Below are 54,983 nucleotides of genomic sequence, written 5' to 3' on the forward strand. Positions count from 1 at the left end.
ATGATCCTCGACGTCGATTACATCACAGAGGACGGAAAGCCTGTCATCAGGATCTTCAAGAAGGAGAAGGGTGAGTTCAAGATTGAATACGACAGAGACTTCGAGCCTTACATCTATGCACTCCTCAAGGACGATTCTGCCATCGAGGAAGTGAAGAAGATAACCGCGGAGCGCCATGGAAAGGTTGTCAAGGTCAAGCGTGCCGAGAAGGTGAATAAGAAGTTCCTCGGCCGACCGGTTGAGGTATGGAAGCTCTACTTCGAGCACCCGCAGGACGTGCCCGCAATCCGCGACAAGATAAGGGCTCACCCGGGGGTTATCGACATTTACGAGTACGACATACCCTTCGCCAAGCGCTACCTCATAGACAAGGGCCTCGTCCCCATGGAGGGCGATGAAGAACTGAAGATGCTCGCCTTTGACATCGAGACGCTCTACCACGAGGGCGAGGAGTTCGGAACCGGGCCCATACTCATGATAAGCTACGCGGATGAGAACGAGGCGAGGGTTATAACCTGGAAAAAGATAGACCTGCCCTACGTTGACGTCGTCTCAACCGAGAAGGAGATGATAAAGCGCTTTTTGAGGGTTGTTAAGGAGAAGGATCCTGATGTTCTCATTACCTACAACGGCGACAACTTTGACTTTGCTTACCTCAAAAAACGTTGCGAAAAGCTTGGGATAAGCTTTACCCTCGGGCGGGACGGAAGCGAGCCGAAGATACACCGCATGGGCGACCGCTTCGCCGTGGAGGTTAAGGGGAGGATTCATTTTGATCTCTATCCGGTCATAAGGCGTACCATCAACCTGCCGACCTACACCCTTGAGGTTGTTTATGAGGCGGTCTTTGGCAAACCCAAGGAGAAGGTATACGCGGAGGAGATAACCCTTGCCTGGGAGAGCGGCGAGGGGCTTGAGCGCGTTGCGCGCTACTCTATGGAAGATGCAAAGGCAACCTATGAGCTCGGAAGAGAGTTCTTCCCGATGGAGGCCCAGCTTTCGAGGCTGATAGGCCAGAGCCTCTGGGACGTGTCGCGTTCCAGCACCGGCAACCTCGTGGAGTGGTTTCTCCTGCGGAAGGCCTACGAGAGGAACGAACTTGCCCCCAACAAGCCAGACGAGGGGGAGTTAGCGAGGAGAAGGAACAGTTACGCCGGCGGCTACGTTAAGGAACCAGAACGGGGATTATGGGACAATATTGTGTATTTAGATTTTCGCTCTCTTTACCCCTCGATCATAATCACCCACAACGTCTCGCCGGATACTCTCAACAGAGAGGGCTGCAAGGAATATGACGTCGCCCCTCAGGTCGGTCACAAGTTCTGCAAGGACTTCCCCGGCTTCATTCCGAGCCTTCTCGGGAACCTGCTCGAAGAGAGGCAGAAGATAAAGAGGAAGATGAAGGCTACAATAGATCCCCTGGAGAAGAAGCTCCTCGACTACAGGCAGCGGGCAATAAAAATCTTAGCGAATAGCATTCTACCCGATGAATGGGTTCCTTTGCTCATTGATGGAAGGCTCAAACTGACGAGAATCGGCGATTTTGTTGATAATGCGATGGATGAGGGGAACCCCCTAAAGAGCAATGAAACCGAGGTTCTCGAAGTTTTGGGGATAAATGCCATTTCCTTCAACAGAAAGACAAAGATATCCGAGGTAAGGCCCGTCAGAGCCCTTATACGGCACCGCTATCGCGGAAAAGTGTACAGCATAAAACTCTCCTCCGGCAGGAAAATCAAGGTCACGGAGGGGCACAGTCTTTTCACAGTCAAAAATGGGGAACTTGTGGAAGTTACCGGCGGGAAAGTAAAACCTGGGGACTTCATAGCAGTTCCAAGGAGGATTAACCTCCCGGAAAGGCATGAGAGGATAAACCTTGCCGATGTTCTCCTCAACCTTCCTGAGGAGGAAACCGCCGACGTCGTCTTAACTATACCCACCAAGGGGCGCAAGAACTTCTTTAGGGGCATGCTGAGAACCCTCCGCTGGATTTTTGAGGGAGAGAAAAGACCCAGAACGGCCCGAAGATACCTCGAACACCTCCAAAAGCTGGGCTATGTCAGACTCAAAAAAATCGGCTACGAAGTTCTTGATGAGAAAGCTTTAAGGAAATACAGGGCGCTCTACGAGGTTCTTGCTGAAAAGGTTAGGTACAACGGCAACAAGAGGGAATACCTGGTTGCCTTTAACGACCTCAGGGATAAGATAGAGTTTATGCCGGAGGAAGAGCTTAGGGAGTGGAAGATTGGAACCCTCAACGGCTTTAGGATGGAGCCTTTCATTGAAGTCAACGAAGACCTTGCAAAGCTTCTCGGTTATTACGTCAGCGAGGGTTATGCAGGAAAGCAGAGGAACCAGAAGAACGGGTGGAGCTATTCGGTCAAGCTTTACAACAATGACCAGAAGGTTCTCGATGACATGGAAAGGCTTGCATCGAAATTCTTCGGAAAGGTGAGACGCGGAAAGAACTACGTGGAGATGCCCAAGAAAATGGCCTACGTGCTCTTCAAGAGCCTATGTGGTACGCTGGCGGAGAACAAACGAGTTCCTGAGGTTATATTCACATCCCCCGAAAACGTGCGCTGGGCCTTTTTAGAGGGGTACTTCATAGGGGACGGCGACCTCCATCCGAGCAAGAGGGTTAGGCTTTCCACAAAAAGCGAGACCTTAGTCAACGGTTTGATAATCCTCCTCAACTCCCTTGGCATCTCGGCCGTTAAGATAAGGTTTGAGAGCGGGGTGTACAGAGTTCTAGTTAACGAAGAACTATCGTTCCTTGGCAACAGCAAGAAGAAGAACGCCTATTACTCTCACGTAATTCCAAAGGAGATACTCGAAGACGTCTTCGAAAAGAGGTTTCAGAAAAACGTGAGCCCCAAAAAGCTTAGAGAGAAGATTAAGAGGGGCGAACTTAACCAGGAGAAGGCCAAGAGAATTTCCTGGCTTCTCGAGGGAGACATTGTGCTTGACAGAGTTGAAGAAGTCGAAGTTGAGGACTACAACGGCTACGTCTACGATCTAAGCGTTGAGGAGAATGAAAACTTCCTGGCAGGATTTGGAATGATATACGCTCACAACAGCTATTACGGGTACTACGGCTATCCCAGGGCAAGGTGGTACTGCAAGGAGTGCGCTGAGAGCGTTACCGCCTGGGGCAGGGAATACATTGAGATGACGATAAGGGAAATTGAGGAGAAATATGGCTTTAAAGTGCTGTATGCGGACACCGATGGCTTTTATGCTACAATACCGGGAGCGGACGCTGAAACTGTCAAAAAGAAGGCTAAAGAGTTCCTTAAATACATAAATGCCAAGCTGCCTGGATTACTTGAGCTTGAGTACGAGGGCTTCTACAAGCGCGGCTTCTTCGTCACCAAAAAGAAGTACGCTGTTATCGACGAGGAGGGCAAGATCGTAACTCGTGGGCTGGAGATAGTCAGGCGTGATTGGAGTGATATAGCTAAAGAAACACAGGCTAGGGTTCTTGAGGCTCTCCTGAAGGACGGTAATGTAGAGAAGGCCGTTAAGATAGTCAAGGAGATAACCGAGAAGCTGAGCAAGTACGAAATCCCGCCGGAGAAGCTCGTCATCCACGAGCAGATAACCCGCGAGCTGAAGGACTACAAAGCAACGGGCCCGCACGTAGCGATAGCAAAGCGTTTGGCGGCGAGGGGAATAAAAGTTCGCCCCGGCACGATAATCAGCTACATCGTCCTTAAGGGAAGTGGAAGGATAGGTGACAGGGCGATACCCTTCGACGAGTTCGACCCAACGAAGCACAAGTACGACGCTGACTACTACATCGAGAACCAGGTTCTCCCGGCTGTGATGAGGATTTTGGAGGCGTTTGGGTATAAGAAAGAGGATTTAAGATACCAGAAGACGAGGCAGGTTGGATTGGGGGCTTGGTTGAAGCCGAAGAAATGAGTTCTGAGATTCGTGTTTCCTGTCTATTATTTCAACCGAATGGCCCTTTCTTCCTTTGCCCTGTTTCTCCAGCTCTTTGACTTTCGTGATGTTTTCACGGTATCAACCCAAATGCGTTGATTTGGTGGGTAAGACTGTTAAAAAAGCCAATTTAACCTTCTAACTCCCCCAGCACCTCCAGAATTCCCTCAACGCTCGGCACTTCAAAGCCCCTCTCGTGGATTCTCTTCACTTCCTCGGCCTCGGGATTAATCCAGACCGCCCACATCCCCATTTTAAGCGCTCCCTCGAAGTCTTCTGCATAGGTGTCGCCAATGTGGATGGCCTCACCTGGCTCAACGCCGAACGCTTTAAGCGGCTTTTCGAACATCTCGGGCATTGGCTTGTAAGCGAAGACCTCGTCCGCAAAGAAGGTCCTGTCCACGAACTCCATCAGTCCGAAGCGCTCAAGCAGGAGCCTTGTGTAAGAGCCCGGCCAGAACATCACGTTGCCAGTAACGGTGACCTTCAGGCCCTTTCTCTTGACGCTCTCAAGCGCCTCTCTTGCCCCCGGCAGGACGATTTCATCGCTGACCTTAAGAACAGCCCTCGCGGCGGCCCTCCTTACGACCTCGATCTCAGTTCCGAGCAACTCTGCGAGCATCTTCTGACTCTCCTCCAGAGCCTGGGTGGGATCTCCAGCAGTTTCTGCCCTCATGCGCTTTATCCTCTCCCTTGTGAACATCATGCCCTCGACGACGTCTATGATGCACGCTCCCATGAGCTTGGACAGCTCAACGGCCATGGCGTCGAGCATAATGTTAATGTCTAGAAGGGTGTTCCAGACATCGAATGAGGCGAGCTTCATGCGTATCACCTAGGAGAGTTGGGGGAGGTGGAATAAAAATTCAACGGTTCATGCCTGAGATAATGAAAAGCCCTTCCATAAGCCCCGCTTCCCTAAGAATGGCCTTGAGGTTTCTGAAGCGGGAGCGCATGACAAAAAGCTCGTAAAAGCCTTCCAGATTGCCCCAGTGTCCGTAGGCCGAAAGAGCCAGGTACATGACCTCTTTGGGCTTTAGCTTCCTGCACAGGCTCTCGTTTAGGGTCCTTAATGCCGGTCTGATTCTCTCCAGAAGTCCCTCTCGCTCTATGAGGTGGAGCATTAAATCTTCAACAGTAGGCTTCTTCCACTCGATTAGCTTGTCCTCAAAGGGAAGGCCTATGATTAGAGGTATTACCTCTGTCTTCCCAACTCTAAAACCTGTGGCCGTTTTTTCAGGACGGAACCGGGAGAGCTTCCCGGTTATTGAGGCCATCGCACTCTCTCTGTCGTCATCGACATCTATGGCGACTCCTATTTTGTCAACACTTAATTCAAAGACTTCCATTGCTCTGATAAAGTTGCCTAGGTTTCGGATGACTCCTGAATTGCCCTCACTTGGGATTACCGCTAAGAAGCCATTCTCATTTCTCAGCAGCTCGAAATTCTCGCGCTCAAAGACTCCCTCAATGAATTTTAGATTCGCTGGAACTTCTCTGCTCTCTTTGAACTTGAAGAGCTTCTTGAAGACCGCCTTAAAGAACTTAGCATCAGTCTTACCCTCGACGAAAAGGACGCTCGCCCGGGAGGGTTCACCAGTAAAGCCACCCCGGAGATCGAAGTCAAGGTATTTTCTCAGCTCATAGGCCTCCTTGGTTGTTAGGGTCCTTCCAGTGTCGGAGTAGATAAGGAAATGTCCCTCGCCTCTGAACTTACCAAGTATGAGGTCTATGAGCTCGAGGCTCGCTGTTATCACCGTTTCCTCCCCGGTGAGCGATCTAACAATCCTAACTAACTCTCTCCGATTTTTTCCGCATTCGGGAAAAATCAGTGTGTTATTATCTGCAAAGGCCTCAAATCTCTTTCCAGTGATGATCCTCATTCACTTCACCATGTCAACAGTTATCGCTCCGATGACGGCAAATGTGCTTATAAGTATGGTCGCGTTGAGGTACTGCTCCGTCGTAAAGTCGGCTATCCCGTTGATGCCGTAGAGGTATATTAACCCGGAGGAAATCAGATACGCTATCAAGGTCACGGTGAGAAGTCTTTTTGGGACATGGAAGAGCTCCTCTTTTTTGAGGTTGCCTATCTGGGACTTCGCAATGAAGAGGTATGCAATGGCCAGGGTCATGAGAAGGATTACCAGGGAGCGCTCTACGGATATGTCTTTGGCGATTTCCCAAAGTTCGCCGGTGAAGAGGAATGGAAGGGCGAAGGTTACCGCACCGATGATCTCCTGGGCTATGTCGTCCCACCCGAGCCGGTCGGGTGCCTTCTTTTCCTCAACCTCCCTGCGAAGCTCCTTAAGGCTGGTATATATCTCGTCGAGCTTATCTTCCATTTCCTTTCCCCTTTCGTCCGCTGGTGGGTGCTCAGGTTCGGGGTTCATCATCCCGTCAGCATTGGATTCACTCATCATCGCAGAAGGGATTTCCCCAGGAAAAGTTATAAAGGTTGGGATGCACCTTAATTCGGTGATAAACGATGAAAAAGGCTTTGGCCCTGTTTGTGAGCCTGACAATTCTGGGCTTGCTCCTTACGCCGATTAATGCAGCTATTACTGGCATTAATTCTGCCAATACCGTGATAGTTCTACCAACCACCAAGATAGTTAACGGCGTGCCCCTTCACATAGGTGAGGACGCGATAACCGGCTCAAGACTCGGAGCTTTTCTGGTTCTCAGGGGGATTTCTCAGGGAACTTACACTACCACCGTTTCTGTACCCGTTGAGTACCACAGTGTGGTTATTCCTGATGAAAACCAGATATACAAACTCAATCCAATCGACATGCCCGACGTCGGAGTGAACGTTAGCGACGTACCCGTGGGACACGCTGTAGTTGTTCAGGTTGACTTCTCCCGCGTTGGGTTTAACTCCACTAACGGGATGGCTGAGTTCCTCGACAGAAGCGTAGAGATAATCTTCAACGAGAACACAACGCCCCTTGATATAGGCGGCGATTATAAGGTTGTCTCGGCGACTGTTGATGGGAAGGACACCATGTACTTCTACGCGTACTTGGAGGCCGACTCTGAATCTAGCTCGCTTGGCGATTCCATAGTCGTCGGTGGCTGGAAGATAAAGCTGCTCGACATAAACCTCGATGTCTCCAAGATGCTCATCGAGCTGACCTATCCCAGCGGCCTCATCAAAACCAAGACCATGAGCGAGGACAAGTACTACGTCATGTACGTCGACACCAACGGTGCCGAGGACTTTGAGGAGTACGACACCTATCCCTCTGCAAGAATAAACGAACTTCTCGAAACTGGGGCGAAGAACGTCTTCCTTTTCACCCCCACGGACTTCTTCGTTGGCATAAACAACGCCCAGATGGTCACCTACGACTACTGGTACTACGAGAAAGTGAAGCAGTACTCGGACGGTGATGTCTATAAAGGCCAGTGGATCTGGGACATAGACCCCGATAACGGGCTCTACACCCTCTACCTCCACGTGAACGAGAGCCTCGAGAGCTTTCCAAGGGTGTTCATAGGGTCGGGAGACGCCCTAGAGCTCCCGACTGGTTGGGGTCTTGAGATTATGGCGGTCTTCCAGAGGGACGAGAACGGAGGGATAGTTGGAGTTGAAGGCTACCGCTTCGTCCGCGTTGCCACGGTTACGAGAACCGTCTCGGTTATCGCTCCGAAAGTCGAGGCTACAGACGATGTTTACGACTTCATCATCGAGGATACCGACCTGACGAGCCTTCCATCGGACAAGAACGTTATAATCATAGGTGGGTGGGTCAGCAACAAAGCCTGGGAGCTCCTCGGGCAGGTCTATGGAACGAACACAGTGGATGCCATTAAGGCCGAGGTAGAGCAGAAAGGATACGTGATAAAAGAGCTGGACAACCCGAACAACCCGCAGTACAAGGTAATCATACTCGCAGGAAAGACCTATGAAGAGACAAGGCTCGCTGTAGAGAAGTTTATGGAAGAAATGTGAAAGCTTATTTTATCCCGTTTTTCTAATTTTACTCACTCTTATTTAAGCTAGGGAATGCTCGTATTTCTTGATTTAATCGGTGAGTAATGCCTTTTTTTATTAATAAATTTTTTGGCATGGCGTGGGGTAGGTTTATATACTCAAACCCTCGTCTAAACGTTCATGTCACTGCAGAATTACAGGGACTTCAGCAGGGATGCATGGTTGCTCGTGGCCTACTCGTTTATATCCTGGCTAGGCGGCAACATAGCATGGTTCATATTCCCGTTCTATCTAAAATCCCTCGGCTTTGACTACACAAACATTGGGATAGTCTTCTCGCTCTCGACCCTGGCTCAGGCGAGCGTTCTCCTCTTCTCGGGCCCTCTCGGCACGAGGATAGGCTACAAGAGGGCCGTTCTTCTTGGAGTCTCACTGATGTTCTTGGGCAGGCTCATCCAGGTTCTATATCCGACCATAGTCATGCTCACCCTGGGCGGTGTGCTCATTGGAATAGGCCTCGCCTTTGAGAGCCCCTCCTACATGGCCCTGCTGAGCGGTGAAGTTAGCGACGAGAAGAGGCACTACCTCTTCAGTCTCTCCTCCGCGATGGGAACGATAGGTTCCGCAGTGGGCCTCCTTTTAGCTGGCTTCCTGCCAAGGTACTTAGGCTACCGCGAGGTCTTTGCGCTGGTTCTCCTTATAATCCCGATTAGATTCGTCCTCGTGCTCTTCGTGAAGTCCGTTCTGGCAAACACGGAGAAGAGACTCAACCTCAATAAGAAACTGCTCCTGAGAATCGGTCGCTTCGCTCTTCCAAGCGCCCTCATTGGTCTCGGTGCCGGTGTTACGATACCATACATGGGCCTCTACTTCAACCAGCGCTTCGGCACGAGCCTGGAAAGCATAGGCTGGCTCTTCGCCCTTCAGCAGTTCATAATGGGCCTTGGCATGTTTATCCTCCCGATGATAGCGGACAGGCTCGGCAGTGTCAAGACCGTAGTCTCTTTCAACGGAAGTGCCAGTTTCCTGATAGCTGCGATGCCATTCTCCCCGACTTTCATGGTGGCGGCCTTCATCTACACCGTTAGAACTATTCTCATGAACATAGTCAACCCCATATGGAACTCCTTCATGATGAGTTCCTTCTCCAAGGAGGAGCGTTCGACTGTAATGGCCTTGAACAACCTCTCCTGGACGGCCACCTTCGGAATAGGTCAGTACATAGGCGGCAGGCTTTTCGATTTCTCTCTCACCTGGCCGTTCCTTATAACGGCATTCCTTTACGCAATCTCTATGCTTGTCTTCTGGGGTTTCTTCCGGGACGCGGAGACAAAAGGTTATAAGTCCCCATCGGCCTAAAGTGACTTCAGTGAGAGAACTTCTGGAGAGTGTGAGCCATGGTGGTTAAAGACTGTCCTGAGTGTCACGGAACTGGTAAAGTCAAGGTTGGCGAGAAGGAGTGTCAAGTTTGTAACGGCTGGGGCTATGTTCCGGCTGATTTCAAGCTCGACAAGCAGCTTAAGGGTTATAGAAACCTGGACTACTTCGGCGTTGAAGACGAAGTTGACGAGATACCCTGTCCTGAGTGCCACGGCAAGGGCGTTGTACCAGTTTACGACACTTGCCCCGCCTGCGGCGGAACTGGCCGTGTTCTCGCCTGCGACATCTGTGGTAAGGTGAAGGAGCCCTGGGAACCTGGTATGGAAACCACCTGGGTCTGTCCGGACTGTATGAGGAAATACAAGGTGGTCTATATTCTCGACAAGACCTGCGACTATGAGGACGTTGAGATAGGCAATGTATATAAGGGAACCATAGACAGGGTGGAGCGCTTTGGTGTTTTTGTGAAGCTTAACCCGCACGTTACAGGGCTTATCAAGAGGAAGGACCTCCTTGGCGGTAGGGATTACGTTCCGGGTCAGGAGATACTCGTCCAGGTTCTTGATGTTAGACCCGACAAGCGCGAGGTTGACCTCATAGAGTCGGCCCTTAAGCACTACAAGGAGGTCGTCGTTAGAAAAGAGCTTCCAGTTACTCCAATCGGCGAACTCAGGAAGGACATGGCCGGAAAAACCGTGAGGATACGCGGCAGGGTCACTCAGATACAGGTCACCGGCGGCCCAACGGTCTTCACGATAACCGACGGAACGGGCATAACTTGGGCGGCCGCCTTTGAGGCACCGGGCGTTAGGGCCTATCCTAACATAAACGTCGGCGACATCGTTGAGATAATCGGAAAGATAGCCTTCCACTCCGGCGAGATACAGATAGAAGTCAGCGACATGGCCCGCCTCTGGGGTCCGGAGGCGGCTGAGGTAAAGAAGAAGATTGAAGAGCAACTCGACAGGAAGGCCCAGCCCGAGGACGTTGGCTTCCTCGTGGAGAGCGAGGTTCTGGAGAAGCTCAAGCCGAAGATAATGAAGGCCGCCTTCATGATAAGGCGTGCCATCTACGAGGGAAGACCGATATTGCTGAGACACCACGCGGATGCGGACGGCTACACCTCTGGTCTGGCACTCGAATACGCTATAGTTCCACTCATAGAGGAGGTCTCGCCCGATCCAGGGGCAAGGTGGAAGCTCTTCAAGCGCAGACCTAGCAGAGCACCGTTCTACGAGCTTGAGGATGTTCTCAAGGACATAATCTTCATGGTCGAGGACCACGAGAAGTTCGGCGATCCATTACCGCTCGTCGTCATAGTGGACAACGGCGGAACGAGTGAGGACATTCCAGCCTACAAGCGCATCAAGGCCTACGGCGTTCCGATAGTGGTTATAGACCACCATGACCCGAGGGAGTGGATAAGCGAGGACAAAGCTGCCGTCGATGAGTATGTCGACGTTCACGTCAATCCTCATCATATCAAGCGTGGCTACTACGAACTGACCGCCGGAATGCTCGCAACTGAAATAGCGCGCTACATTAATCCGGCCGTAGAAGACAAGATCAAGCACCTGCCAGCCATAGCCGGAACCGGCGACAGGAGTAAAGCACCGGAGTTTTACCAGTACCTTGAGATAGCCAAGAAGGCGAAGGGTCTAACTGAAGAGGATCTCAAGAAGATAGCCGAGGTTATAGACCACGAAGCTTATTTCTGGAAGTTCATGGACGGGCATGGCATAATCGACGAGATACTTCTCCTAACGGGCAACCTGCAGAGGCACAGAATGCTTATCGACGCAATTTATCCAGAGGTCAGGGAGAAGCAGGAGAAGGCCCTTAGGGCTTCACTGCCTCATGTCAAGAGCGTCGTCCTGCCGAACGGTATAAGGTTCAACACCATAGACATAGAGCTCTATGCACCGAAGTTCAGCTACCCGAGCCCTGGCAAGCTGAGCGGCCTGATCCACGACCACTTCAAGGAGAAATACGGCGAGGACAGCCCGATACTCACTTTGGCCTACGGCCCGGACTTCGCTGTTGTCAGGGCGAGCGACGGCATGGCAGCCTACAACTTCGACCTCAACGAGATAATACCCAAGCTCCAGGAGGCACTCCCGAGCGCTGGCATCGAGGGCGGTGGCCACAGCTACGCTGGCTCAATAAAGTTCTTTGAGGGTATGCGCAAGGAAGTGCTTGAGGAGTTCGCCAAGCAGGTGCTCAAGCTGAAGAAGAGCTCTTGACCCTTTCCCAACCTTTTTAAAGGTGAAAGCTGGAGGTTTTTATGGTACAAGTTTTTGGAGGAGTCCGAATGAAGGTTAAGGTTGAGGTTACTTTTAGAATGGGCGGTGTTTCTTACCGCGGCCACAGATGGGAGGATGACGTTCTCGTCTTCGAGTTCGAGAGGCTGGGGGATGCCTTTATCCAGGTTCTAAGCAAAAGGGTTGTGGAGGAGGAAGTTGAGCGCGAGCCCGCTAAGGTCCTCGTGGAGCTCCGCACGAAGGACGGGGGCAAGGTCTTCGGCACCCTCAAGGAAGACGGCGTTTACAGGGCGATAGAGCCTTAGCGCTTTCTCGCGAGTGCAGGTGTCAGTGCTATCAGTATCAACAGGCTAGGACCGCAGATGTTTTCTTCGTCATTTCTCGTTTCCTTCTTTGCTAGTGATGTCTCCTCTGGTGGCTCTATTGGGTCTAGTAAATTATCTTTCCATTACGCTTTATCGTTAGGCTGTAGATGCCTACTGGAACGTCTGTCTCGTTAAGGGGCGTTTCTCCGATAGGCTCTCCGTCGAGATAGACTTCCAGTCCCCTCTCCTTTGTCAGTATCCTGAGCTTGAAGGTTGGGTACTTCAGCGTGGCGTTAATCAGTTTTCTTTCCCCATCCCGCAGGGAGACGTTCAGGGAGTAGACGAGGTAGTCGGGGTTGTAGAGCTGGATAGTGTAGTTGCCCGGCGTGATGGTGAGGTTGAGGGGTGTCTCGCCAACGTTCTTTCCGTTGATGAAGACGTGGGCCTTTGGGGGTACTAACTACCATAAGGTACGCCATTTGGTTCTCTGAAGTGGTGAGGATTGGTGGAGTTATAAGCAGCATCGCTAGGAGGGCAAGAAAAAGGGCATGACCCTTCATTACTCCTTCCTCCAAGTTGCTTTATACCACTGACTATAATTAGGGTGAACGTTTTAAAGTTTGTCCCCCACCTACCTGCGGTGGTGCCCATGTACATGGCGGAGTTCAAGCTTCGCTTTGGAGATAGGAAATGGTACGTCAGGAGGATAATCGAGGCTAACTCACTTGAAGAGGCCGAGGAGATGGCCGAGCGCTACGCCAGGGCCATGAACAAAGGCGAAGTTCTCTGGGAGCTGAGCTACGTTATAGAGGCTGAGAGGCCGCTTCTCATAGGAAAGGAAGAGCTCGAGAAGCTTGGGGCTTGATTTTGCTGTTCTTCTCTTCTCCCGGCTTTTCTGCAAGGTAAAAATGAAACGAGGCTACTCCCTCACAAACGCCATCAGAACCATAGCTATCGCGTTCATCAGCGCCGCGAAGATGAACGAGTAGGTCAGTGAATAGTTCTGCCACAGCCAGCCTGCTATCACCGAGGCTGGAAAGACAAAGACACCAAAGACAGTGTGGTATGCGCCTATGATTGTCCCCTTCTCGAATTCCTCCGCTAAGTCAGCCATGTAGGCTCTCGGTATGGTGTCCTCGATGGCTATGTAGAGGCCATAGAGCACGAAGGCTGCTATGAGTGTGTAGAAGTCCCTCGCGTATGCGAAGGCCAGCGATGCCAGGGCCGCTATTCCGAAACCGAGGGCTATCATCCTCTTCTTTCCGAAGGTGTCCGAGTAGGTTCCGAGGGGATAGGCTGAGAGAGCGTAGATTAGGTTGAAGAGCGCGTAAAAGCCCAGTCCCTGAACGACTGAGAAGCCGAGCTCCTCTGCCTTCCAGAGTGTGAAGGCATAGCTGTACCTGCCGAGGGCGCCGATGGCAACCACGACGAGGAAGAGGCGCAGGTTTCTGGATTTGAGTGCCGAGATGCCCTTTACCTTCTTCTTTACCTCGCCGCCTTTGTCTTTGACCAGCAGTATGACGATAACGACTCCGATTAAGCCTGGAATAGCCGAGAGCAGGAAGAGATAGCGGTAGGCGGTTTCTAGGGGCAGGCTTTTGAGCAGCTCCAGAATCGCTATCGCCGCCAGCGGTCCGGCAACAGCTCCAAGCGTATCCATCATTCTGTGAAAGCCAAAGGACTTGCCTGTCTTCCCCTTCTCACTGGATTCGGCAATGAGCGCGTCTCTTGGTGCGGTTCTTATTCCTTTGCCTACCCTGTCGAGAACCCTTAGGGTTACAAAGTCCCACCACGAGTGGACGAATGCAAGGGCCCCCTTGGCGATGGTGGAGAACAGGTAGCCGAAGGCCACGAAGAGCTTCCTTTTTCTAAAGTGGTCGCTGAAGTAGCCGAAAAGTACTTTAAACAGCGAGCTCAGGCTTTCGATGAGGCCCATTATCGAGCCGCTCACGACCTTGCTAATTCCCAGGATTTCAGTCAGATAAGTTGGTACTACCGGTGCTATCATCTCACTGCTCATGTCGTTGAGGAAGCTGACGATCCCGAGCAGGAAGACGTTCCGGCTAACGCCGAAGATTTTCTTTTCCTTCTCCCCCATATTTCACTCCTCCAGGAGTTCTCTGCACAGCTCCCTAACTCGTTCCCTGCCCTCTTCGAGGGCTTTCTTTCCCTTCGGAGTTATCTCGTAGACCCTGACGCGCCTTCCGTCCCGCACTTCCCAGTGGCTCTTTAGGAGCCCGCTTTCCTCCATGCCGTGCAGAAGGGGGTATATCGTGCCCGGGCTGATGTGATAGCCATGTCTTTTGAGCTCTTCCATCATGAAAGAACCGGTTATTGGCTCCCTTTCTGCGTGGTGGAGAACGTGTAGAGTCAAGAAGTCGCGGTATTTCATATCGAACACCGATATCGAAATCCGATATTGAGATTTAAAAAATTTTTGTCACTCGAGGACGTGCTTCTCAAGGACGTAGCAGTGGAAGGTTCCCTCAAAGACCTTCTCGTTCTTCTCGTTGAACACTTCGGCTTTCACGAGCTTCTTTTTGCCCAGATCCTCCACCAGAGAGGCCTTAGCGAGGAGTCTCTCGCCGGCTTTGACCGGTTTCAAAAAGCGCACTTCGGCCTTTCCGAGAACAACGGTCGGTTCGTTTACAGCGAGCATGGCCGCGTAATCGGCAAGCCCGAAGGTGAAGCCTCCATGAACCAGTCCGTACTCGTCGACCTTCATCTCGTCCGTCGTCTGAAGAACGACCTCTGCATAGCCTTCTTCAATCTTAACGGGCTTCCCCACAAGGGTCTCAGAGGTTAGAATATGCGTTCTCTGCTCCACGACCATCACCACTCTAAATTTTCTTCACCGTTTAAACCTCTAACGGGCAAAGGTTTATCTATTCCAACGCCCTAAAAACGTTAGGTGATTGTGTGCACCCGCTGAAGCGCGCCGTCGAGTATAAAGGCTCGGTTGAGTTCACGAGGAGCGAACTCGTTGGAATCATCGCCTTCAGCCTCAGGCTCATGGACATTAAAGCCACGAAGGAGCTCATAGAGAAATCCATCGAGAGTGGTCTCCTTGAGGAGAGGGAAGGAAAGCTGGTTGTAAACGAGGTCTTGTTAGAAGAGGAAGAGGCCAGTGAAGACCTCTTCAACGAGATGGTTGAATACATAGCGAAGTCCCTCGGCTGGGAACGGGAGGAGGTTCTCGAAGGCATCAAAACTATGCGCGAGCGCTACGGTGACCTTGACGAGAAGGTTCTGGCGTATCTCTTTGGTATGGATAAGGGAGTGGACATGGCAAAGTTCAGGGAAAGGCTTGAGCTCTAGGTTTTCTCTTTTCGACTCACGTTATAGAAATCAGGATGCAGATGTTGTTAAACAAGTCAGTTTAATATGGACAAAAATGTTTATAAGATTGGCCTTCGTCCAGCTAACGGTGGGGGCATTATGAATAAGAAGATAAAGCTGTTGGCTCTACTGGTGTTCCTCTTTGTTGGGTTTTCCTATGGTTGTATTAGTAACACGAACACCAGCACAACAAGCACTGTCTCCGAGAAGCCCAAGGTTTTGACGATTTCAACAACAACCAGCCTCTACGATACTGGAATTCTTGAGAATGTGGTCGCGCCAATCTTCAAGGAAAAGTACAATATAGAGCTCCGTTTCATTCCTAAGGGAACCGGTGGGGCGATACTCGACGCTAAAAGCGGTGCCAGTGACGCTATCCTCGTTCACGCTCTGTCGAAGGAGCAGGCCTTTATGGAAGAGGGCTACGGCGTTAACAGGAAGGTTTTCGCCTACAACTTCTTTGTCATCGTCGGCCCCAAGGACGACCCGGCTGGAATAAGAGGGCTCAGCGTTACTGAGGCATTGAAAAAGATAGTCGAGTACGGAAGGGCACATCCTGACCAGCTCGTCTGGGTCTCAAGAGATGATGGTTCCGGAACCAACACCAAGGAGATAGCTCTCTGGAAGAATGCTGGCTTTGAGTTTGAAGCTTTAAAGAACGAGAGCTGGTTCGGTACGACTGGTTCTGGAATGGGTAACACCCTTCTCTACACCAGCGAGAGAAATGCCTACACTCTCTCCGACATCGGTACATACCTCAAGTACCAGAAGGAAGGCAAGATAAACCTCGATGTCCTCGTCGACAAGGGTGAAGAGCTTATCAACGTCTACGCTATAATCATCATTAATCCTGAAAAGATACCGGGCAAGGACTTTGAAGGCGCGATGCTCCTCGCTGAGTGGCTGACCTCAGAGGAGGGCCAGAAGGCAATAGCTGAGTACGGAAAGGACGAATTCGGAAGACCTCTATTCTACCCAGCGGTTCCGGTCCTTAAGAGCCAGGAGGGAGACGTCTTCAAGTGGATACTCAAGTACGGCTTCATGAAGGACGGCGACAAGTACACCGAGTGCCCTGAGAAGTTCAGGTACAAGCCTACCTACGACTTCTTCGAGTTCCCTGCCTCGGTCGTGGAAGGCTAAGCCTTTTATTTTCTATTTCCATCTCTGGGTGGATGAGCTATGGCATGGGACTACATAATCCAGGGATTTTCAGAGGCCATCAAACTGATAGATGACCCGTACGTCATTGAGATAGCCCTCCGTTCAATCAAGGTCTCTGGGATGGCTACTCTCATTGCCGTTGTCTGGTCTTTGCCACTCTCGGTTCTGCTTGGACTCAGGGACTTTCCGGGTAAGTGGCTCGTGAAGACACTGATAAACGGCCTCATGGGAGTTCCCACCGTCATCTGGGGGCTGGTGCTGTACCTTATGTTCGTTCCACTCGGCCCACTAGGCTCACTGGGCCTGCTCTATACCGAGATGGGAATAAGCATCGGCCAGGCTCTGCTGATCACTCCGATAATCATGAGCATAGTCGTGAGCTCCCTGGAATCCATTGAGGGTGAAATAAGAGAGCTTGCTTTAACCCTTGGTGCCGATGAGATTAGGGCTTCCTTACAAGTCGTCAGGGAGAGCATCGGGGGGATAGTCCTGGCGATAATAGCGGCCTTCAACAGGGCAATATCCGAACTCGGTATAGCGCTCATGATAGGCGGAAACATCTACGTAAAGGGCGGCGTCTACAATACCCGCGTCCTGACGACGGCTATACAGATGTACACGGTCAGGGCTGAGGTAAGCATAGCCATAGCGCTGGGCATAATCCTGATGGGCATAGTCCTTACCGTGAACCTTCTATCGAACTTCGTGAGGAAGTGGTTGGCATGAGCCTTGTTAGGGTTCTAAACCTTGTCAAGGCCTATGATGGAAAAAGGGCTCTTGACGGCGTCAGTCTTGAAATCATGAAAGGTGAGATATTCTGCGTTATGGGCCACAGTGGTGCAGGAAAGACGACCCTCCTGAGGGTTCTTGCCCTGCTTGAACGGCCAGATTCCGGTGAGTACTACTTCGATGGGGTCAGAGTTTCTTGGAACCGGCCGGGAAGTATCAGAAAGGAAATAACAATGGTGTTCCAGACGCCGGTGATGTTCAACACCACAGTCTTCAAGAACATAGCCTATGGCCTGATGCTGAGGGGTTATCCAATGGCCGAGATCAAGAGGAGGGTGGAAGAAGTTCTGAGGCTTGTGAGGCTTGAGGGGTACGAGCACAGAAAGGCAAAGACCCTCTCGGGTGGCGAGAAGCAGAGAGTGGCCATAGCGAGGGCGATAGTGCTGGAGCCAAAACTCCTCCTGATGGACGAACCAACTGCCAATCTGGATCCGACGAACTCCACCATAATAGAGGACATAGTCCGGAAGATTGCTAAGGAAAACGGGACCACAATAGTCTTCTCTACTCATAACATGTTCCAGGCCAAGAGGCTCGCGGACAGGATTGCCCACATGTATTCCGGACGGATTGTTGAGATTGGGAATACAAGGGAAATCTTCGAGAAACCCAAAAATGAGCTAACGAGGAAGTTCATCAACGGTGAGCTTTTCTGAAGTTCACTTATTACGCGAACTGTTTTTAATGTGTTTTTCGAAATGTTAACTGGTGGTTGACATGCCTGAGGATGCCTTGATAGTTGTGGACATGCAGAGGGATTTCATGCCTGGAGGAGCCCTGCCCGTTCCGGATGGTGACAAAATCATCCCGAGGGTGAACGAGTACATCAGAAAGTTCAAGGAACGCGGGGCTCTGATAGTTGCCACGAGGGACTGGCACCCTGAGGATCACATCAGCTTTATGGATCAGGGAGGTCCCTGGCCGAAGCACTGCGTTCAGAACACGCCTGGTGCCGAGTTCGTTGTTGAACTTCCTGAAGATGCAGTGATAATCTCGAAGGCGGCCGATCCGGATAAGGAGGCCTACTCCGGCTTCGAAGGGACCAACCTGGCTGAAATCCTGAAGGAGAAGGGTGTAAAGCGCGTTTACGTCTGCGGTGTGGCAACGGAGTACTGTGTTAAAGCCACGGCCCTCGACGCGGTCAGGCACGGCTTTGAGACCTATCTCCTACGCGATGCCGTTAGGGGCATCAATCCTGAGGATGAGGAGAATGCTTTGAGGGAGTTGGAGCAGGCTGGTGTGAAGGTCCTTTCCTAGCTATGACTCTCTTCCACTCTTTTAGGAGCGTCAGAAGAAGGTTGAGGACTATAGGTCCTATTATCAGCCCTTTTATTCCCATTGCCCACGTGCCACCGACCATTCCGATGAAGACGAGCGTCTCGTTGAGATCCGTGTCCTTGGCCACTATCAGCGGCCTTATAATGTAGTCAGGCATCGGGGAGACGAGGAAGAACCCATAGAGAGAGATGCCGGCAGCGTGGAGGTACATTCCCTCTTTAGCGAAGTAAGCGGCGGCAATGAGCCATATCATCCAGCCTTCGAAGAGGGGCACGAAGCTGAAGAGGAACGTAAGAAAGCCTGCCACTATAGCGGTGTAAATATCTGAAACGTCGAAGATTATGAAGCCGAAGGTCATGAGCACTCCCTTGGCAACGTTGAGGAGGAGCCACGCCCTAACCAGGGCACCCAGTGTTTTGCTTACGCTTTGGAGTATCTCTTCGCCGAGGTGCCGGTTTTTCTCGGGGAGGGAAAGTTGTATCTGCTCGATTATACTCGTTGAGTTTGCCAGGGCGTAGTAGAATGTGAAGAGAAAGATGAACAGCTGCAGGGGGTACATGGGGAGTGAAAAGGCCTGTTTGGATAGATACTCGGAAAGTTTGGGTATGAATTCTCCTGAGAAGTTCCTGATGAAGTCAAGAACTTCTGAGGGAAGCGGTTGGGCTAGTATCCAGTTGAAGAAGTCGACGACGTTGTAGTAGAACGATGCAGCAACCTGGGCGGAGATCATTATAAGTTCCGCCGTTATAGTGCCCCCAAGACCCACCATTCCGACCGTCAGCAGGAAGGCCGACCTTGCCTCGCCGAGCTCTGGGATTAGTCTCTTGTGGATAGGATAGACTGCGTAAGCCAGAACGAGGCCGAAGAATATTGGCGTGATGAGCGGACTGACGACTTCCCAGGCGATGTAGATTATGACCAAGACCGTTGTGGCCCACGCGATTATCTCCGCCCTCATAAGCCCTCGACAGATTTATTAAGTCCGTCCTTATAAACTCTGCGTGGTGGGAGAAATGGAAAAGGAGTTTATTGAGAAGATTTCGGCTTACATGGGTCGTGCTGAGTATTACCTGTCCGAGAGACGCTTTGATATGGCCTACAACTCCTATATAGATGCCCTCTACGCGATAGGCGCCTATTTTGTTTACCGCGACACGGGCATGCTCCTGCCCGCTGGAGAACTAATGGGAATGCTGGAGAGCAGGTATCCTGAGGTTCATGAAGTCATAAAGCGCTACTCCGGAATCACGAGCTTTGATGAAGAAATGGTAAGCGCTTTAAGGGAGGACGTGGAAAGGCTCAGAGGGATGATGACTTTGCCGAGTTCTGAGAAGTGATGAGACTCAGCGGCTGACCCTCGACGAGAGAATCTTTTCCTCTTTCCTTTGTGAATTCTGCAGTCTCTTATCGCACCTTCAGGGGTTTTTGCCAGTCCCGTGTTCGTGTAGAGCGTGACCATAATCACACCCCTCCGGATGGATGAAAAATAAGCTCCACGGTGTAATCCAGCCTGTACACATCAATCCTTGGGGGGCACATTTTGATGAGAAAAGCATGGTTCTTTTTCTATTCGCACCTCTGTTACCTCCAGCATCCCGTCCACATAGAATACACTCAAAAATGGGAGCGGTCTCTCTATTGGTGTTAGCGGGTAAGCTCTCCCATTGTAGAGGATTGCTTGCCCCTAGCAGCCCCAATGTAAATCGCATCGCACAGGGCATCTATGTACGAACCCAAAGTTTCATAAACTACATCAGCTGACCCATTCAACACTGTCACCTAGATCTTGTAATATCGGGAGTATATTGGTAATTGGTGCTTAACGGTGGTTGCCATGAGGATAGTCGCTGCTGACACGGGAGGTGCACTTCTCACGGAGGAGTATGAACCCGTCGGACTTATCGCCACGGTCGCGGTTCTCGTTGAGAAGCCATACAGGACGGCAACGCTCAGCATAGTCAAGTACGCTGATCCCTTCAATTACGACATGAGCGGCAGACAGGCCGTGAAGGATGAGGCATTTCTTGCTGTAAAGCTGGCAAAGAAAGTCAAGCCCGACGTTATTCACCTCGACTCTACACTCGGTGGGATAGAGGTAAGAAAGCTCGACGATGTCACCATCGATGCACTGACGATAACCGAGAGAGGAAAGGCAGTATGGCACGAGCTGAGGAAGGACCTTCAGCCCCTCGCGAAGAAATTCTGGGAAGACACAGGCATAGAAATTCTCGCCATCGGAAAGTCGAGTGTCCCGGTCAGGATAGCGGAGATTTTCTCAGGAATATACACCGCCAAGTGGGCCATTGACTACGCGAGAGAGAACGGCAGGGTCATGGTCGGCCTGCCGAGGTATATGGAGGTTGAACTACTCTCCGGGAAGATACGCGGTGAAAGCCTCGACCCGAGAGAAGGTGGTCTCTACGGAGAGGTTGAAGCGGATACAGACGGTATCGGCTGGGAGCTCTACCCGAACCCGCTTGTGAGGAGGTTTATGGTTCTGGAGGTTTGGAAGGAGTAAAGCCTTACTCACTATAATCTTTAGGCAATTTTTTACGACCGGAACGCTTAGTAGATTCATGACCAATCCCCAACGGGTGAGAGCTTGGTCTATTGGATTGTCCCTGCTGTATACACAGTTTTGATACTCTCTCCACTGGTCTGGTCATCTATTATGTCCAGTGGGCTCTACTGGTTCATCCACAACATGTTCTCGAGACAGGAGGCTCTGACTGCCTTTGACCGGAGAACTGGAGGCACATAAGGAAAGCTGCATTCAAGCTGGCTTTCTCCTGCTTGCGGTAATATGGGCTCTTGCTAAGATTGACGAGCAGCTCGGAGCGTTCATCGGCTTTTTCCTAACGCTAATATACTCTGGCTCTTCAACGCGATTGTTTCGGATGAAGTAGAAAAAGCGAGAAGAGAAAGAAAAGTGGCTGGAAGTACGGGTGGTATTAGCTCTTTCCCAGCTCGCTCGGGAACTTTATTGCGTCGAACGGACAGAGCTGGTTGCAGACTCCACAGCCGGTACAGAGGAGCTCGTCGATTTTCACCTTGTTGGTATCTGGGTCGTAGACTAGAGCTGGACAGCCCGTCAGGAGTATGCACGCCTTGCAGCCAGTGCACTTCTCCTCGACGACGAGTGGTATCTCGCCGATCTCCCCGCGCCTTATGACCGGAATAACACACTCCCGTCTGGCTATTATCACGGCCGGCCCTTCAACCTGCATCGCTTCCTTTATCGCTTCTCTCGTCGCCTTGAGGTCGTAGGGATCAACAGTCTTGACGTACTTGACGCCCAGAGCCTTGACGAGCGCCTCGATATCAATCTCGTTGAACTTCCTGTCGGTTTCACTTCCCCCCGTTCCTGGATGCGGCTGGTGGCCGGTCATTGCCGTTGTCCTGTTGTCGAGTATCATCACCAGAACGTCGAGGTTCTTGTAGACTGCATCGACCAGAGGCTGGATTCCATTGTGGAAGAAGGTAGAGTCTCCGATCGTCGCTATGATTTTCTTCTTCATTGCCACGCTCTGGCCGTTGGCGAGGCTTATGCTCGCGCCCATGACGAACTCGGTCCAGATAGCCTCAAGCGGCGGGAGAAGCGATAGAGCGTAGCAGCCTATGTCACCGTGTATGGGAACCGAATAGCGGCCGAGCTTAAGGTCTCTCAGGGCATCAAGGGCAGCCCTGTATGAGCCTCTGTGTGGACAGCCGGGGCACATGACCGGAGGCCTCTTCGGGGCAAGGCTCTCGGCGTAAGCGACCTCATCGGGCTTAGTGTACTCTTCAGCTCTCCTGCCGAGGAGATTCAGCAGGGCGTTCCTGACCAGGCTCGGGTTCAATTCACCTTCAAGGGGCAGATGACCAGTTCTCTTGCCGTAGATTGGCACGTTCAGGCCGGCCTCATAGGCCGCTATTTTAACCTCCTCCTCGAGGAAGGGAGCGCCGTCCTCAATGACTATTGCGAAGTCAACCGTTTTGAGGAAGTCAACGACCAGCTTCCTGGGGAGCGGGTGAGGCGTTGAGATTTTGAGAACCCTGAAGTCACCGTCGAGCTTGGGTAGAACCTCCCTCACGTAGTTGTAGGGTGCTCCTTCGACGATTATTCCAATCCTTCCCTCTCCCTCGGCCCAGTTGAAGGGCATCGAGTTGAACTCCTCCTCGATCTTTCTCAGCGTTTCGTTAAGCCACTTATGCCTCTTCCTGTTGCCATCCATGCTTGCCCTTACATAGCGCTCTATGTCCTTCTTGAACTTCGGCTCCCTGTTCAGCTCCACAAAGTCTCCAACCTCGACATCGGCCGTCGTGTGGTTCACGCGCGTCGTCGTCCTGAAGATGACAGGGACTTTATGGCGCTCACTCAGCTCGTAGGCGTAGATGATTAAATCGTGGGCCTCCTGCGGGTCAGCGGGCTCAAGAACTGGGAGAAGCGAGAGCTTTCCATAATATCTGTCATCCTGCTCGGTCTGGCTGGTGTGCGGGCCGGGGTCATCCGCAACGAGGATTACAAGACCCCCTTCAACACCGGAGTAGGCGAGGCTCATAAGGGGATCGGCTGCAACGTTGAGACCAACACATTTCATCGTGACGAGTGCCCTCAGGCCGGTGTAGGCAACACCCGCCGCCTCTTCAAGGGCAACCTTTTCGTTGGGCGCCCACTCGGCGAAGACTTCTGGCTTGAGATGGGCAATTGTCTCGATGACCTCGGTTGAGGGGGTTCCTGGGTAACCAGTTGCGAAGACGACGCCCGATTCAAGGGCACCGTAGGCTATCGCCTCGTTTCCCATGAGAAGCTTTTTCTCACGTTTCTTGGCTTTGGACTTGACTAAATCAGAAGGATAAGCCTTAACCGTCTCCACGATGACCACCATATGCTATCTGTGCCGAGGGTTAAAACTCTATGCTCAGAAAAGTACCTGTAAAAATCGAAAAATTTTCGAAAGTCACTTTTCTCCTTTTTCCTCCTTTCCGTAGAATGCCCTGTTGGGTGTCCTAGTGAATGTATTGCTGATGCTCTGACGGCCGCTTGAGAAGGCAAAGATAGCGACACCCAGCAGGAATAGGAGGAGTATTACAATGGCCACTGAGGTGATGTCCGCCTTAAGGCCGATGGCCATCAAGACCACGGGTGCTCCGATTATTCCGATGACCACGAGGCCATAAAGACCATAAGGAGCTTATATCCATACCTCTCCATGAAGAGACCAAGATCCATCTTTCTTCCCCTAACGCTTCCTCCTGTCGTCGTAGAAGTACTTGGCGTGGGCCTGCGCCTGGGCGTCCATGACGCGTCTCTTTACTGTGAAGGCGTAGGTTATCAAAAACACGATTACCAGGCCAGCGGCAAAGTATCCAAGGAACCTGAACAGCAGGTAGAACGATGCCAGAAGGGTACCTATTATTACAAGAAGCACAGCTCCAAAGATTCCGAACAGTATTTTATGCCCGTACCTCTCCATGAAGAGGTCGAAGTCCATAGGTCTCACCATAAACATTTCCTCGGCTATTGCGTAAGAACCTTCCGGGAGAAGCTTAAATATTCTGGCTGAGAAAGTCTCAACGTGGTGGAAATGAAGATTGGAGAACTCATCCAACTGCTCGACGAAACGATAGCCAACGTTAAGATTGCCATAATAGCCAACCAGAACAGGGCCTTTGAGAGCCCGCACACGAGCTATGAGTTCACCCAGCGCGCTTTAGAGCTTCAGGAGGATCTTGATGACCTAATGAAGGCCAGAGAATACCTAAGCAAATTCGACCCGGAGGATGAGGCGGAGAACCACTTCTCCGAGGAAGAGCTCAGGGAGTTCCTAAAGATGCTTGAGTTGCTGAGAAACACCGACGCCCACGTCTACTGAGGTGGTTTCATGGACTTCGGAGAGCTGGAGAGAAAGGTTGTGGTCTTCCGTGATGCACGAGGCTGGGCGAAGTATCACACGCCCAAAAACCTCGCCATCTCGGCAGTGGTTGAGCTCGGCGAACTTTTGGAGCACTTCCAGTGGGAAACCGACGAGGAGATTCTTGAACTCGCCGAGAACCCAACCAAAAGGGAAGCGATAGCCGACGAGATTGCGGATGTCATAATCTACCTTACACTCCTCGCCCACGAGCTTGGAATAGACCTCGACGAGGCCGTCAAAAGAAAGCTGGAGAAGAACGAAGAGAAGTATCCTGTTAAAGCTTGAACGCTTTCCTCAGACCCTCCATCTCCTCCCTATTCAGTCTGTTCTTCTTCCACCGCTCTCTCAAGTTCAAGTTCTCGTCTTCCAGATCGAGGACCGCCTTTCTGACGCCGCCACGCGGGTGCCTGCAGTCTCCCTCCCATCTTGGAATCACATGCATGTGAAGGTGGGGAACCGTCTGTCCTGCTGCTCTCCCAAGGTTCATACCGATGTTGAATGCATCAGGCTTGAGCGCCTTCTTCAACCCTTCCATCGCAAGGTCTATACCGTTGACCAGTGCGGTCTTTTCTTCTTCCGTCAGTTCTTCCCAGTGCTCGACGTGCCTCTTTGGAACGACAAGGAGATGGCCTCTGCTCGCTGGATATGAGTCGATAAGTATCCTGATCAGCCCGTCTTCATAGAGGATGACTTCAGCGCTTGGATTGCAGAACGGACAGTTCATGCCCAACACCAAAGGCTTAAAACTGCCTTGCAATAAAAACCCCTCGGTGGTGAGATGGAGGAAACTATGGAAATCCTAAAGAGAACGTACCAGAGGTTTTTGGCTCTAGGCCTGGTCATGATGCTAGTCGCTTTCGCGCTCATGATATTCCAGCCCATTGGCAGGAGTGCCTCCCTTGTCCTGGCGGTTGTGATATTCCTCTTCGCTTTCCTGCCACTGGAGATGGCAAAGAGAACCGCCAGAAAGATGGCCCTGTTGGCGTTTGGAGGAAAAATAGAAAAGCTTAATTAGGCCGTCCGAGAATTATCCCAAAGAGAGTAGGAGATATCGCGATAATCCATAGGGGTGATGTAAAATGGCGTTTGTGCCACCGCAGGCAGGTTATGACAGGGCTATTACAGTTTTTAGCCCTGATGGAAGGCTTTTCCAGGTGAACTACGCGAGGGAGGCAGTGAAGCGTGGTGCTACCGCTGTAGGAGTTAAGTGGAAGGAAGGTGTTGTTCTCGCTGTCGAGAAGAGGATAACCAGCAAGCTCATAGAGCCGAGCAGCTACGAGAAGATATTCCAGATAGACGACCATATAGCTGCCGCTCCAAGCGGTATAATTGCCGACGCTCGTGTTCTCGTTGACAGAGCCCGCCTGGAAGCCCAGGTGTATCGTCTAACCTACGGAGAACCAGTTCCGCTCACCGTTCTGGTGAAGAAGATCTGTGACCTCAAGCAGGCCCACACCCAGTACGGCGGTGTGAGGCCCTTTGGTGCGGCCCTGCTCATGGCAGGTGTCAACGATAAGCCCGAGCTCTACGAAACCGATCCGAGTGGAGCGTACTTTGAGTGGAGAGCAGTGGCGATAGGCAGCGGCAGGAACACTGCCATGGCCATCTTCGAAGACCACTATAGCGACGACCTTGATATGGAGGGCGCGATAAAGCTGGCTATCCTCGCCCTGGCAAAGACCCTCGAGGAGCCGAGCCCGGAGAGCATAGAGGTGGCGTACATAACCATGAAGGACAAGCGCTGGAAGAAAATGGACAAAGAAGAGGTCGCTAAGTATCTCGGCGAGATCCTCGAGGAGATCAAGGAGGAGGAAGTCGAGGAGAAGGAAGAGGATTATTCAGAGCTCGACAGCAACTACTGAGGTGGCGGGCGATGCCAATAAGCGTCGATAAGGCAGTCATCGCCCGTCTTAAGACCCATGGCGAGACCTTTGAGATACTAGTTGACCCTTATCTAGCCAGAGACTTCAAGGAGGGCAAGGACGTCCCGATAGAGGAGATTCTTGCCACTCCCTACGTTTTTAAGGACGCCCACAAGGGCGATAAAGCTAGTGAGCACGAGATGGAGAAAATATTCGGCACAAGTGACCCCTACGAGGTCGCTAAGATAATCCTTCGCAAGGGAGACGTCCAGCTTACCGCCGAGCAGAGGAGGCAGATGCTCGAGGAGAAGAGGCGCTATATTGCCACAATCATTCACAGGCATGCGGTTGATCCAAGAACTGGCTACCCTCATCCGGTTGACAGAATCCTCAGGGCGATGGAGGAGGCAGGTGTCCACGTTGATCTCTTCAAGGATGCTGAGGCCCAGGTTCCAGGCATCATTAAGGCGATAAGGCCCATACTGCCGCTCAAGATGGAGATGAAGGTCATCGCAGTTAAGATACCCGGTGACTACGTGGGCAGGGCCTACGGTGAGGTCAGGAAGTTTGGCAACATAAAGCGCGAGGAGTGGGCCAGCGACGGCTCGTGGATGTTTCTCATCGAGATACCCGGCGGTGTCGAGGAGGAGTTTTATGAGAAGCTTAACGCCCTCACGAAGGGCAATGCGATAACTAAACTGGTAGAGAGGAAGGGACTATGAGGCGGATTTTTGTAAAAAATAGGGAACTGGTTGTCCCTGGGACTTTACTCGCCCAGGGGCCGTTTAAGAGTGGAAGAGGAACCTTCAGGGAAGGGAACAGGATTTACTCGACAGTTGTAGGGCTCGTAGAGATCAGAGGAGATGCCATAAGGGTTATCCCCCTTGAGGGCCCCTACATACCAGAGGTTGGCGACAACGTCATAGGGAAGATAGTGGACGTCAAGTTCTCCAACTGGACGGTTGACATCGGCGCACCTTATCAGGCGAACCTGCGCGTTCAGGATGCCGTTGAGGAGCGCATTGACGTCCTAAAGACTGACTTGAGGAAGATATTTGACATAGGCGATATAATCTACGCCAAGATAAAAGCCTACAACGAGATCAACCAGATAGACTTGACCACCAAGGGAATGCCATTCAAGGGTGGACCGCTCAGGGGGGGTCAGATAGTAAAGATAACGCCCTCCAAGGTGCCCAGACTTATAGGCAAGGGCGGTTCGATGATAAACCTCATCAAGAAACTAACCGGTACGAGGATAATTGTTGGCCAGAATGGATGGGTCTGGGTCAGCGGAAAGAAGGAGGAGCTTGAGAAACTCGCTATCGAAGCTATTCTCAAAGTTGACAGGGAGAGTCACACACAGGGACTCACAGACAGGGTGAAGGAGCTCCTTATGAGCAGGCTCCAGGAGCTCAAGGAGCAGGGAGTTATTGAGGAGATACCCCAGATTGAAGAGCCAACCGCTGGAGAAGGTGAAGGAGAATGATGGGCAAGCCAGAGGATTTAAAGCTCATAGATGAGAACGGAAGAAGAATAGACGGTAGAAAGAAGTATGAACTCAGACCGATTAAGATGGAAGTCGGCGTGCTGAAGAACGCCGATGGTTCTGCCTACGTTGAGTGGGGTAAGAACAAGATTTTGGCTGCCGTCTACGGTCCGAGGGAGATTCATCCCAAGCACCTCCAGAGGCCTGACAGGGCAATCCTCCGCGTCCGCTACAACATGGCACCTTTCAGTGTGGAGGAGAGGAAAAAGCCCGGTCCTGACAGGAGGAGCGTCGAGATAAGTAAGGTCATCAGGGGCGCGCTTGAGCCGGCCCTGATACTCGAGATGTTCCCGAGGACCGCTATAGACATATTCATTGAGGTTCTCCAGGCTGACGCTGGAACGAGGGTTGCAGGAATTACCGCCGCTTCGCTCGCCCTGGCAGATGCTGGAATACCTATGAGGGACCTTGTGGCTGCATGTGCTGCCGGAAAGATAGAGGGCGAAATTGTTCTCGACCTCAATAAAGAGGAAGACAACTACGGCGAAGCGGACGTTCCAGTTGCCATAATGCCTCTCAAGAACGACATTACACTCCTCCAGATGGACGGTTACCTCACAAGAGACGAGTTCATAGAGGCTGTGAGGCTCGCCATAAAGGGTGCAAAGGCCGTCTACCAGAAGCAGCGCGAGGCGCTGAAGGAGAAGTATCTCAAAATAGCAGAGGAGGTCGGTGGAGGTGAGTGAGATGGAAGTTATGGCCAGCATAATGCGCGACCACATCCTCGCTCTCCTCAAAGAGGGCAAGCGCGTTGACGGTCGCTCGCTGGAGGACTACCGCGATCTGGAGATCAAGATCAACGTCATCGAGAAGGCCGAGGGCTCAGCGTGGGTAAAGCTCGGAAACACCCAGGTTCTAGTTGGAATCAAGGTTGACATGGGTGAGCCGTTCCCTGACCTTCCAGAGAAGGGAGTAATAACCACTAACGTCGAGCTCGTCCCACTCGCTTCACCGAGCTTCGAGCCTGGACCACCGGACGAGAGGGCCATCGAGCTTGCGCGTGTTGTTGACAGGGGTATAAGGGAGAGCGGAGCGGTTGAGCTTGAGAAGCTCGTCATAGTTCCCGGCAAGCTCGTCCGTGTCGTCTTTATTGATGTGCACGTCCTTGACCACGACGGTAACCTGCTCGACGCCAGCGGAATAGGTGCTATCGCCGCGCTCATGAGCGCCAAGATGCCGAAGGTGGTCTACGACGAGGAGAGCGGCGAGGTGCAGATACTCGACGAGTACGAGCCTCTGCCAGTGAGCAAGATGCCGATTCCGGTTACAATAGCCAAGGTCGGCGGAAATCTGCTCGTTGACCCTAATCTCGACGAGGAACTCGTCATGGACGGCAGGATAACCATCACCACCGACGAGAACGGTATGATATCATCCGTCCAGAAGAGTGAGGGCGGAAGCTTTAAGCTCGAAGAGGTCATGTACGCCATAGACCTTGCCCTCACTAAGGCTGCAGAGATAAGGGAGAAGGTTCTCGAGGCCGTTGGAGCAGAGTGAACCTTTACTTTTTTTGTTTTCATACTGTCCGGTGGTGTTTGTGGAGGGGCCCCTTTTGGTTAACGGCATAGCGGTCGTCGTGTTTCTACTCTTTATTATCCAGTTCTTCAGGCTCGCCCTCAGGGGTGACTCGAAAAAGGAACTCTTCCTCACGCTCGCCCTCTGGGCACTCGGCATGGCCGTGTGGCTGGTCCACAACGCCTTCTTTAACTGGGGGTGGGATGTTTACACCTACGTCCCTCTGGTCTTTGCTCTTGCCACATTCCTCCTGAGCGTTTTTGGTCTCCTCAGGTTGCAGAAGGAAGAAGAGCCTTCCAAATTTCAGAAAGAGATATAAACACCAATGCCCAAATTAATCCAGCCTTACGATTAACTGGGGGGAACAGGTTATGGGATTGTTTGATAGCCTCAAAAAGAAGGACGAAAAGATCAAGAGGAAGCCACCCACTGCTATTAAGAAGGAGGTTGCTGCTCCAAGGCGTGACATTGATGTCGTACCCCTTGAGGAGGATGTTCTTGCTAAGGAGCTAGTCAAGCCCCAGGTCAGGTACCTCAAGAAGATCGTCGTCACCAGCTACGCCGACCTCGAGAGGATTTCAGAGGAGCTCCAGAACGGCAACATCGTTTTAGTCGACCTCACCCCGCTCGAGGTCAAGCCGGAGGTTCTTGAGAAGGTCGCGGAGCAGATAAAGGGCATGGTGAGTGCCCTCGGCGGCCAGGCCGCTAAAATCTGCAAGCACGAAATAAAGCTGATTTTGACCCCTGTGGACATAAAGATAGCCAAGTGACGGGGTTTTCTTTTTCCCATACCATGATTTTATAAAGGGCTTAGGGGTTCTATTCTTCGGTGGTGTGAGATGAGTGAGAGAGAGGGAGAGATTCAGGAGATTCGCCTCGGTGACTGTCCTATCTGCGGCGGCAAAGGCACGCTCAAGGCTCTGCAGTACGTTCACGAGATACCTTACTTCGGCAAGGTCATGGAGTCCACGATAATCTGCGACCGCTGCGGCTATAGGAACGCCGACGTCATGATGCTTGAAGACAGGCCGCCGAAGCTCTACACGATGAAGGTGGAGGAGGAGAAGGATCTCTTCACGCGCGTTATCAGGAGCAAGAGCGGAACCATAGAGCTCGACGAGATAGGAGTTAAGATAGAGCCCGGTCCGGCCGCGGAAGGCTTTGTCAGCAACGTCGAGGGAGTGCTTGAAAGGGTCAGGGAGACTCTCCTCATGGCCAGGGACTTCAGGAAGCAGGAGGGCGACGAGGAAGCCGTCAAGAAGGTTGATGAAATACTCCAGTACATCGAGGACGTCAGAGAGGGCAAAAAGCCGCTTACGGTTAAAATCATGGATCCCCTCGGCAACAGTGCACTGATAGGCGAGAAGGTCAGGAGCAGGCTCTTAACACAGGAGGAAATCGAGAGCCTCAGCCTTGGGCCGTACGTCATCGTTGATCCAGAGAAGGAGACGGGAGAAAAGGAGGACTCCGATTAAAGATAGACTGCCTCCCTTGCGAGGAGGTCTTCTATCAAAGCCCTTACCCAGGGCTTCCTTGTTTTTCTTGACAGGTGAATTATACCCTCCACGTGGATTCCGTAGCGCTCCTTCATCTCCTCCCTGCTCATTGGCTCCTTGAAAAGGAAGGGTCTTTCTATGGTGAAGGCGTAGCCGTAGTCCCTGATGTATTGTCCAAGCCATTTCTTCCCGTTCTCGCCGTGAACGAGAGTTAAACCGCTCGTATCTTTCGTCATCTCCCAGAGCGTCTCAAGATCAGCCTTAATGACTTCTCCAACCTCGAAGCCACCGGCGATGGTTCCCCTCTTGGTCAGCGTCTGCTCCTCGTGAAGGCCGAGCCTCCTTAGCGTGTCCCTCAGCTCGTAGGGGTTTCCGCGCGCTATGTAGAGGAAAACGATGTCCCCCTCGCCAAAAGCTCTGCTCTTCCTCAGCTCTACCGTCTTTAGGCCTCTGAATATCAGCTCGCCGTAGACCTGGTGGAGCGCTATCACGTGCTCCATGAGCTCACCGGAGTTAGGCTTCCGGTAGGACTAAAAAAGGTTTGGGTAGTTCAGCGCATCATCAGCGCCGCCATAACAATATCACTCACCACCCCGCTGGCGGTTTCCTTCAGCCCTGCGCCAGCACCCTTAATCACAAGCTCGCCGAGGAGGTCGGTTTTTATCACTGCCGCGTTTTCGTGGCTTTCAACTGCGAGCGGACTGTTCTTCGGGATTTCTTTAGGCCCCACAACGATCCTCCCCTCTTCAACCGTGGCGACGAGCCTTATTGTCTTGCCCTTCGCTTTTGCCCTTTCAATCTCTCCGGGCGTTACCTCGACGATGCCCTTAACACTCGCCATATCAAACGTTATAGGCTCGAAGGCGAGGCAGTGGAGGATGGTCGCTTTATAGCCGGCGTCGATGCCCAATATATCGCCGCTCGGGTCGCGCTCCGCTATGCCCAACTTTTGGGCCTCCTTCAAAGCATCATCAAAGTCCAACCCCTTCTCCATCTCGCTCAGGATGAAGGTTGTTGTGGCATTGAGGACGGCTTCAATTCTCTCCACGGTGTCCCCCCTCAGCCCGTGTCGGAGGAGCGTTATTATCGGGGTTCCTGCCATCACAGTCGCCTCGAAGAGATAGGGAAGGCTCCTTTTATTGGCCTCTTCCATCAGTTCCGCGTAGTGGAAAGCCAGCGGTGGCTTGTTGCTCGTAACGACAGCCTTTCCGTCTCTCAAAGCAGTTAGATGCCACCCGTAGGCGTTCTTGTCGTTCGTCACGTCGATAACGATGTCTGCGTCTATCTCCTGAACTGCCTCCTTTGGTGTGAAGTTGTAAACCTCGTAGTCGTTAGTCCATGCCGAGAGCTTTCCGAAGGTCTCCTTCACGGTGAGCGCTTCCCTCAGGTCGATGCTCTCCGGGAGCCACACCGTTCCGCTCGTGTCGGCTATGCTAACCACCTTAAAGCTCAGGCTGTATCGCTCTTTGAAGAAGGTCTCTTTTTCGAGAAGAACCCTCGCTACGGCTCTACCGACGTTTCCGAAGCCGAAAAGAGAGAGCTTTACCTCCATAGAAACACCCGCTAAAATGTTGGGAAAAAGAAGAGTTCACTTGTTTAGGATGACCTTTATGATATCCATGTCCCTGACGATGCCGACAAGCTCGCCTTCACCTCTTATAACGGGCAGCTGCTCGATGTGGTACTGAACCATCTTCTGGGCGACCTCGTAGACACTCATGTGTGGTGTGGCTATGATAACTTCGGGATTCATTATATCCTCGACTGGCTTCTCCGGGAGCTGCAGCTCGGCCTTCTCGAAGAGCAGAGTTGGGTGGCTCTCGAGTATCCAGTCCTCCTCGCTGGAGGCAGCCAGGGCTGTGCTCTTCATAACCCTTACAACTTCGCTGTCTTTGAGGAGGTCAGTCTCGTCGACCATTCCAACGAGGTTGCCGTCATCGTCTATGACAGGGATAGCCATCGCGTTGCAGAGGAGAAGTGCCTTCAAAGCGGCCTTGAGCGGCGTTCCACGCCAGACAACGCCGACGTTCTTCTGGTAGTATTTCTCTATCGTAACGCTCCTCAGCTTCTCGTTTTTGGACAGGTAGCGCCTCACGATGTCCCCTACTGTCAGTATGCCAAGAACATGGTCATCGTCATCAACTACCACTACGCGTCTGTAGTCACTCTCCAGCATAGCTCTGACAGCCTTCTTAAGGTCATCATTGGGTTTCACTGTGGGAACATCCCTTTTGACGAGCATTGCCAGTTGCTCCTCATCAGGATGGAGCATAACACGCTTGATACTTATTATTCCAACGAGCTTGCCTTCTCTGTTTGCTACGGGGAATGACCTTACTTTGTGTTTCCTGAAGAGGTCAAGGGCATACTCCCTCGTGGCCGGGAGCTTTATGACCACTGGATCGGGGGTCATCAAAGTCTTTACACGCATTTTCTTCACCACCGCTTTAGGTTAAAGCGTCCTTCTCCTATTTAAGGTTTTCATTAGGCTCATCAAAAATTTGAAGAAAAAGGTCAGCCTAGAACTGAGAGAAGAACTCCGGCGACGACGGCAGTCCCTATAACTCCAGCGACGTTCGGACCCATTGCGTGCATGAGTATGAAGTTCCCTGGGTCTTCCTCACTCGCCAAGCGCTGGACAACCCTGGCGCTCATTGGAACTGCCGAAACTCCAGCCGCTCCAATCATCGGGTTTATCTTGCCGCCGCTAAGCTTCATCATAATCTTCCCGAGGAGCACTCCTCCAGCGGTTGCAGAGGCGAAGGCGACGACACCAAGGCCAAGTATCATAAGGGTCTTCGCCGTGAGGAAAGTCTCAGCCCTCATCGTTGAGCCGACGCCAAGCCCGAGGAAGATGGTGACGATGTTCATTAGCTCCTCCTGGGCAGCTTTGCTCAGCCTCTCAACGACGCCGCTCTCCCTGAAGAGGTTGCCTATCATGAGCATTCCAATGAGCGGCCCGGCGCTTGGAACGAGGAGGCTGATGACGATAGCAGTGATTATGGGGAACATTATCTTCTCCCTCTTGGAGACGGGTCTGAGCTGCTCCATTCTGATTTTCCTTTCCTCCTTACTGGTCATGGCCTTGATGATAGGCGGCTGGATAAGCGGGACGAGGCTCATGTAAGAGTAAGCCGCCACGGCAGTCGCTCCGAGAAGGTGTGGAGCCAGCTTGGTGGTGAGGTATATGGTCGTCGGTCCGTCGGCACCGCCGATGATACCTATCGAAGCCGCCTCAGGCAGGGTGAAACCGAGCAGCACCGCGCTCAGCATAGCAACGAAAACACCTATCTGAGCGGCAGCGCCGAGCAGAGCCGTCTTGGGGTCTGCTATCATCGGCCCGAAGTCTGTCATCGCCCCCAGTCCGAAGAATATCAGCAGTGGCACTATCTCTGTGCTTATGAGGTAGTGGTGGATAAGATAGAACAGTCCATGTGGTTCGTCGGTTATGCCTGTGAGCGGCAGGTTGACGATGACGGCACTTATGCCTATCGGGAGGAGGAGCAGGGGCTCCATCTCATATCTGATGGCGAGATAGACGAGTATCAGACCGACGAGTATCATTATTACATTGCCAACAGTTAGATGGAGAAGCCCCATGCTCTCGATGAATTCGATTATTGCCTGCTCCAGTCCGGCCATTCTCCATCACCCGAGTTCGATTAGTGGTTGTCCGGTGTCGACGGTTTGGCCTTCTTTGATGAGGATTTTCTTTATTGTTCCGTCTTTTGGTGCTGGGATTTCGTTTTCCATTTTCATTGCCTCGAGGATGAGTAGTCCCTGACCGGTTTTGACTTGATCACCTTCTTTAACGAGTATTCTAAGAATCTTACCCGGCATGGGAGCCGTCACAACCCCCTCACCAACAGGAGCTGGCGCTGGGGCCGGAGCAGCGGGCGCTGAAACCGGAACGGGAGCACTCGGAACGGCAGGAGCGCTGATGCGGGCTGGGGTAGCTGCCGGCTCGCTTATTGCGCTCAGGTCTATTCCGAGCCCCTTTGCCTCGACCTCGTAGCTCTTGTCCTCGAAGGAGACTTTAAAACGGCCCATTCCAAGCTCTTCAACCTCAACCTCGTATTCAACACCGTCAACGATGACCTTAACCTTAGCCATCTTCACCACTTCCCTTTCTCGTAATTGAAGTCCTCAACATCTTCCATAGTTGTCTGGATGCCGTAGAGGCGCCAAGAGTCAGAAACCTTCCTCTTGAAGGGTAAGGGCCTCAGCTGGGCCGCCTTCTCGGCAGTGTATGCTAAAATAGCCGCGGTAATAACTGCTAGGTCCCTCGGGGGTATCTCCGGCTTTGCTTCCTTAACTTTTGGTACTTCTTCGACCTTCGTCGGGATAGGGGCTTTTCCTGAAGTTTCTCTATCTATGAGCCTCCTCTCGAGCCAGCCGACGAAGTAGAGGACTAAAGCTAAAATGGTGAGGACGGCAAAGACCACCGTCACTCCGAGGGCGGTTATGTTGAGGCCCTCCACGAACTCGGCCATGGTTACCATGTCTCACACCTCACAGCGGTATGTTGCCGTGCTTCTTCGGCGGGAGCTTGACGCGCTTGCTCTCCATGGCCTCGAGGGCAAGGATTATCTTTGCCCTTGTCTCGGCAGGGTCTATGACATCGTCGATGTATCCCCTCGCGGCAGCGACGTACGGGTTGGCAAACCTGTCCTTGTACTCCTGTATCTTCTGCTGCCTGACCTCCTCAGGGTTCTCTGCCGCTGCAATCTCTTTCCTGAAGATGATATTGGCCGCTCCCTCAGGACCCATAACGGCTATCTCTGCGGTCGGCCAGGCGAAGACGAAGTCGGCACCGAGGTGCTTGCTTCCCATTGCGAGGTAAGCGCCACCGTAGGCCTTCCTGAGAATGACGGTCACCATCGGGACGGTGGCCTCGGAGTAGGCGTAAAGGACCTTGGCTCCGTGCCTGATGATTCCACCATACTCCTGCTGGGTGCCCGGCAGGTAGCCGGGGACGTCAACAAGCGTGACGATGGGTATGTTGAAGGCGTCGCAGGTTCTCACAAAGCGTGCTATCTTGTCGGAGCTGTCTATGTCAAGAACGCCCGCGAAGTAGTTGGGGTTGTTGGCGACTATACCAACCGTCTGGCCGTTCATCCTTCCGAAGCCGACGACGGCGTTTGGGGCGAAGTAGGGCAGAATCTCCAGGAAGTCCGGATTGCCGTTCTCATCCCTGTCAACTATCTCGTAGATGACCTGCCTGACGTCGTAGCCCTTGTTCGGGTCGTCCGGAACTATGGAGTACAGGCTTTCGGTCTTCCTGAATGGCAAATCGCTTGTCTTAACACGCGGCGGCTTCTCCATGTTGTTTGACGGCAGGTAGCTCATGAGACGTCTTATCAACGCTAGAACCTCTTCGTCGCTCTTTCCTATGAGGTGGGCCTGTCCGCTCTTTTGGGCGTGAACCATGGCTCCACCGAGCTGAACAGGTGTAACCTCGACGCCCGTGACAGCTTTAACGACCTGTGGGCCTGTGATGAACATGAAGCTCGACGGGTTGTCCACCATGAGGATGAAGTCTCCTATCGCCGGGCTGTAAACCGCTCCTCCGGCACAGGGACCCATAATTGCGGTGATCTGTGGCACAACACCGCTGAGAATTGTGTTCATCTTGAAGATCTCACCGTAGCCCTTGAGGGAGTCCACACCCTCCTGAATCCTTGCACCGCCGGAATCATTGAGGCCTATTACAGGTGCTCCCGCCTCAAGGGCGAGCTCCATTATGCGCTTTATCTTAGCAGCGTGCATCTCGCCGAGGGAACCTCCCATGACGGTGAAGTCCTGGGCATAGACGAAGACAAGCCTTCCATCGATGGTTCCATAGCCGGTGATGACACCATCCGCGGGCAGTTCCTTCTTATCGAGACCGAACTCCGTTCCTCTGTGCTTGACGAACATGCCGATCTCAACGAAGCTTCCCGGGTCGAGGAGCTTCTCGATCCTCTCGCGCGCTGTGAGCTTGCCTTTAGCGTGCTGCTTTTCGACGGCCTTTTCGCCGCCCATCTCAAGAATCTTTTTTCTCCGTTCGTACAGCTCGTTAACCTTTTCCTCCATGCTCATGAGAACTCCCCCTAACAGCTGAGAGTGTCTGGTGGTTGTAGTTTGTAAAGTTTAAAAGGGTTTTTGCTCCACTGCCCGTTGAGGAGTTGATAAAATTCTTAGATGTTGAAAGCAGCAAAAGGGGTGAAGTAGAAAAAGGTAGAACGGATTCAGAGGTGTGCAATCGGAGTTTCTGCACCACAGGCCTCGCACTTGAGGAAGTGGAAGCGTCCCCTCTTGATGATCTTGGTATCTGGTGAGCCGCAGACCGGGCAGATAACGTAGTCCTTGAGGTACTTCTTCATCTTGTTGGCTATCAGGTAGGGTGTGAAGCGTCCTTGGAGGACAACTCTCCTTCCCTCGAGTGTTCCGGCCGTTGCCACCTCTCTCAAGATGAACTTGAGAAGATGGTTCGGGTCGCGGTTCATGGCCTCGGCTATGTCCATGAAGTTCTCGATTATAGTCCTGTTTCCGGCTATCGTGACTACGGCGGCGGGAACCTCAAACCTCGAGATGTGATGCTTAACGTTCTCTGGGAGCTCCTCGTAAGCCTTATCGAGTAAGCCTTCGAAATCGTAAAAGTCAACCTTCTTCTCGCTCACTTTCCTCACCTCCACTTAAGGTATGCAGAGCCGTTTATAACCTTTTGGCGTGGGGAAAATCGAGAAAATCAAAGCACCCTGTAGAAGCCGGCTCTCGGTTCGTATATCCTCGCGTCCCTCTTGAGGTCGTTGATGAGCTTCTTTACTTCGTTCTCCGTTCCAATTCCAGCCTGCTTCGCCGCTTCCACTACCTTGTCCTCCGGTGCGCCGAACTCACCCTCACTCTCAAGGCTCTTGATGATGTCTATGAGCTTGTCAATCTTGTTTATCTTCTTGGAACTCTTGCCGACTTCGAGGATCGAAACGTCCAGTGTCCCCTCCTCGTCGGTCGCTATCTTTCTTATCATCTCCTCGATTATCTGTATCGCCGCTCTGGCGTCTTCCCTCGTCACGGTCTCGCTCAGGCGCATTCTCGCATGGGCCTCGCTGAGACGTATGAGTGCCTCCAGCTGCCTCGCAGTAATTGGAATCGGCTGCACTCCCTCGTCCTCACCGCTCTTTCTGAAGCCCTTCCTCATACGGACGTAGTAGCGCTTTATCTCGTCCATCGCCTCTTTGCTCAAAACCGGGTGGATGTTCTTCCTCGCGTAGGCTATATACTTCTTGAGCAGGTCGTAGGGTATCTTGGGCGTTACCGCCTCGGCCTCTCCCCTCCTGACCTTGAGTATGTGCTCGGCTATAGATGCGTCTATCTTCTCGTCCGGCTCGTCCAGCAGGAGGAATATAAGGTCGAAACGGCTCAGCAGAGTCGGTGGGAGGTCTAGCTGCTCCGGAAGGGACTTGTGGCGGTTAAATCTGCCATACTTTGGATTGGCGGCGGCTATAACCGTTGTTCTGGAGTTAAGTGTCGCTGTGATACCCGCTTTTGAAATGCTGATTGTCTGCTGCTCGAGTGCCTCATGTATAGCGCTCCTGTCACGGTCGCTCATCTTGTCGAACTCGTCAATTAGGGCAAATCCGCCATCGGCGAGAACCAGAACACCAGCCTCCAGAACCCACGAACCTGTAAATTCGTCACGGACGGCTGCGGCTGTCAAACCGGCGGCAGAGCTGCTCTTCCCACTCGTATAAATCGCTCTCGGCGCCAAATTGGCAACATAGCGGAGAATTTGGCTGTTGTGGACGAAGATGTCGTTGGCTATGAAGTTGTGGTGCTCCGGCACCTGGAGGTCGTAGACCCACGGATGCTCTGGCTTGTATTCTCTGACCTCGACGACTCTGTCCCAGAAGATATCGGAGTCCGCAAGCAGTTCAAGTACTTTGAGCTTTTTGGGGGCATCAGGCGACTTCTCTTTCAGTGTTTCAACGACGATTTTGAGCTTTTCCCTGCTGGGCAGCCTATCCCCCCGTTCATAGTGCAGGTAAGTGGAGCGGTTTATTCCTAGGTCCTTTTGTCTTAGTCCTGCTGATTCACGGAGTTCTCTGAGCAGCTTCGAGACGCCCGGAACAACATCAACGTTGGTGTTCAGTTTTATCCCGTTGGTAACCTTTGCGAGGAGTTTTGCCTTCTCCTCAACTCCAAAACCGATGGTCTCTCTGAACTTTATGACATCTTTGCCCGTTATGACCAGGCGGTAGTACGTTTTTGCCTCCTTCATCTTTCCGTTTGTGGCTATGCCTCTTGTCGCGTGCAGCTGTGATTTTATTCCAAACCTCAAAAGAAGGTGCCGGACACCTCTCAGGAGTTCCAGTGATGCTGAAACCACTGTGATTTTTGGTCTGGCTCTATCAACTGTCCCCTCTGCGTCAAAGTAACCCTGAAGGAACGCCTTGATGTCCTCCAACCTTGCGGAGAATATCTGGGATGGTACTTTTTTCTTTGAAGAGTTCTCCGCGATTCCAAGATGTTTAAACAATCTGAAGAACTCAACGCTGCTCACGTAAACCTCTTTCGCCGATTTGCCTCTATGAGGCTTTCTAATCGTTGGGTTAAGGTCGAGCTTTCTGAAGTATTCGTAGACTTTTTGAATCAGCTTTTCGTCGTTGTTCGTAAAGAATATCGTAGCGCTACCGTTTCTGTTCTGTGCGTAGCCCTCTCCGGCTAGTAGGCCGATAACGTACCAGAACTCCTCGTCAGCAAATTCAGGAAGCTTTAGCCTGCTCTTGGCAGTTTTGGGCTTTTCTATCTCAATGTCCCAAAGCCTAGTAGGCTTCCCAGCAACCGGAATGATGCGTGGAACTGCTATAAAGTCGCTCGCTTTTAGTTCCTCAGCCTTCCTTGTCTTGAACTGCCCATTCTCAAAGACAAAGAATGGATGAGTCGGTGTTACCCTTATCTCCCTTCCGCTCGCAGTCCTTATGAGGAACATTCTCTCGGGCGCGGTTCTCTTCCAGGCTATGTTAGCCTTCACCTTTTTCACTTTGAGCGTCTTGGCATCTAGAGCGTAAAGCTCAAGGTCTATTGGAGCGTAGAAGCCGTCGTCAACTCTGCCGAGGGTTCCCTCTTTTTTGGCTCTCCTAATTGCCCCCTCCACAAGCTCACCTATCTTCCCTAAGCTCCCGTCGGCCAGAACAACCTGGGTGTCATAATCAACGCACTTCGCAACACCAGGATCTCCGACCAGTAGAACGTGGCTCTCTCCTCTCAGCTTAGTTCCATCAGGGAGAACCCGCTGCACGCCACCGAAGAGCGCCAAAGCTATGCCCTTCTTCACGGTCTTGTGTCCCCAGATTGCCGGGGCTATCGAATCGACAATAGCATCAACGATGTCCTTTCTCTTTGCCAGCTCCCTTATCTTCTGCTCGTCCTCAGGAGTAATCTCAAGTTCCTCTATCTCCTTACTGAGCTGCTCGATGTGGTTGACCTCGAGAACCTTCTTGAATATCGGCCGCTTATCCTTCTGCTCGAGAATTACGCGAAGTATTCCCGTGACGAGAACCCTGTCGCCTGGCAGGGCGGTATCAACGAGGTCGTCGAGGAGGATTGCGTCAATAAATCTCGGCATCTGGCCACCCTTGAGGCTCTCGGGCCTGTCCTGAAGGCGGAAGCTCTGGAAGTTGATGAACCTGCTCTTCTCGACGTCGAGCTCAACGTTTCTTGACCCACAGGCGTCACACTTGCTCGGCTTGACTATGTTGTCGTAGGGCCTCTGCAGTCTTACCATCTCGTTGCCGCAGTCCTTACAGACGAAGACGGCCTTCTCAACGAATGGCTTGACCTCGCTCACGCGCGTGATGATTCCATCAACCTGTATGAGCCTGTTTATGTGCTCGCTGCCGAGTTCTTTAACGAGGAGCGTCCTTGGAAGGTTGAAAAACCTCGCGTGAACCTTGAACTCCTCCTCCCTCAAAAGGGGAGGCTCGCGGAGGACTATCTGGATGGCGTCCTCGGCAGCCAAAATGCTATCTTCGGGGTTTTTGAGAAGTTCTTCCGCCAATTCGGGGTCAAAGGAGTTGAGGTGAGTCCAGTCTATCGATAGAGAGCGCCTTGGGGTAACCGTTAGCAGGTCTTTAAGCTTGTTTAGGTAAACCTCATTACCGCTGTCATCGACGTACTCACGCAGAAATCTCGCGTACCTTTCTATCATGTCCTCCCTGTCCATCAGCCCTCACCCAGCCACTCGTTCCTAATCTTCGACAGCTGCAGGTATATCCTTCTCTCCTCGGGGGAGAGTCTAGAGAGCAACTCAAGGCTGTTCGGCCTCAGCATGACGGAGTTGAGTATCTTCTTGAAGCGTATGGCTTTGAGGTGCTCAAGCTTTTTCTTCAGGTTGGCCAGCTTGGTGAGCTTGACGTTTATAGTCTCGATGTTATCTCCGGCGTTCATTCTGACGTAGTTTTCGAGGTAATACATGTAGAACTCCGCCCTCTCGTAGAGGCCGGCCGGAAGGGGCATAAGGGGCTCGTTCTCCCTCTCCTCGGCTATTGCCCTGTCTATCTCGCCTATAACCTTGTCTGTCTCATCGATGACCTCCACGATCTTCGCTTCCCACAGCTCCTTCGCTTTCCAGTCCTCGATGAGCACTATATCGCCGGCGTTCCAGTCTCCGAAGGGACGGAGGATTTTAACGGCTATTATTGCCCTCCCTGTGAACATGACATCACCCTCTCGAATGTATGCCTACTCCCTTGGGTCTATTAACCTTATGGCTGTGGGTGGGTTAAGGCTATAAGCTCAGCCTCCCAAAATTAACCCGGTGGGAGCATGCTGATAGGGATAATGAGCGACACCCATGATAACCTTCCGGCGGTAAGGAAGGCTGTGGAGTTCTTCAACGAGCAGAACGTCGAGCTGGTGATTCACGCTGGCGACTACGTGGCGCCGTTCGTGGCGAGGGAACTCAAGAAGCTCAAAGCCCCTCTTAAGGGAGTCTTCGGAAACAACGATGGCGAAAAAAAGGGCCTCCACGAAGTGCTGGGAATAGCCGACGAGATACTTGAAATTGAAGCTGATGGTATGAAAATAGCGGTCACCCACGGTACGGACGAGAGGATAGTGCGGGCCCTGGCGAGGAGCAGGCTCTACGACGTTGTAGTCGTTGGCCACACGCACCGCTATGAGATCAGGGAGGACGGCAGGACGATACTGATAAATCCCGGTGAGGTCTGCGGTTACATTACCGGCATTAAGAGCGTTGCACTGCTGGACACGAGGAAGAGGGAAGTCAGAATAGTGAACATTGAAACGGGTGAACTGCTCGGGGTCATGAGTCTCTAGCGAACGTCTCTAACGAACGTCTCTGACGAGCGCCTTTGAAGAACCTCTGGAGGATAGAATTAGGAGAACAGCCTGGCGATGAGTATGGAAGATGTTTTAGTTCCCCGGGAAAGGCATGATGCGGTGGTCTTAATAGGCGTGGACAGATGGGAGAACGTCGAGTTCATCAAGGTCTACGCGGTCAGCGAGGAGATAGCGAAGAAAACCCTGGAAGAGTTTTTCAACGCTAGGGGGCTCTTTCCCGGGGACTACCGCCTCGTCAGCCGCGGCCACGAGGAAGTCGGGGAGAGAAAGGTCATAACGACAAAGACGGAAGGCTCGCTCAGCGCCGCCCTCGCGAGGCTCGGCCTTAAGCTACTCTCGAACGGCGTCCTCTACCTGGAGAACATTGAGAGGCTCTATCAGTTCACCCTCGTCAGCGAGACCCTCTACGAGAGGATAGCCTCTGAAACTACCACCAAGGAATCCCGGAGGGTCAAAATAAAGGGACCTGTGGACGAGCTTGAGGCCCTTTCTCTTGGACTAGATGCCATCGTCGAGAACCTCCGTGGGGTTGAGCTGTCGGAGTTCCTCCCGGAAAATGCACTTCTCCTTAGGGAGCCGCCGGTTGAGAGAGTAGTCGAACTACTGAGCGGAGAGAGGGATTACCCCCTCATCGTCGAGACTAAAGATTTGAAAAAATACGCACCTCTCGACTTTCCGGTGGTTCTAAGACTTCCACCCTTGACCGTTGAGGAGTTCACGGCGGAGCTTTCCCAACGGCTTGGCTTCGATGTCGATTCTCGATACTTCCTCAGCTATCCTCCCGAGAGGCTCAACCTTAGGAATGTTGAAGCCCTCGCAAAGCTCGTTAGGGCTCTGATGGAAAAGAAGGGGCTGAGCGAAAAAGATGTTCTGGAGCTCGCAGTGAGACTTAACCTCGGAGAGCTTTGAAGTAACGAACCACCATGGCCTTGAACTCTGGGTTGTGTTTGCCCAGTGCGGCGTTTATTAGCTCTTTGAACTTCTCATCCTCAGCGAGATATCTTAAGAGCAGACCCTCGTCAACGCCCAGCTCTTCTAAGAAGTCTGTCCTCTTGAGAAACTCTGAACGCTCTTTCACTTCATTTCTGAGCTCCTTCAGCCGCTCGAGGTATGGCCTAACCTTTTCCTCCCGCCTTTCAAACTCGAGCCAGTCTATTGCCAAGTGCTCGCTGATCAGGAGGTATCTCCCCGGGTCGGTGAGGTATTCGGCAACACCCTCCCCAAGCTTCGAGTGGAGTATCTTGAGCCTGAACTTCTCGATGGCCTTGTAGTCGTCGCTCAGGCGCTTCTTATCGACGATGTCGAGGCTCTCGAAGAGCGCTACGGCTGTTAAGTAGCACTTCACCACGAAGGGGATTTCCGGGAGGGTGAGTGTTTCCTTTGAGACAGTTACCACTTTGCCGTTTCTTCTTTCCAACCTCTCAAGGAGCATCCCAAGGGGATAACTCAGGCTCTTCAGGCAGAACTCCAGCTCGTCCATACTTCCACCGTTGTGAATTCGGTTTTCAATTGTAAAAGCCTTTTGGGTGAAGCTTTTTAGCCCAAGCCGGGAATTTAGTCATGGTGAGAAAGCATGAGCATGATAGTCATAGATGGTTCCTACGGCGAGGGAGGGGGGCAGATACTGAGGACGAGCGTTGCCCTCTCGGTAATCACCGGAAAGCCGGTCAGGATTTACAATATCAGAGCTAACAGGCCGAACCCGGGTTTAAGACCCCAGCACATGCACGGCATCTTGGCTCTGAAGGAGCTGAGCGGCGCTAAGGTTAAGGGGGCCCAGGTCGGCTCAACGGTTCTCGAATTCTACCCTGGCAGGGCTAGGCCAAGGCACATCCGCGTACCGATAAAGACCGCTGGCAGTGTAACCCTCGTCCTTCAGGCTTTGCTCCCGGCAATGGCTTTCATCGGTGGGAGCTTCGAGATAACGGGCGGAACCGACGTCCCCTGGTCGCCGCCGGTGGACTACCTCAGGCACGTTACCCTCTTCGCGCTGGAAAAGATGGGTCTAAGGGCCGAGATTGAAATCAAGCGTAGGGGACACTATCCCAAAGGCGGCGGACTGGTGGTCGGCAGGGTCGAGCCGTGGGAGGAGAGAAAGCCGCTGGTTGCTTTGGAGTGGAGGCATATAGAGCTATTTGGTGGCATCAGCCATGCTACCAACCTCCCGGAGCACGTGGCGAGTAGGCAGGCGAAGGCCGCTAGGGAGAGATTGAGTGAGTTTTACGATGTTCCTATTAATATATATGAAGAAGTCTCACGTTCCCTCGGGCCGGGTAGTGGGATAGTGGTATGGGCCGAGACGGACGTTCTGAGACTCGGCGGCGACGCCCTTGGAAAGCGTGGAAAGCCTGCCGAAGCAGTGGGCAGGGAAGCGGCGGACGAGCTTCTGGAGCAGCTGACGAGCAGGGCCGCGGTTGATAGATTCCTCGGCGACCAGCTGGTACCATTCCTGGCCTTCGCAGGGGGCGAGATAAAAGTTGCCGAGATAACGAACCACCTCGTGACGAACGTCTGGGTCGTGGAGCAGTTTTTGGGCAAGATCTTCGAAGTGGAGGGGGAGGTTGGAGAGCCTGGAAGGGTGAGGGTAGTTGGGTAATTTAATGATTTGATGTTGAAAAAGTTTTTATAATCTTCCTTAATTCCTATTTTGATGGTTCCTGAAGTTAACCAGGCCGTTGTTGAATTGCTTCAAAATCCGAGTCAAGTTAATCAGTATTTGCCATTGTTGGAGTTCGGCCTCCTTTTGATAACCCCATTTGTGTCGTGGGCATATAAACTTCTGAGATATATTATCACCCCATATAGGACAAGAAATAGAATTTTAAGATTGATCTCAAAGTATGATTATTATGTTTTTTGTCTTCTTCAGGATTTAGAAGTTATCCCTAAAAATAAGCGGGCAAAGTTACTTTTTTATAATGTGAAGCGACATATTATATTAATTTTCTTATTAAATGCCATTTTATTCTTACTTTATTTCTATGCTAAATTCTCTTTTATCAAGATAGTGATTATCATAATCTGGATAATTGCCTTCTTAACATTCATGATTGTTGGAGGCCTAATCTTTCCACTCTTTATATCTAAATTGTCCGAACGAAATATCCGGAGGTTGTTTTGGGTGTATTTTGTTAGTATGTTTGAATTATCTTTGTTAATCTTAGTTCTTCTTAAAAAGGATATAACCGCACCGGAACTGATGAAGATTCTTCTTGGATATTACGGAATGATTGTTGTCATGAGTTATCTTATTTGGAGGCTCATAAAATCCGAACTGTACATAAGATATAAGCATAGTATTCAAAGGTCATATCAGAACAAGCTACCTTTTGTAATAATATCTACTAAGAATGGACTACACAAGGGATATTTGCACGATATAGTTAGTTCTCAGGTGCTGACCTTAAAAACTGGGAATACGTTCATTCCAATATTTTGGGAAAATATAGATGAACTTGAAATAATCCCGCGATTTTTTATTGAGCCATGAGGAGAATAATTACTCCTCCATCTCCATCCCGTAAACCTTCTCTGGATTTTCTACATGAATCTTGTAAACGTCCTCCTCCGTGAACAGGCCGTTCTGGAGGAAGGCCTTTGTCCTCCTCGGCACTGTCTTCGGCCCTAAAACGGCTCCGGGACGGCGTTTGTCGTCTATGTAGTCCGTCTCCATCATGAAGCGGTTGCCCTGCTTGATGGCCTCGGCAATGTTCTTCTTGCTCGCGATTATGCTCGGGAAGACACCGACTTCTTCGGCAACCTTCACCAGCGGCGGCGAGAAGTGCTTGACGACCCTGTACGGCTTTATTCCGACCTCCTCAACTATCTCGCCCAGCTCGCGGAACTTGGCCTCGTCGAAGCTCTCCGTGTGGAGCTGGACCGCGCAGTCGGCTTCCTTGGCCAAGCTCATCCCGTACTTCATCAGCTCGATGCTCGCATCCCAGATCTCGGGCGGAACCTCGTAGTGGGGTCTGCCTATCTCGCCTATCGCTACCGCTTTCCCCTCAAGGCAGAGCCTCTGGGCGTATTCTAAGGCCTTCATCACTTCGTTCTTGGCATATTCGAGGCCCTTTTTCTCTGCAAGGTAGACGAACTCCGCTGGATGGACGCCGACGACGGCGTATGCTTTTACAGGTGTTTCTTTGTTTATCTTCTCCACAAGCTCAATGTGGAAGTCCATGGCTTTGATGAAATCCTCTGCGCTCATTCCAGGGAAGCCGTAGTCGTGGGCCGTCTTGTAGACCACCATCAGGTGGGTTCCGCCAGCTCTGTGGAACTGCTTGACAGCTTCCAGAAACAGGCCCTTGAAAGGATCAACGTGGAAGTGGTCATCGAGGATTATCATTTCCCTCACCTCACGACTGATAGACTTCAAGGGTATCTCCCTCTTCCGCTTTAGTAATTCCCTCGAGAATGAGTGCAGCCTTGTCTCCGTCGACGACAAAATCCACAGCCTTTCTACCTTTCTCTATCCTGTAGATCACTGCGGCTTTCTTTCCCTTAACCTTGTAGCCTGGATAGATTACTCCTCTCTCCACGGTCCCCACGAGGGTTTCGCGTCCCATGATGTGGAAGACCTTCTCAACGTGGAACTTTCCAACTGGCTTCCTCGAGACTATCTGAATTTCCTCAGTGTCGGTTTCCTTCTTCCCACCGAACAGTCTGCTTAGGAATCCCATGCTCTCCCCCGAGAGGGATTGAAAAGGGGAAATTAAAAAGATTGCCGGCTAAAGCTTCACGATGTGCACTGAACAGGAAATGCACGGATCAAAGGCTCTAACCGTTTCCTCCAGCCTCTGGACGAGTACCGTCTCGTCCGTCTCTCCGTAGAGTTTTCTCGCTTCCTTGAACAGGCTTGCCTCCATCATAGCGTGGTTTAAAGCCGTGGGCGTTATGATGTTCGAGTAGGCGATTTTGCCCCCAGAGTCAATGCGGTAGTGATGTATTAGGACACCCCTAGGCGCTTCCACGTACCCTATGCCCTCGCCTTCTTTGACTTCAACGGGAACGTTTTCACCCTTTATGCCCTTGTCGAGGAGTTTCTTTGCTATCTCTCCCGCCCTTTCAAGCGCGTAGACGAGCTCTATGGCCTGAGCGAGGTTGTTGTAGCTGACGTAACCGGTGGCGAGCTTTTCCCTGTGCTCCTCGAAGAGCCTCTTCGCTGTGGGTGTCAGCATCTCTGCTTTGAGCAGGAGCCTCGGCAGTGCGCCAACGAAGAAGGGCTCACCCTTATAGCGGCTCTGCTTTGCGAAGCTGTAAACCAGTGAGCGTTCCTCTATTCTCTCGGTGTAGTGGAAAGAGCCATCCTCATCGGAAATCAGCTTGTCGCCCCATAGGTAGCCGTCCGTCGCGACGAAGTGTCCCGCCTTTTCGCCGTAGGGCTCAAGCGAAGCGAATAGCCTCACCGCTCTCCTTGCGAGTCTCAGGAGGGCCCCACTCTCCCTCTCGATGTTTTCAAGTTCCTCAACCGTCGGATACCTGCCAAATCCACCGGGTTTAACGTTTATGCCGTGGATCTCCCTTCCTCCAATGAGTTCCCTTATACTGTTGCCGAAGGCCTTCAGTGCAAGCCCCTCCTTGACGAGCTCCCCGTGCTTCGTAGCCATTCTTATCGCGTCAGGATAACCGAAAACGTCTGGAGCAACGAGCAGGTACAGGTGGAGTGCGTGGCTCTCCAGTAATTCACCGATGAGGCCGAGCTCTCTTAGGAGCTGGATCTCCTCCGAAACTTCAACTCCGAAGGCCTTCTCTATGCCCAGAACCGAGGCGACGCTGTGTGAGAGGTAGCATATGGCGCATATCCTCGCTTCCAAGTCTGGAACGTCATAGTAATGCCTTCCCAAAGTCAGCAGCTCGAAGAAGCGCGGCCCTTCAACGATTTTGAGCCTGACGTCCTTAACTTCACCGTTCTCGACAACTATCTCGGCTTTGCCGTTGCCTTCAACTCTCGTGAACTCCCTCAACTCGATTATCATGGCTCCCACCTCGCGAAGGTCTTGAACTTCCTGAGGATGTAGTCATCATCGTAGCCCAGATCCTTGAGTATCTCGTACTCACTTGCAGGATTCACCTCGCCGGGCAACGGCCCGCGACAGCCTATGCATCCCAGCCCGGAGCGTATACAAGCAGCGTTGCAGCCGCCGTAGGTTATTGGACCGAGGCAGGGGAGGCCCTTCTTCACGAGAACACATTCGTATTCGTTGAGCTTGCACTCGACGCAGACGGGGTAGTCTTTCTTTACCGGCTCAATGCCTTTGGCAATGTCCATCAGAACCTGATATACCTCGTTTTTGTCGTAGGGACAGCCTGGGAGGGCGAAATCAACGGCGACGTACTCAACGACGGGCTTCGAGTCCAGCGCCCTCATCGGGTTGCCCTCATCTCCATAGACCCTCTTCAGCTTCTCCCTTATGCTCCCCTCGACGCTAGCCTGAACCGAGCCGTGCGTTGCGCAGGTTCCGAGGGCTATGAGGTAGTCGGAGTGGTTTCTTGCCTCCTTGAGGAGCGCTAGGTCGCGCTGGCTTGAGACCGTTCCGGTTACGAGGGCCACGTCGTAGTGGCTCCCCTCGCTTAGGCTGGTCGCCATGTGGAACTCCGTTATCTCGTAGAACTCGAGCAGGTCAAACAGCTTCTCGTAGAGGAAGAGAATATTCAGCGCACAGCCGCCGCAGTCGGTAAGCTCGAAGACGGCCAACTTGAGCTTGTCCATCATATCAACCCCCTCGTGGAGAGAGCATCCCAGTATGTGAAGACGGGGCCGTCCTTGCAGACGTACTTTATGGAGGTGCTCGTTCCCACTATACAGTGGCCGCACTTGCCTATTCCGCAGCGCATGCGCCTCTCGAGGGTCATGTATATCCTGCCCGGCGAGAGTTTCCTGTCTAGGAGCTCCTTGATGACGAAGCGGTACATAACCGGCGGCCCACAGATGAGGGCGTAAGCCTTGTCGACGTCGAACTCCTCCCCGCGGAAGAGGTCGGTAACGACACCCTTGCACACCCTGTCGAAGAAGCCCCGCTCGAGGTAGATGCACGAGGGGCTTTCGACCTCATAGGCGAGCTTTACGCTGCAGCCAACCGCGTCGCCGTGCTTCAGCAGGTGGATTATCTCGTCGCGGAAGAGTATGTCCTCGTAGGCTTTGGTGCCGTAGAGGAGCCAGACGTGCTCGTACTTTCCGGTGTCTATCGCGTACCAGAGAACCGAGCGGAGGGGTGCCATACCGAGTCCACCGGCGACCAGGAGTAGATTCGAGCCCTCCATTTTCTCCATCGGGAAGCCGTTGCCGTAGGGCCCGCGGATGCCCACCACTTCTCCCTCTTTCATCTGATGGATGAACTTGGTCATCCTTCCGGCTTTTCTGATGCAGAGCTGAATGTATCCTTTTCTCGTTGGTGAGGAGCAGAGGCTTATGGGGAACTCACCGAAGCCCCGTATATCGACGATGACGAACTGGCCGGGCTTGAATGTGAAGTGTTCGCCAATTTCCGGGTCTAAGAAGCGGAGCGTGAAGAGCTTCTCCCTGGGTGTTAGGTCCTTCACTTCCAGAATGCGCGCATCGTAAGTTTGATGTGGATTCTCGCTCATCTCAGCGACCCCCTGACCTCCTCAAGAACCTTGACGTGCTCTATCTTCGCCGGGCAGAACTCGTCACACCTTCCACAACCTACGCAGTTATAACCCGAGGAGGGATCGAAGTAGCTCTTGCAGTAGTATCTGTGCCTGAATCTGTCGAGTCTAGTTGGCCTGAAGTTGTGGCCTCCGGCAACCAGTCCGTGGTTCTCCATAAAGCAGGAGTCGTAGCGTCTCTCTCTGACGGCGTCGTAGGCGCTGATCCAGTTATCGCAGACCTCGTAGCAGCGGCAGGTAGGACAGACCATGTTGCAGTTGCCGCAGGCCAGGCATATCTCGGCGTACTCCTTCCAGACCGGGCTGTTGTAGGCCAAATCGAGCATGTCTGCGAGTCCTTCCTGCGGGATCTCCTTCTGGAACGCATTTGCGCGCCTCTCCTCGAACTCCTTGAAGTGCTTCAAGTCCTCGTCGGTCACCTCCTCGAAGAGCTCACCGTTCTCCCAGACTACCTCGTGTCCCCTCACACTTCCTATCCTGACGAGCCATCCGTCGGGAAGCTCGTGCAGGAATAGGTCAAAGCCGTCCATGGCAAAGTGCGTGCCGAGACTCTTGCAGAAGCAATACTCGTCGGGCATGCAGCTTATCCCAACTATGAAGGTTTTCTCGCGCCTCGCCTTGTAGTACGGGTCGGCGGGCTCGTCGAGATAGACCTTATCGAGAATCTTGAGCCCGTGCATATCGCAGGAGTGGAGGCCGAAGAGAACTATCGGCTCTGCGTCGGTTCCATTTTCCCAGCGACCGTTCTTCAGGCGAAGAATTTCGTCCCTTGGCCTCACGAAGAACTTTTTTGGAGGTAGCATTGTCCTTGTATAGTTGAGTTCTATCTCTCCTAGCTCGTGAACTTCTTGGAATGTGTAAATGCTTCCTCTTTTGATGGGAGCGTAGACTTTGCCCCAATTCCTTAGAGATTCAAAAAATGAGCTAAAGTTCTCAGATGATAGTTTTACATATCTCAAATACACCGCCTCCGTTATATGGCATTCTATAATATACAGTTTGTAGAAGAATGATTTAAGGGTTCTTCAAACCAACAGTTACCAACGGATGGTTGGGTATTAGAAAAGGATTTTATAGGAGCTTGCCCCAAAATACCCAGGTGGGGAACTGTGTTTAGGATAGTTCACAAGGAGAAGCTTTCTCCTGGCATAAACCTATTCGAAATCGAAGCGCCAAGGGTAGCGAGACACGCTAAGCCCGGCCAGTTTGTTGTTCTCAGGCTTCATGAGAAGGGCGAGAGGATACCGCTCACCATAGCCGACAGCGATGCAGGTGGGGGCACTATAACGATAGTTGTCCAAGAAGTTGGAAAGACCACCTACGAACTCGGTACCTATGAAAATGGCGATAGCATACTTGATCTCTTGGGGCCACTTGGAAGGCCAAGTCACATAGATAACTTCGGTACGGTCGTTATGGTAGGTGGTGGCGTTGGAGTTGCTGAAATTTATCCAGTTGCAAAAGCGATGAAGGAAGCTGGCAACCATGTAATTTCTATACTAGGTTTCAGGACGAAGAAGCTCGTCTTCTGGGAGGATAAACTTGCGGAGGTAAGCGACGAGGTAATCGTTACCACCAATGACGGGAGCTACGGTATTGAGGGCTTCACCACGCACGCTCTAGCGAAGCTGTTCGATGAAGGTAGAAAAATTGACCTCGTGCATGCTGTTGGGCCCGTTGTCATGATGAAGGCCGTTGCGGAACTCACTAGGCCCCATGGCGTAAGAACCGTCGCGAGCCTGAATTCAATTATGGTCGATGGAACTGGCATGTGTGGCGCTTGTAGGGTAACTGTCGGCGGTGAGATAAAGTTCGCTTGCGTTGATGGACCCGAATTCGACGCCCATCTTGTTGACTGGGACGAGCTGGTGAAGAGGCTTAACTATTACAGAGATTTGGAGCTCATAAGCCTTGAGAAGTGGAAGCGGGAGAGGAGGATGGTCTGATGCCGAGAAAAATTATTAAGAGGCGTATTTTGACTCCTGAACGACCGCCTGGGGAGAGAGTTAGGGATTTCGAGGAGGTAAACCTTGGATATACTTTCGAATTGGCTGTGAAGGAGGCCGAACGCTGCCTTAACTGTCCAATTGACTATGCTCCCTGTGTTAAGGGCTGTCCAGTCGGAATAAGGATTCCCGAGTTCATATCTAAGCTTGTCCAGTACCGTGATGATCCTGATAGGGCCGTTAGAGAGGCTTTAAGTGTCATCTGGGCCTGTAACTCACTTCCAGCTATAACAGGCCGGGTTTGTCCTCAGGAGGATCAGTGTGAGATGAACTGTGTCATGGGCAGGGTTGGTGACAAAATCAATATCGGCAAGCTCGAAAGGTTTGTGGCAGATTACTCCCGCGAGAATGGCATAGACATCCAGCTCTTAGAGGAAGGGACGAGGGAAATACGGAGGAACGGCAAGAAGGTTGCGGTCATAGGTGCTGGTCCAGCGGGTCTGACATGCGCAGCAGAGCTGGCTAAGCTTGGCTATGAGGTTACGATTTTCGAAGCCCTCCATAAACCGGGGGGAGTCCTGATCTACGGCATCCCAGAGTTCAGGCTACCAAAGGTGATTGTTGAGAGGGAGCTTGAGAACCTAGGGAGGCTCGGCGTTAAGATAGAAACCAACGTGCTCGTCGGCAAGACCGTGACCTTTCAGGAGCTGAGGGAGGAGTACGACGCGATATTCATAGGCACGGGTGCTGGAACGCCCCGCATATACCCGTGGCCAGGGGTAAACCTCAATGGGGTCTATTCGGCGAACGAGTTTCTCACTAGGGTGAACCTCATGAAAGCCTATGCGTTTCCAGAGTACGACACCCCCATAAAGATAGGAAAGAATGTGGCAGTGATCGGTGGTGGGAACACTGCCATGGATGCCGCCCGTTCAGCCTTGAGACTCGGTGCAAAGGTGTGGATATTATACCGCAGGACAAAGGCAGAGATGACTGCCCGTGAGGAGGAAATCCACCACGCCGAGGAAGAGGGTGTGAACTTCATGTTTCTCGTCTCGCCCAAGCGTTTCATCGGCGACGAAAATGGGAACCTTAAAGCCATAGAGCTTGAGAAAATGGAGCTCGGCGAGCCCGATGAGAGCGGCAGGAGGAGACCTGTACCAACGGGTGAGACGGTAACGATGGAGTTCGATACTGCTATTATAGCCATCGGTCAGACCCCGAACAGAACGTTTCTCGAAACCGTCCCCGGACTCGAGATTGATGGGAAGGGCAGGATAAAGGTCGATGAGAACCTGATGTCGAGCATCCCAGGGGTCTTCGCTGGGGGAGACGCAATAAGGGGAGAGGCAACGGTTATTTTGGCTATGGGGGATGGGAAAAAGGCGGCAAGGGCAATTCACAAGTACCTAAGTGGTTCGTGAATTCTCTTACTTTCATTCTACTAGTCACGGTGCAGTTAATTTTGACTGATTAGAAGAAAGAAAAGCATGTCATTATATGATTGCTGGAATCCCCGGAATTCTCGGGAAGGGCTGAACCTCCGCTATGTGCTCAGCCCCGACCAGGTACCTGATGAGCCTCTCGATGCCTATGCCCGCTCCAGCGCTTGGCCTCAGGAGGCCCGCTTTGGCGACTTCGAGGTAGGGTTTGAAGGCGTCGAGGCTTATGCCTGCCTTCTTAATTTTTCTGACTATTACTTCGTACTCCCACTCCCTCTCGCCGCCGCTTGAAACCTCGCCGTATCCCTCTGGCAGATAGAGGTCGTAGTTCCTGAAGTGGCCCGGCCTCTCTGGGTCTTCCCTGTCGTAGAACTCCCTTTCAATGTCTATCACCCAGAAGGGCTCGTCCATGGCTTTACTTGCCTCATCCTCGCTTCCAAACTCGGCCTTAATTTCCTCAAGAGTGAAGCGCTTGAAGGGTGGCGCTACCTTGGGCACTTCCCTCTCCAGTCCCCAGTTCCTAGCTTCCTTAAACAATCCGCTTATCAGCTCCTCTATGAGGCTCATGACGTCGTCCATGCTCGCATAGGCTATCTCGAAGTCAAGCTGCGTAAACTCGTAGGCGTGTCTGCCATCGTCGGCGCTTCTCCCTTCGAGCCTTATGTTCGGCGAGAGTATAAAGAGCCTGTTAATTCCCATAGCTATCGCCATCTGCTTGTGGAGTATCATGCTGTGAGTTAGCCTTAGCCTCTCGCCGTAGACCTCGACTTCTGGCGGCTTTAGGGCCTCACTGGCGGCCGGGTCTGGCCATAGGGGGTCAGTTATGGAGCTGAGCATCACCGGGAGCATCCACCTGAAACCCTTGCTCACCATGTATCTTGTCATATAGTCAATCACTCTCGTTTGAACTTCTATAACTGGTTCAATTTTCCGGGTTACAATTTGGAGAGCGTTCATCTTCATCACCTGTTCTTTGTCAGTGATTTCCACCTTTATGTCCTTTGTGCAAGAAAAGTTGAATTTTGGGCAAAATTCGACATAAAATAAAGGTTAATTTTGAATAAACGTCAGAAAATCACAATCTAATTGGCGAAGATGGCGGCGGGTAAACGATAGCGTTATAATGCCCCAAGGAGAACCCTATACGGTGGTAAAGCATGGGCGTCTACATATTCACTCCCGAAGACCTCCTTAGATACGGAACGATAACCGAGGAACAGCTTGAGATTTTAAAGGATGCCCTCCTTGAGAGGAAGGACATCTTAATCGTTGGCTCAAGCAGGTCTGGAAAGACCAAACTCGTCGAGGCTCTGATCCATCTGATACCTGATGACAGGAAGGTTGCTGTAATAACCGCCTACAGCGAATTCAAGCCATTCAAACCGAATATCGTTGTTATAGACACTCAATTTGACCCCGAGAGCCTTGAGAAGCGCACCAAGGATGTTATCGAAAAAATAAAGCGCATAAACCCGGACTACATCGTCATAGACACCATCCACACCGTCCACGTGCCCACGATTCTGGACGAGCTCCTTGATGACTACACATTCATAGCAACCTCGCTAACAATCTCTGGCGATATAATCGAGGAAGTCAAGCACTGGCTAAGGGCCAGCAATGACGTCATGAGCAAGTTTGATATTGTGGTCGAACTCAAGAGGGACTTCAGAACTGGAACCAGGAAGATCAACAGGATATATGCTGTCAAAAAGTCGGGAGAAAAAGTGGAGCTCGAGCCGCTTCTTTAAGGTTATTTCCTTATCCTCTTAAGGTCCTTGTGTATCTCTTCCTTCAGTTTGCGGTAGTATTCCATGGATAGATAGCCCCTTTTCCAGCCGGCATAGAGAGTCACGTTGAACAGAACGGTTATCAGAACTGCTATCAGGAGGGAGTTTACAGTAAC

Annotated in this window: 63 protein-coding genes and 1 pseudogene (1 of these 64 running past the window's edge); 31 read left to right on the plus strand and 33 right to left on the minus strand. The window is 52.0% G+C overall.

Annotated elements, in window-relative coordinates; translation table 11 throughout:
- Positions 1-3,927 (plus strand): DNA polymerase domain-containing protein, encoded by a 3,927-nt coding sequence (locus TON_RS10735; protein WP_012570957.1) that lies wholly within the window; start codon positions 1-3, stop codon positions 3,925-3,927.
- Positions 3,928-4,078: 151 nt separating this feature from the next.
- On the opposite strand, the gene TON_RS00010 is transcribed toward TON_RS10735, so the two are convergent.
- The 3 genes from TON_RS00010 to TON_RS00020 are packed head-to-tail and all read right to left on the minus strand — an operon-like array spanning position 4,079 to position 6,371.
- On the minus strand, positions 4,079-4,774 hold the full coding sequence (locus TON_RS00010; RefSeq protein ID WP_012570958.1) for an HAD family hydrolase: 696 nt from the start codon (positions 4,772-4,774) through the stop codon (positions 4,079-4,081).
- Positions 4,775-4,814: 40 nt separating this feature from the next.
- Positions 4,815-5,831, minus strand: coding sequence for a DUF3226 domain-containing protein (locus TON_RS00015; protein WP_012570959.1), 1,017 nt, complete (start codon positions 5,829-5,831; stop codon positions 4,815-4,817).
- Positions 5,832-6,371: a DUF2391 family protein gene (locus TON_RS00020; protein WP_167710983.1), complete on the minus strand. Its 540-nt coding sequence runs from the start codon at positions 6,369-6,371 to the stop codon at positions 5,832-5,834. It lies immediately after the preceding gene.
- Positions 6,372-6,436: 65 nt separating this feature from the next.
- Here TON_RS00020 and TON_RS00025 point away from each other — a divergent pair, with 65 nt between their 5' ends.
- The 4 genes from TON_RS00025 (at position 6,437) to TON_RS00040 (ending at position 11,834) form a co-directional block, all read left to right on the plus strand.
- Positions 6,437-7,906, plus strand: a complete 1,470-nt coding sequence (locus TON_RS00025) for an S-layer protein (RefSeq protein WP_012570961.1) — start codon at positions 6,437-6,439, stop codon at positions 7,904-7,906.
- Between the two features lie 162 nt (positions 7,907-8,068).
- Positions 8,069-9,247, plus strand: coding sequence for an MFS transporter (locus TON_RS00030; protein WP_012570962.1), 1,179 nt, complete (start codon positions 8,069-8,071; stop codon positions 9,245-9,247).
- 38 nt (positions 9,248-9,285) lie between these two features.
- Positions 9,286-11,511, plus strand: coding sequence for a DHH family phosphoesterase (locus tag TON_RS00035; protein ID WP_012570963.1), 2,226 nt, complete (start codon positions 9,286-9,288; stop codon positions 11,509-11,511).
- A gap of 68 nt (positions 11,512-11,579) precedes the next feature.
- Positions 11,580-11,834 carry a hypothetical protein gene (locus TON_RS00040; protein ID WP_012570964.1) on the plus strand — a complete coding sequence of 85 codons (255 nt, stop codon included), beginning with the start codon at positions 11,580-11,582 and terminating at the stop codon, positions 11,832-11,834.
- Here TON_RS00040 and TON_RS10740 read toward each other — a convergent pair.
- From TON_RS10740 to TON_RS10750, 3 genes and pseudogenes are all read right to left on the minus strand, one after another.
- Positions 11,831-11,953 carry a CGP-CTERM sorting domain-containing protein gene (locus TON_RS10740; RefSeq protein WP_083757811.1) on the minus strand — a complete coding sequence of 41 codons (123 nt, stop codon included), beginning with the start codon at positions 11,951-11,953 and terminating at the stop codon, positions 11,831-11,833. The two genes, TON_RS00040 and TON_RS10740, sit on opposite strands and share 4 nt — an antisense overlap.
- Positions 11,954-11,958: 5 nt before the next feature.
- Complete coding sequence (locus tag TON_RS10745) at positions 11,959-12,135, minus strand: PEGA domain-containing protein (RefSeq protein WP_394295143.1); 177 nt, start codon at positions 12,133-12,135, stop codon at positions 11,959-11,961.
- Positions 12,127-12,276 (minus strand): annotated as a pseudogene (locus TON_RS10750) (PEGA domain-containing protein); the annotation flags it as partial. The pseudogene TON_RS10750 and the gene TON_RS10745, both read right to left, overlap by 9 nt.
- A 207-nt stretch (positions 12,277-12,483) precedes the next feature.
- On the opposite strand from TON_RS10750, the gene TON_RS00045 reads away from it, so the two are divergent.
- Entirely contained in the window at positions 12,484-12,699 is a 216-nt protein-coding gene (locus tag TON_RS00045; protein ID WP_012570965.1) for a hypothetical protein, read from the plus strand.
- A 54-nt stretch (positions 12,700-12,753) separates the two neighbouring features.
- Here TON_RS00045 and TON_RS00050 read toward each other — a convergent pair whose 3' ends face one another.
- From TON_RS00050 to TON_RS00060, 3 genes are read right to left on the minus strand one after another with little or no spacing between them, the layout of a single operon-like run.
- Positions 12,754-13,932: an MFS transporter gene (locus TON_RS00050; protein ID WP_012570966.1), complete on the minus strand. Its 1,179-nt coding sequence runs from the start codon at positions 13,930-13,932 to the stop codon at positions 12,754-12,756.
- Positions 13,933-13,935: 3 nt separating this feature from the next.
- A complete protein-coding gene (locus tag TON_RS00055) occupies positions 13,936-14,226 on the minus strand; it encodes a PadR family transcriptional regulator (protein ID WP_012570967.1) in 291 nt (96 codons plus the stop codon).
- A gap of 48 nt (positions 14,227-14,274) precedes the next feature.
- Positions 14,275-14,661 carry a PaaI family thioesterase gene (locus TON_RS00060; RefSeq protein WP_012570968.1) on the minus strand — a complete coding sequence of 129 codons (387 nt, stop codon included), beginning with the start codon at positions 14,659-14,661 and terminating at the stop codon, positions 14,275-14,277.
- Positions 14,662-14,753: 92 nt separating this feature from the next.
- On the opposite strand from TON_RS00060, the gene TON_RS00065 reads away from it, so the two are divergent.
- The 5 genes from TON_RS00065 (at position 14,754) to TON_RS00085 (ending at position 18,380) form a co-directional block, all read left to right on the plus strand.
- Complete coding sequence (locus TON_RS00065; RefSeq protein WP_012570969.1) at positions 14,754-15,152, plus strand: DUF2240 family protein; 399 nt, start codon at positions 14,754-14,756, stop codon at positions 15,150-15,152.
- 120 nt (positions 15,153-15,272) lie between these two features.
- Positions 15,273-16,313 (plus strand): substrate-binding domain-containing protein, encoded by a 1,041-nt coding sequence (locus TON_RS00070; protein ID WP_012570970.1) that lies wholly within the window; start codon positions 15,273-15,275, stop codon positions 16,311-16,313.
- A gap of 39 nt (positions 16,314-16,352) precedes the next feature.
- Positions 16,353-17,060 (plus strand): ABC transporter permease, encoded by a 708-nt coding sequence (locus TON_RS00075; protein ID WP_012570971.1) that lies wholly within the window; start codon positions 16,353-16,355, stop codon positions 17,058-17,060.
- A complete protein-coding gene (locus tag TON_RS00080; protein WP_012570972.1) occupies positions 17,057-17,779 on the plus strand; it encodes an ABC transporter ATP-binding protein in 723 nt (240 codons plus the stop codon). The genes TON_RS00075 and TON_RS00080 overlap by 4 nt, the downstream gene beginning before the upstream one ends.
- Positions 17,780-17,840: 61 nt before the next feature.
- Entirely contained in the window at positions 17,841-18,380 is a 540-nt protein-coding gene (locus tag TON_RS00085) for a nicotinamidase (protein WP_012570973.1), read from the plus strand.
- Here TON_RS00085 and TON_RS00090 read toward each other — a convergent pair.
- Complete coding sequence (locus tag TON_RS00090; protein ID WP_012570974.1) at positions 18,313-19,359, minus strand: AI-2E family transporter; 1,047 nt, start codon at positions 19,357-19,359, stop codon at positions 18,313-18,315. The two genes, TON_RS00085 and TON_RS00090, sit on opposite strands and share 68 nt — an antisense overlap.
- 55 nt (positions 19,360-19,414) lie before the next feature.
- On the opposite strand from TON_RS00090, the gene TON_RS00095 reads away from it, so the two are divergent.
- Complete coding sequence (locus TON_RS00095) at positions 19,415-19,738, plus strand: hypothetical protein (RefSeq protein ID WP_012570975.1); 324 nt, start codon at positions 19,415-19,417, stop codon at positions 19,736-19,738.
- A 497-nt stretch (positions 19,739-20,235) separates the two neighbouring features.
- Positions 20,236-20,919 (plus strand): DUF4152 family protein, encoded by a 684-nt coding sequence (locus TON_RS00100; protein WP_012570976.1) that lies wholly within the window; start codon positions 20,236-20,238, stop codon positions 20,917-20,919.
- Positions 20,920-21,352: 433 nt separating this feature from the next.
- Here TON_RS00100 and iorA read toward each other — a convergent pair whose 3' ends face one another.
- From iorA to TON_RS00110, 3 genes are all read right to left on the minus strand, one after another.
- Entirely contained in the window at positions 21,353-23,269 is a 1,917-nt protein-coding gene (gene iorA / locus TON_RS00105; protein WP_012570977.1) for an indolepyruvate ferredoxin oxidoreductase subunit alpha, read from the minus strand.
- Positions 23,270-23,341: 72 nt separating this feature from the next.
- Positions 23,342-23,551, minus strand: a complete 210-nt coding sequence (locus TON_RS10320) for a hypothetical protein (protein ID WP_012570978.1) — start codon at positions 23,549-23,551, stop codon at positions 23,342-23,344.
- 72 nt (positions 23,552-23,623) lie between these two features.
- The gene (locus TON_RS00110) at positions 23,624-23,875 is read right to left on the minus strand and encodes a hypothetical protein (protein ID WP_012570979.1); all 252 of its coding nucleotides are present in this window, start codon (positions 23,873-23,875) and stop codon (positions 23,624-23,626) included.
- A gap of 93 nt (positions 23,876-23,968) precedes the next feature.
- On the opposite strand from TON_RS00110, the gene TON_RS00115 reads away from it, so the two are divergent.
- The gene (locus tag TON_RS00115; RefSeq protein WP_012570980.1) at positions 23,969-24,256 is read left to right on the plus strand and encodes a hypothetical protein; all 288 of its coding nucleotides are present in this window, start codon (positions 23,969-23,971) and stop codon (positions 24,254-24,256) included.
- Positions 24,257-24,265: 9 nt separating this feature from the next.
- Positions 24,266-24,583 (plus strand): nucleotide pyrophosphohydrolase, encoded by a 318-nt coding sequence (locus TON_RS00120; protein ID WP_012570981.1) that lies wholly within the window; start codon positions 24,266-24,268, stop codon positions 24,581-24,583.
- On the opposite strand, the gene TON_RS00125 is transcribed toward TON_RS00120, so the two are convergent.
- Positions 24,573-25,022 carry an HIT family protein gene (locus tag TON_RS00125; RefSeq protein ID WP_012570982.1) on the minus strand — a complete coding sequence of 150 codons (450 nt, stop codon included), beginning with the start codon at positions 25,020-25,022 and terminating at the stop codon, positions 24,573-24,575. The genes TON_RS00120 and TON_RS00125 overlap by 11 nt on opposite strands.
- Positions 25,023-25,076: 54 nt before the next feature.
- Between TON_RS00125 and TON_RS00130 the strand changes: the two genes are divergently transcribed.
- The 9 genes from TON_RS00130 (at position 25,077) to TON_RS00170 (ending at position 30,699) form a co-directional block, all read left to right on the plus strand.
- Positions 25,077-25,313, plus strand: coding sequence for a hypothetical protein (locus TON_RS00130; protein ID WP_012570983.1), 237 nt, complete (start codon positions 25,077-25,079; stop codon positions 25,311-25,313).
- 64 nt (positions 25,314-25,377) lie between these two features.
- Positions 25,378-26,160 carry an archaeal proteasome endopeptidase complex subunit alpha gene (gene psmA, locus TON_RS00135; RefSeq protein ID WP_012570984.1) on the plus strand — a complete coding sequence of 261 codons (783 nt, stop codon included), beginning with the start codon at positions 25,378-25,380 and terminating at the stop codon, positions 26,158-26,160.
- A gap of 11 nt (positions 26,161-26,171) precedes the next feature.
- Complete coding sequence (locus tag TON_RS00140) at positions 26,172-26,882, plus strand: ribosome assembly factor SBDS (protein ID WP_012570985.1); 711 nt, start codon at positions 26,172-26,174, stop codon at positions 26,880-26,882.
- On the plus strand, positions 26,879-27,649 hold the full coding sequence (gene rrp4, locus TON_RS00145) for an exosome complex RNA-binding protein Rrp4 (protein WP_012570986.1): 771 nt from the start codon (positions 26,879-26,881) through the stop codon (positions 27,647-27,649). The genes TON_RS00140 and rrp4 overlap by 4 nt, the downstream gene beginning before the upstream one ends.
- Complete coding sequence (gene rrp41 / locus TON_RS00150) at positions 27,646-28,395, plus strand: exosome complex exonuclease Rrp41 (RefSeq protein ID WP_012570987.1); 750 nt, start codon at positions 27,646-27,648, stop codon at positions 28,393-28,395. Before rrp4 ends, rrp41 begins: the two co-directional genes overlap by 4 nt.
- Before the next feature lies 1 nt (position 28,396).
- The gene (gene rrp42 / locus TON_RS00155) at positions 28,397-29,206 is read left to right on the plus strand and encodes an exosome complex protein Rrp42 (protein ID WP_048055007.1); all 810 of its coding nucleotides are present in this window, start codon (positions 28,397-28,399) and stop codon (positions 29,204-29,206) included.
- 40 nt (positions 29,207-29,246) lie between these two features.
- Positions 29,247-29,543, plus strand: coding sequence for a hypothetical protein (locus TON_RS00160; RefSeq protein WP_012570989.1), 297 nt, complete (start codon positions 29,247-29,249; stop codon positions 29,541-29,543).
- Between the two features lie 52 nt (positions 29,544-29,595).
- Positions 29,596-29,994, plus strand: a complete 399-nt coding sequence (locus TON_RS00165) for a cell division protein SepF (RefSeq protein WP_012570990.1) — start codon at positions 29,596-29,598, stop codon at positions 29,992-29,994.
- Positions 29,995-30,063: 69 nt separating this feature from the next.
- Positions 30,064-30,699 carry a ZPR1 zinc finger domain-containing protein gene (locus TON_RS00170; RefSeq protein ID WP_012570991.1) on the plus strand — a complete coding sequence of 212 codons (636 nt, stop codon included), beginning with the start codon at positions 30,064-30,066 and terminating at the stop codon, positions 30,697-30,699.
- Here the strand turns inward: TON_RS00170 and TON_RS00175 are convergent.
- The 10 genes from TON_RS00175 to TON_RS00220 form a co-directional block, all read right to left on the minus strand.
- Positions 30,696-31,220 carry an ASCH domain-containing protein gene (locus TON_RS00175; RefSeq protein WP_012570992.1) on the minus strand — a complete coding sequence of 175 codons (525 nt, stop codon included), beginning with the start codon at positions 31,218-31,220 and terminating at the stop codon, positions 30,696-30,698. The genes TON_RS00170 and TON_RS00175 overlap by 4 nt on opposite strands.
- Positions 31,221-31,270: 50 nt before the next feature.
- A complete protein-coding gene (locus TON_RS00180) occupies positions 31,271-32,272 on the minus strand; it encodes a homoserine dehydrogenase (RefSeq protein ID WP_012570993.1) in 1,002 nt (333 codons plus the stop codon).
- Positions 32,273-32,308: 36 nt separating this feature from the next.
- Entirely contained in the window at positions 32,309-33,151 is an 843-nt protein-coding gene (locus TON_RS00185) for a CBS domain-containing protein (RefSeq protein ID WP_012570994.1), read from the minus strand.
- Between the two features lie 83 nt (positions 33,152-33,234).
- On the minus strand, positions 33,235-34,362 hold the full coding sequence (locus tag TON_RS00190; protein ID WP_012570995.1) for a sodium ion-translocating decarboxylase subunit beta: 1,128 nt from the start codon (positions 34,360-34,362) through the stop codon (positions 33,235-33,237).
- 6 nt (positions 34,363-34,368) lie between these two features.
- Complete coding sequence (locus tag TON_RS00195; RefSeq protein WP_012570996.1) at positions 34,369-34,833, minus strand: acetyl-CoA carboxylase biotin carboxyl carrier protein subunit; 465 nt, start codon at positions 34,831-34,833, stop codon at positions 34,369-34,371.
- Positions 34,834-34,835: 2 nt separating this feature from the next.
- On the minus strand, positions 34,836-35,222 hold the full coding sequence (locus TON_RS00200; protein ID WP_012570997.1) for an OadG family protein: 387 nt from the start codon (positions 35,220-35,222) through the stop codon (positions 34,836-34,838).
- 10 nt (positions 35,223-35,232) lie between these two features.
- The gene (locus TON_RS00205) at positions 35,233-36,801 is read right to left on the minus strand and encodes a carboxyl transferase domain-containing protein (protein WP_012570998.1); all 1,569 of its coding nucleotides are present in this window, start codon (positions 36,799-36,801) and stop codon (positions 35,233-35,235) included.
- Positions 36,802-36,950: 149 nt separating this feature from the next.
- Positions 36,951-37,382, minus strand: coding sequence for a translation initiation factor IF-2 subunit beta (locus TON_RS00210; protein WP_012570999.1), 432 nt, complete (start codon positions 37,380-37,382; stop codon positions 36,951-36,953).
- Positions 37,383-37,450: 68 nt separating this feature from the next.
- Positions 37,451-40,924 carry an LAGLIDADG family homing endonuclease gene (locus tag TON_RS00215; protein ID WP_012571000.1) on the minus strand — a complete coding sequence of 1,158 codons (3,474 nt, stop codon included), beginning with the start codon at positions 40,922-40,924 and terminating at the stop codon, positions 37,451-37,453.
- Positions 40,924-41,418, minus strand: coding sequence for a hypothetical protein (locus TON_RS00220; RefSeq protein WP_012571001.1), 495 nt, complete (start codon positions 41,416-41,418; stop codon positions 40,924-40,926). The genes TON_RS00215 and TON_RS00220 overlap by 1 nt, the downstream gene beginning before the upstream one ends.
- A gap of 108 nt (positions 41,419-41,526) precedes the next feature.
- On the opposite strand from TON_RS00220, the gene TON_RS00225 reads away from it, so the two are divergent.
- The gene (locus TON_RS00225) at positions 41,527-42,039 is read left to right on the plus strand and encodes a metallophosphoesterase (protein ID WP_012571002.1); all 513 of its coding nucleotides are present in this window, start codon (positions 41,527-41,529) and stop codon (positions 42,037-42,039) included.
- Between the two features lie 123 nt (positions 42,040-42,162).
- Positions 42,163-42,972: a hypothetical protein gene (locus TON_RS00230; RefSeq protein WP_238516324.1), complete on the plus strand. Its 810-nt coding sequence runs from the start codon at positions 42,163-42,165 to the stop codon at positions 42,970-42,972.
- Here the strand turns inward: TON_RS00230 and TON_RS00235 are convergent.
- Positions 42,953-43,543 carry a hypothetical protein gene (locus tag TON_RS00235; RefSeq protein WP_012571004.1) on the minus strand — a complete coding sequence of 197 codons (591 nt, stop codon included), beginning with the start codon at positions 43,541-43,543 and terminating at the stop codon, positions 42,953-42,955. The two genes, TON_RS00230 and TON_RS00235, sit on opposite strands and share 20 nt — an antisense overlap.
- A 93-nt stretch (positions 43,544-43,636) precedes the next feature.
- Between TON_RS00235 and rtcA the strand changes: the two genes are divergently transcribed.
- Positions 43,637-44,659 (plus strand): RNA 3'-terminal phosphate cyclase, encoded by a 1,023-nt coding sequence (gene rtcA / locus TON_RS00240; RefSeq protein ID WP_012571005.1) that lies wholly within the window; start codon positions 43,637-43,639, stop codon positions 44,657-44,659.
- Between the two features lie 54 nt (positions 44,660-44,713).
- Positions 44,714-45,553, plus strand: a complete 840-nt coding sequence (locus TON_RS00245; RefSeq protein WP_012571006.1) for a hypothetical protein — start codon at positions 44,714-44,716, stop codon at positions 45,551-45,553.
- A 9-nt stretch (positions 45,554-45,562) separates the two neighbouring features.
- Here TON_RS00245 and TON_RS00250 read toward each other — a convergent pair whose 3' ends face one another.
- Genes TON_RS00250 through shyB form a run of 6 tightly spaced genes read right to left on the minus strand, consistent with a single transcriptional unit; the run spans position 45,563 to position 50,648 of the window.
- Entirely contained in the window at positions 45,563-46,408 is an 846-nt protein-coding gene (locus TON_RS00250) for a TatD family hydrolase (protein ID WP_012571007.1), read from the minus strand.
- 10 nt (positions 46,409-46,418) lie between these two features.
- On the minus strand, positions 46,419-46,742 hold the full coding sequence (gene pbp11, locus TON_RS00255; RefSeq protein ID WP_012571008.1) for a tRNA-binding protein Pbp11: 324 nt from the start codon (positions 46,740-46,742) through the stop codon (positions 46,419-46,421).
- A 48-nt stretch (positions 46,743-46,790) separates the two neighbouring features.
- The gene (shyA, locus tag TON_RS00260) at positions 46,791-48,038 is read right to left on the minus strand and encodes an NAD(P)-dependent hydrogenase/sulfhydrogenase 2 subunit alpha (RefSeq protein ID WP_012571009.1); all 1,248 of its coding nucleotides are present in this window, start codon (positions 48,036-48,038) and stop codon (positions 46,791-46,793) included.
- A complete protein-coding gene (shyD, locus tag TON_RS00265; protein ID WP_012571010.1) occupies positions 48,035-48,775 on the minus strand; it encodes an NAD(P)-dependent hydrogenase/sulfhydrogenase 2 subunit delta in 741 nt (246 codons plus the stop codon). Before shyD ends, shyA begins: the two co-directional genes overlap by 4 nt.
- Complete coding sequence (gene shyC, locus TON_RS00270; RefSeq protein WP_012571011.1) at positions 48,772-49,647, minus strand: NAD(P)-dependent hydrogenase/sulfhydrogenase 2 subunit gamma; 876 nt, start codon at positions 49,645-49,647, stop codon at positions 48,772-48,774. Before shyC ends, shyD begins: the two co-directional genes overlap by 4 nt.
- Positions 49,644-50,648, minus strand: coding sequence for an NAD(P)-dependent hydrogenase/sulfhydrogenase 2 subunit beta (shyB, locus tag TON_RS00275; RefSeq protein WP_012571012.1), 1,005 nt, complete (start codon positions 50,646-50,648; stop codon positions 49,644-49,646). The genes shyC and shyB overlap by 4 nt, the downstream gene beginning before the upstream one ends.
- A 150-nt stretch (positions 50,649-50,798) precedes the next feature.
- Here shyB and TON_RS00280 point away from each other — a divergent pair, with 150 nt between their 5' ends.
- Positions 50,799-51,635, plus strand: coding sequence for a sulfide/dihydroorotate dehydrogenase-like FAD/NAD-binding protein (locus TON_RS00280; protein WP_012571013.1), 837 nt, complete (start codon positions 50,799-50,801; stop codon positions 51,633-51,635).
- On the plus strand, positions 51,635-53,059 hold the full coding sequence (gene gltA / locus TON_RS00285; RefSeq protein WP_012571014.1) for an NADPH-dependent glutamate synthase: 1,425 nt from the start codon (positions 51,635-51,637) through the stop codon (positions 53,057-53,059). Before TON_RS00280 ends, gltA begins: the two co-directional genes overlap by 1 nt.
- 72 nt (positions 53,060-53,131) lie before the next feature.
- Here the strand turns inward: gltA and TON_RS00290 are convergent, their stop codons facing one another.
- Positions 53,132-54,040, minus strand: a complete 909-nt coding sequence (locus tag TON_RS00290) for an asparagine synthetase A (protein WP_083757801.1) — start codon at positions 54,038-54,040, stop codon at positions 53,132-53,134.
- Positions 54,041-54,234: 194 nt separating this feature from the next.
- Here TON_RS00290 and TON_RS00295 point away from each other — a divergent pair, with 194 nt between their 5' ends.
- Complete coding sequence (locus tag TON_RS00295) at positions 54,235-54,828, plus strand: P-loop NTPase family protein (protein ID WP_012571016.1); 594 nt, start codon at positions 54,235-54,237, stop codon at positions 54,826-54,828.
- Positions 54,829-54,830: 2 nt separating this feature from the next.
- Here TON_RS00295 and TON_RS00300 read toward each other — a convergent pair whose 3' ends face one another.
- Positions 54,831-54,983 carry the end of a hypothetical protein gene (locus TON_RS00300; protein WP_012571017.1) on the minus strand. The gene runs 609 nt beyond the window's last position, so the window shows 153 of its 762 coding nt (coding positions 610-762); its start codon lies beyond the right edge, outside the window; the stop codon is at positions 54,831-54,833.

The organism is Thermococcus onnurineus NA1 (assembly GCF_000018365.1).
Taxonomy (GTDB): Archaea; Methanobacteriota_B; Thermococci; order Thermococcales; family Thermococcaceae; genus Thermococcus; species Thermococcus onnurineus.

Coding starts and splice junctions, on each gene's coding strand:
- TON_RS00115 (WP_012570980.1), top strand. CDS start 23,969: ATGAAGATTGGAGAACTCATCCAACTGCTCGACGAAACGATAGCCAAC.
- TON_RS00185 (WP_012570994.1), bottom strand. CDS start 33,151: ATGCGTGTAAAGACTTTGATGACCCCCGATCCAGTGGTCATAAAGCTC.
- TON_RS00100 (WP_012570976.1), top strand. CDS start 20,236: ATGAGGATAGTCGCTGCTGACACGGGAGGTGCACTTCTCACGGAGGAG.
- TON_RS00225 (WP_012571002.1), top strand. CDS start 41,527: ATGCTGATAGGGATAATGAGCGACACCCATGATAACCTTCCGGCGGTA.
- pbp11 (WP_012571008.1), bottom strand. CDS start 46,742: ATGGGATTCCTAAGCAGACTGTTCGGTGGGAAGAAGGAAACCGACACT.
- TON_RS00170 (WP_012570991.1), top strand. CDS start 30,064: ATGAGTGAGAGAGAGGGAGAGATTCAGGAGATTCGCCTCGGTGACTGT.
- TON_RS00015 (WP_012570959.1), bottom strand. CDS start 5,831: ATGAGGATCATCACTGGAAAGAGATTTGAGGCCTTTGCAGATAATAAC.
- TON_RS00050 (WP_012570966.1), bottom strand. CDS start 13,932: ATGGGGGAGAAGGAAAAGAAAATCTTCGGCGTTAGCCGGAACGTCTTC.
- TON_RS00035 (WP_012570963.1), top strand. CDS start 9,286: ATGGTGGTTAAAGACTGTCCTGAGTGTCACGGAACTGGTAAAGTCAAG.
- TON_RS00120 (WP_012570981.1), top strand. CDS start 24,266: ATGGACTTCGGAGAGCTGGAGAGAAAGGTTGTGGTCTTCCGTGATGCA.
- TON_RS00075 (WP_012570971.1), top strand. CDS start 16,353: ATGGCATGGGACTACATAATCCAGGGATTTTCAGAGGCCATCAAACTG.
- iorA (WP_012570977.1), bottom strand. CDS start 23,269: ATGGTGGTCATCGTGGAGACGGTTAAGGCTTATCCTTCTGATTTAGTC.
- TON_RS00235 (WP_012571004.1), bottom strand. CDS start 43,543: ATGGACGAGCTGGAGTTCTGCCTGAAGAGCCTGAGTTATCCCCTTGGG.
- TON_RS00165 (WP_012570990.1), top strand. CDS start 29,596: ATGGGATTGTTTGATAGCCTCAAAAAGAAGGACGAAAAGATCAAGAGG.
- TON_RS00110 (WP_012570979.1), bottom strand. CDS start 23,875: ATGGACTTCGACCTCTTCATGGAGAGGTACGGGCATAAAATACTGTTC.
- TON_RS00295 (WP_012571016.1), top strand. CDS start 54,235: ATGGGCGTCTACATATTCACTCCCGAAGACCTCCTTAGATACGGAACG.
- rtcA (WP_012571005.1), top strand. CDS start 43,637: ATGAGCATGATAGTCATAGATGGTTCCTACGGCGAGGGAGGGGGGCAG.
- TON_RS00095 (WP_012570975.1), top strand. CDS start 19,415: ATGGAAAAGGAGTTTATTGAGAAGATTTCGGCTTACATGGGTCGTGCT.
- TON_RS00010 (WP_012570958.1), bottom strand. CDS start 4,774: ATGAAGCTCGCCTCATTCGATGTCTGGAACACCCTTCTAGACATTAAC.
- rrp42 (WP_048055007.1), top strand. CDS start 28,397: ATGGAAGTTATGGCCAGCATAATGCGCGACCACATCCTCGCTCTCCTC.
- gltA (WP_012571014.1), top strand. CDS start 51,635: ATGCCGAGAAAAATTATTAAGAGGCGTATTTTGACTCCTGAACGACCG.
- TON_RS00130 (WP_012570983.1), top strand. CDS start 25,077: ATGGAGGAAACTATGGAAATCCTAAAGAGAACGTACCAGAGGTTTTTG.
- TON_RS00125 (WP_012570982.1), bottom strand. CDS start 25,022: ATGAACTGTCCGTTCTGCAATCCAAGCGCTGAAGTCATCCTCTATGAA.
- rrp41 (WP_012570987.1), top strand. CDS start 27,646: ATGATGGGCAAGCCAGAGGATTTAAAGCTCATAGATGAGAACGGAAGA.
- TON_RS00080 (WP_012570972.1), top strand. CDS start 17,057: ATGAGCCTTGTTAGGGTTCTAAACCTTGTCAAGGCCTATGATGGAAAA.
- TON_RS00085 (WP_012570973.1), top strand. CDS start 17,841: ATGCCTGAGGATGCCTTGATAGTTGTGGACATGCAGAGGGATTTCATG.
- shyA (WP_012571009.1), bottom strand. CDS start 48,038: ATGATAATCGAGTTGAGGGAGTTCACGAGAGTTGAAGGCAACGGCAAA.
- shyC (WP_012571011.1), bottom strand. CDS start 49,647: ATGAGCGAGAATCCACATCAAACTTACGATGCGCGCATTCTGGAAGTG.
- TON_RS00250 (WP_012571007.1), bottom strand. CDS start 46,408: ATGATAATCCTCGATGACCACTTCCACGTTGATCCTTTCAAGGGCCTG.
- TON_RS00020 (WP_167710983.1), bottom strand. CDS start 6,371: ATGATGAGTGAATCCAATGCTGACGGGATGATGAACCCCGAACCTGAG.
- TON_RS00220 (WP_012571001.1), bottom strand. CDS start 41,418: ATGTTCACAGGGAGGGCAATAATAGCCGTTAAAATCCTCCGTCCCTTC.
- TON_RS00140 (WP_012570985.1), top strand. CDS start 26,172: ATGCCAATAAGCGTCGATAAGGCAGTCATCGCCCGTCTTAAGACCCAT.
- TON_RS00245 (WP_012571006.1), top strand. CDS start 44,714: ATGGTTCCTGAAGTTAACCAGGCCGTTGTTGAATTGCTTCAAAATCCG.
- TON_RS00040 (WP_012570964.1), top strand. CDS start 11,580: ATGAAGGTTAAGGTTGAGGTTACTTTTAGAATGGGCGGTGTTTCTTAC.
- TON_RS00290 (WP_083757801.1), bottom strand. CDS start 54,040: ATGAAGATGAACGCTCTCCAAATTGTAACCCGGAAAATTGAACCAGTT.
- psmA (WP_012570984.1), top strand. CDS start 25,378: ATGGCGTTTGTGCCACCGCAGGCAGGTTATGACAGGGCTATTACAGTT.
- TON_RS00180 (WP_012570993.1), bottom strand. CDS start 32,272: ATGGAGGTAAAGCTCTCTCTTTTCGGCTTCGGAAACGTCGGTAGAGCC.
- TON_RS00205 (WP_012570998.1), bottom strand. CDS start 36,801: ATGAGCATGGAGGAAAAGGTTAACGAGCTGTACGAACGGAGAAAAAAG.
- shyD (WP_012571010.1), bottom strand. CDS start 48,775: ATGATGGACAAGCTCAAGTTGGCCGTCTTCGAGCTTACCGACTGCGGC.
- TON_RS00200 (WP_012570997.1), bottom strand. CDS start 35,222: ATGGTAACCATGGCCGAGTTCGTGGAGGGCCTCAACATAACCGCCCTC.
- TON_RS00190 (WP_012570995.1), bottom strand. CDS start 34,362: ATGGCCGGACTGGAGCAGGCAATAATCGAATTCATCGAGAGCATGGGG.
- TON_RS00195 (WP_012570996.1), bottom strand. CDS start 34,833: ATGGCTAAGGTTAAGGTCATCGTTGACGGTGTTGAATACGAGGTTGAG.
- TON_RS00055 (WP_012570967.1), bottom strand. CDS start 14,226: ATGAAATACCGCGACTTCTTGACTCTACACGTTCTCCACCACGCAGAA.
- TON_RS00175 (WP_012570992.1), bottom strand. CDS start 31,220: ATGGAGCACGTGATAGCGCTCCACCAGGTCTACGGCGAGCTGATATTC.
- TON_RS00070 (WP_012570970.1), top strand. CDS start 15,273: ATGAATAAGAAGATAAAGCTGTTGGCTCTACTGGTGTTCCTCTTTGTT.
- TON_RS00215 (WP_012571000.1), bottom strand. CDS start 40,924: ATGGACAGGGAGGACATGATAGAAAGGTACGCGAGATTTCTGCGTGAG.
- TON_RS00090 (WP_012570974.1), bottom strand. CDS start 19,359: ATGAGGGCGGAGATAATCGCGTGGGCCACAACGGTCTTGGTCATAATC.
- TON_RS00045 (WP_012570965.1), top strand. CDS start 12,484: ATGTACATGGCGGAGTTCAAGCTTCGCTTTGGAGATAGGAAATGGTAC.
- TON_RS10735 (WP_012570957.1), top strand. CDS start 1: ATGATCCTCGACGTCGATTACATCACAGAGGACGGAAAGCCTGTCATC.
- TON_RS00030 (WP_012570962.1), top strand. CDS start 8,069: ATGTCACTGCAGAATTACAGGGACTTCAGCAGGGATGCATGGTTGCTC.
- rrp4 (WP_012570986.1), top strand. CDS start 26,879: ATGAGGCGGATTTTTGTAAAAAATAGGGAACTGGTTGTCCCTGGGACT.
- TON_RS00025 (WP_012570961.1), top strand. CDS start 6,437: ATGAAAAAGGCTTTGGCCCTGTTTGTGAGCCTGACAATTCTGGGCTTG.